Consider the following 57,230-nt stretch of genomic DNA (forward strand, 5'->3'; position numbering starts at 1 on the left):
CGGTGCCCCCCGCGGCCTCCCCCCCCGCCCCCCCCCCCCGGGGGGGGGCGCCCCCCCCCCCCCCCCGCCTCCGCGGCGCCCGCCCTCGCGCCGTCGTCGCGGCACGGTCGAGGCTTACCGTCACGCCTCGAAGTCGCGGCCGCCGGGCGTCTCCCGTCCGCCCGACCGGGTGGTCACCTGCGGCGCGGACCGCCGGCTGCCGAGTGCGTCGAGGACCGCGACCAGGGCCAGCACCCCGGCCACCGAACACAGGCCGACCATCGGCGGCCACCGGATCAACAGCGGCGTGCCCAGCAGCAGGATCACCAGTCCGATCAGCCGTGATCGGGAGACCCGGGCGAACACCTCGTACTCCAACCGCAACCGCGCGACGAGGAAGAGCGCCGGCCCGCCCACCACGAACAGCAGCCACATCGGCCGGGGCGCGCCGAACGGGTCGTCGATCACCAGTTCGTAGCTGACCGAGGTGAGGAGCACGCTGAGCACGATGAGCAGGTGCGTCCGCTCCGACGCCGTACCGAGGCGAGCGGGCTGGCCCGCCCCACCCAGCGCCTCGGTCAGCAGCAGCCCGGCGCGGTGGAAGTAGATCCGCCAGATCAGCGCGCTGGTGACGAACGCGACCGTGAAGGCGGCCGCTCGCCCCGCGGAGTAGTCCTGGCCGCTGAACACCACGCCGATCACCAGGATCGACTCGCCGAGCGCGATGAGGAACATCTGCTGGTAACGGTCGGCGAGATGCGTACCGGCGATCCGCCAGTGCGCCACCGCCGCGGAGCCCAGGCGCGGCAGCGGCCACCCCAGGAACCAGGCGAGGTAGTCGACGCCGACGGCGATGGCCCACAGCGGCAGGCGCAGTCGCTCCGGGCCGAGCGCGCCGACCAGCCAGATCGGCGCGCTCAACGCAGCCCACGCGGCGAGCCGGAACGCGACCAGCCGCCGCGGATGGCCCCGCAGGGCGGCCGCGATCACCAGCGGCCGGACCACCATCACCAGCAGGTACGCGACCGCGAACGGGAACGCCCGCTCCTCCATCGCCCGGGGCAGCGTGACCGCCATGACCAGGCCGGCGAACATGGTGCCGACCACGACGGCCTGGATGATCGCGATCTCCGGCTCGTAGCGGCTGGTGATCCAGGTGGTGTGCGACCAGACCAGCCAGAGCGCCAGGAACAGCAGCAGGGTACGACCGAGCCCGTTGACGAGCTCCCACCCCGCGTCGCCGTCCAGCTCGACGAAGCGCTGCGAGACCCGCGTGAGCGCCACCACGAAGGCGAGGTCGAAGAAGAGCTCCAGGAACGTGGCGCGGCCAGCGCTGTCCGGAGGACGCAGGAGGTCCGCACCCCGTTTCCCCGACATCGTCCCCCTCCGTCCGCCCTCGTCGCACCAACGAGCGGCCCGCCGAGAGGGATGTGCCGTCGGGGGTACGCGACAGGGTGGTTGACCGTCATTTCCGCGTAACTCGGCACATACCCCCTTAGGTTCGATGCGCAGGACGCGGCCGAACCGGGGAGAGACGTGGACAGCTATCCGGCGATCGAAGATCACGGACTCATTGGTGACCTGCAGACCGCCGCGCTGGTCACCTGCGACGGCACCGTCGACTGGTTCTGCGCGCCGCGCTTCGACTCGCCGAGCATCTTCGCCGCACTGCTCGACAAGGACAAGGGCGGCTACTTCCGGATCGCGCCGGACGACGTCCGGTACGTCACCAAGCAGCTCTACCTGCCCGGCACCCCCATCCTGATCACCCGCTTCATCAGCGCCGACGGGGTGGCCGAGGTGATGGACTTCATGCCGGTCACCGGCGAGCGGGTCACCGACGCGCACCGCCTGGTCCGGATCGTCACCATGGTCCGCGGCAGCATGCGCTTCCGGGTGGAGTGCCGGCCACGGTTCGACTACGCCCGCCAGGAGCACCAGATCGAGCGCCACCACAACGGCTACGTCTTTCGCAGCCGGTCGGCGACGCTGACGTTCAACCCGGTCGACCCGGTACGGCGGCTGATCTCCGAACACGGCGACGTCCACCTCGAGGGCGGCGACCTCGTCGCGTACGGCACCCTGAACGAGGGCGACACCGGCGGCGTGGTCCTGGAGACGGGCGGCACCGAACCACGGATCTTTCCGCCGGAGGAGATCCAGGGCATGTTCGAATGGACCCGGGACTACTGGCGTCGCTGGCTGGAACGCTCCAGCTACACCGGCCGCTGGCGGGAGATGGTCGAGCGCTCCGCCATCACGCTGAAACTCATGACGTACGCGCCGACCGGCGCGATGATCGCCGCGCCCACCGCCGCGCTGCCCGAGCTGGTCGGCGGCAGCCGCAACTGGGACTACCGCTACACCTGGGTACGCGACACGTCGTTCTCGGTGCACGCGCTGCTCGGCCTCGGCTTCACCGAGGAGGTCAGCCGCTACATGGACTGGCTGGACGAGCGCATCCGCACGGCCAGCGAGCACCAGGACCCACTGAAGATCATGTACCGGGTGGACGGCTCCTCCGACCTGCACGAGGAGGTGCTCGACCACCTGGAGGGCTACCGCGGCTCCCGGCCGGTGCGCATCGGCAACGGCGCCGCCGACCAACTCCAGCTCGACATCCACGGCGAGGCGCTCTACGCCATGCACCTCGCCGACGAGCAGGGCATCCGCGTCTCACACCAGGTGTGGAAGAGCACCGTCCGGCTCGTCGACTGGCTCTGTCACAACTGGGACCAGCGCGACGCCGGCATCTGGGAGAGCCGGCACCACCCCCGTAACTACACGTTCGGGCGGGTGATGTCCTGGGTGGCGCTGGACCGGGCCATCCGCCTGGCCAACCGCACCGGCCGCCCCGGCGACCTGACCTGCTGGACCGAACAGCGCAACCGCATCTACAACCAGGTCATGGCCCGCGGGTACCACCCGGAACGCGGCAGTTTCGTGCAGGCGTACGACGAGAACGTGCTCGATGCCGCGCTGCTGGCCATGCCGGCGGTCGGGTTCGTCACGCCGAGCGACCCGCTGTGGCTGTCCACCCTGGACGCGATCGAACGCGAACTCGTCTCCGACAGCCTCGTCCACCGGTACGACCCGGTCCACTCCCCCGACGGACTGCCCGGCCACGAGGGCACCTTCAACATGTGCACCTTCTGGTACGTCGAGGCGCTGGCCCGGTCCGGCCGCCTCGACGACGCCCGACTCACGTTCGAGAAGATGTTCACCTTCAGCAACCACCTCGGCCTCTACGCCGAGGAGATCGCCGCGACCGGTGAGCAGATCGGCAACTACCCACAGGCCTTCAGCCACCTGTCGCTGATCAACACGGCGCTGACCCTCAACAGCCTGCTCGACGCCGAGGCCGACGCCCGTCGCCGCCGCTAGCGCCGCGTCACGGTGGTTGACCGGACGGGTGCTCAGGCGGTCTCCGCGGCGTCCGGCAGCCGGCTGGTCCGGCGGCTGGCCGAGATCGCGGTGGCCACCCGGACGAACGCGGCGACCGCGAGCGAGTGCGAGTTCTGCGACCACGCCACCGAGAAGGCGGCCTCCGGCGCGTCGTCGACGGGCCGCCAGGTGAGCTGCGGCCTGGCGTTGCGCTCGGCGAGCGAGACCGGGAGCAGGGCGAGCATCCGCCCGAGTTCGATCTGACGCAGCATCTGCACCATGTCCCCGAACGGTGGCGGTTGCTCGCCGCGTCGTACGTAGACGTGGGCGCCGGAAACAGTCCGTTGATGCCCGGTCTCGATGTCGGCCATCCGCAGCCGGGGCCGTCCGGCGAGCGGATGCCCGGCCGGTAGCGCCAGCACCTGCGGCTCACACAGCAGCGGCTCGACGTCCAGACCATCGGCATCGAACGGCTCGATGACGATCGCCACGTCGGCCTCGCCCGCACGCAGCAGGGCCGGCTGCTCGCGCCAGCCGGTGAACATGACCTCGATCGGCACGGCGGCGTGCTCCGCCTGGTACGCCGCGAGCACGTCCTCGAGCAGGCCGCCCTCGACGTCGGCCTTCACCGCGACCACCAGCTTGCCGCCGGGCACACCCGCGGCTCGCCGGGAGCGTCGGGTGGCGGCGTCGAGCGCGACGAGCGCTGCCCGCGCGTCGGCGAGAAGCACCGCGCCCACGTCGGTGAGCGCGACGCTTCGGGTGGTGCGGTCGAGCAGACGGACGCCGAGGTCCGCCTCGAGCCCGGAGATCGCGCGCGACAGGGCCGGCGCGGCGATGCCGAGCCGCTCGGCGGCCCGGCTGAAGTTGAGCTCCTCGGCGACGGCCACGAAGTAACGCAGCGGCCGGGACTCCACGGGATTCATACCCTGAGGATAATAATGCCGCCCGAACTGGTCCTTCTCGCCCGCGAGCACCCGCGCGACGATGGGAGCCATGATCGTCATCACGACTCCCACGGGCACGATCGGCGCCGCTGTCGCCGAGTCCCTGCGCGCCGCCGGCGCACCGCTGCGCCTGATCGCCCGCGACCCCTCCCGCCTGCCCGAGCCCCTTCGCGAGCACGCCGACGTGATCGTCGGCTCCCACGCCGACCCCGCCGTGCTCACGACCGCGCTGACCGACGCCACGGCGCTCTTCGTGCTCGTACCACCGAACTTCGGCGCCCCGGACGTCACCGAGCACTACCTCGGCTTCGCGCGCCCCATCGCGGAGGCGGTACGTGCGCACGCCGTACCCCGCGTCGTGGCCGTCTCCTCGCTCGGCCGCGGATTCGACGGCCCGGCCGGACTGCTCTCGGCGGCCTGGGCGATGGACGACACGCTGGAGTCCAGCGGCGCCGCCTACCGTTCGCTACAGGCGGCGTTCTTCATGGAGAACCTGCTGCACCAGGTCGACCTGATCAGCGGCCAGGGGATGTTCGTGCTCACCGCCGACCCCGACGCGCCGCTCGCGGCGGTAGCCACCGCCGACATCGCCCGCACGGCCACCGGCCTGCTCGCCGACACCACCTGGACGGGCCACCAGGACGTACCCGTGCGCGAACCCGTTGACCACACCCCGCGCGAGATGGCGCAGATCATCTCCGAGACCCTCGGCCGGCCGGTCACCTACCAGCAGGCCACCCTCGCCGACTATCGCGCCCGGTACGCGTCGTCCGGAGCGAGCCCGGCCGTCGTCGACGCCATGATCGAGATGGCCGAGGCGCAGACGGCGGGTGTCTACCCACCCGCCCGCGAGGAAGGCGTCGGCACGACGTTCCGCCACTGGTGCGAATCGGTGCTCGCCCCGGCCGTCGGCTGACCGGCACCGGCGGCCCGGTTCCCTTGCTCACGATGATTGATCGTTGGACGAGGGCTGGCGACCAAACTGCGGCAGATCCGGGTGGATACACTTTCGGGCGCTTCGAGACCGTGTCCGTTCGGAACTGGGGACGCGTCCTCCACGATCATGAAACGCGAGCGGAATGACCAGCAACGGGATCGTCCTGCTCTCGGGCCCTCCGTGCTCGGGCAAGACCACGGCCGGGGCGGTCCTGGCCGCCGGGCGGTCCTGGCCGGGTCGCGGTCGGATCCACCTGCAGGTCGACACCCTCTTCGACCTCCTGTTTCCGGGATCCGATCGAAATCGTGACGATCGCCTGCGCGCCTACGACGCCGCGCATCTCCTCGCCCGCATGTTCGTGGATCAGGGAGAGACGGTCGTCCTCGAGTGCACCTATGCTCGGCGTGACCAGCGTGCCAGTCTCCGCAAAACGTTGGCCGGCTCCTCCGCATCGCTCTGGGTCGTCGAGTTCTTCGTGACGCCCGACGAGGCCGTGAGCCGATTCCGGGACCGTCATCAGGCCACGGATCTCGACGAAGCGCTCGTTCGCGAGCGGGCCGATGCGTTCCCGTACTTCGACGAGGCCCTCCGCCTGGAGTCATCCGCCGAGACCCCCGAGGAACACGCCCAGCGCATCATCACGTGGCTGCAACAGGGTCCTCGGCCGGTGGACCAGGAGGCGTGGACCCGGGCTGGAAGATCCTGGAACTGAGGCCGTACTTCCATCGGACCGGCACCGGTCCGGTCCGAGGTCTGCGTCCTGGGTCTGCTCGTCGGTCTGTTCGGCATCGCCCTGCTCGTGCTCGGAACGCAGGCCCACGACCTGTTCCCCGGCGGTCCCGCCCGGTGTGCGAGAGACGCCGGTGTCAACGAGGCCTGCGCGGCGTCCTTCCGCCGGCTCGACGAGGGGTACGGCTACGTCGAGAACCTCCTGGCGGCCTTCTACCTGGTCCCCGTCGTCATCGGCGCGTTCCTCGGCGCGCCGCTGCTCGCGCGTGAGCTGGAGGACGGCACCTGGCAGCTCGCCTGGACGCAGGCCGTGCCGCGGATGCGCTGGCTGGCGGCCAAACTCGTGGCGCTGGCCGGCGTCACCGTCACGCTCACCGGGATGTTCACGGCTGCTCACCTGGTTCCGTCAGCCGTTCGACGCGTGGGAAGGGCGGTTCCAGTACGACGCCTTCGACCTGGAAGGGCTTGTTCCGGTGGCGTACGCGCTGTTCGCGTTCGGCGTCGCCACCGCCGCCGGGGCGATCCTGCGCCGCAGCCTGCCCGCGTTCGGCGTCGCGCTCGGGGCGTTCCTCGCCGCCCGGATGACGGTGGCGCTGTTGGCCCGTCCCGCGTACGCCACCCCGCTCACCACCATGACGCAGGTCCCCGTCGGCGGTTCGAAGGCGGGGCAACGGGCCGCGCCCGGGTTCGCCGACTGGGTGGTCGAGCGCGGCTACGCGGACGCCACCGGGCGCAGGCTGAGCTCGACCGAGTACCACGAGCTGGAGGACGCCGCCAACCAGGCCGGCACCAACCTCAACCAGTTCCTGCACGCGCGGGGCATCCAGCAGTTCGGGGTCTACCACCCGGCGGACCGGTTCTGGACGTTCCAGCTCATCGAGGCCGCGCTGTTCGTCGCGGTCGCGGGGGTCCTGATCGGTGTGGTGGTGTGGCGGGTACGGCGTCGCATGATCTAGTGCCTGACCCCTTCACCGGCGACCACCGGTCAGGGGTGCATGTCGGCGCCTTTCAACACCCTGTCCACCGCGTTGCGCGGACCGTAGACCGCCAGCCCGACGAGGTCGAGCTTCTCGGTGGGTACCGCCCGCACGGCGGACCGGTTGTCCCGGTCGTGGGCCGTGCCGAACAACTCGGCCGTGAACACCGACATGGGCAGGTCGCGGCTCAGGGCCCGCTGGTGCGCCAACCGCAACACATCCCGGTCGCCCTGGAAGACCAGGACGGGCTGGCGGAACATGGGCAGGTACTGCGCGCCGTCCGCGTCCTCGTACGGCTCGCCGATCACCTCGGGCACCACCGTGCCCACTCCACTGACCAGGAACGCCGTGATGTTCAGGCGCTGCCAGGGAAGCACGTCGTCGCGGAGTAGCACGGCAATCTTGGTGTCGAAGCGCACGGGCGCTGGTTCAGGCTGCATGGCTCGATCATGTGGCCTGGGCATCTCAGGGGTCTTGTACGAAGTTGACGTGACTCCTCGGCACGGGCAAGGACGGCACTTCCCGGCAGCTACGTCGACGCCGCGGCGAGCCCAGCCGTGCGAGCGAAGACCCCCGGGCTGACGCCGAGGATCCGCTTGAAGTGGCGGGCCAGATGCGGCTGATCGTAGAAGCCGCTGCTCGTGGCGACCCGGTCCAGGGGGTGCCCGTCCAGAATCAGGCGTCGCGCCTCGTCGACCCGCCGGGAGGTCAGGTAGCGGTGCGGCGACATGCCGAACTCGCGGCTGAACGCCCGAACCAGGTACGAGGGGTCGAAGTGCAGCAGCCGACCGGCCTCGTACAGCGAGACCCCGTCGGCAATGTGCTGCTCGATCAGGTCGCGAAGCAGGTAGGCCGCCCTGGGATCGGCGTCCGGCATGACGATCCGCTCCCCCAGGCGGGCGCGCACACTGTCGGTGAGCAGAGTCAGCAGCGTCTCGGCCCGCAATTCGTCCCCGGGTTGCAGAAGAGCGCCGTGCAATGCCGAGATGGCGTCGCGCAGCCAGGGATCGGGGAAGCTGGAGATGCCGACCGATCGACCGGCGAGGTCGGCCGACAGGTGGCTGCTCGCGTCAAGGTAGATCACCCGTTTCCGAAAACCCTCCGGACTGGCCGAGCGACCGTTGTGCGGAACGTGCGGAGGCAGGAGGGTTACCAGCTCACCGAAGGCGTAGCGCTCGTGCCGGTGCAGGTCGTAGCGCACCGCGCCCTCGTCGACGATGAGGAGCGTCCAGGTGTCGTGAGCGTGCATCGGATAGGCATGATCGGTGAAATGGGCGTGTAGCACCTCGGTGACGCCCGACAGTTTCGGCCGCCACGCCTGCACCTCCGTGGCGGGTTGCACGTCCGGTGACACGAGAGCATCCTTCCCGCCCCGGCCGGGAATCTCCACCTTGAACGTCTCATTCCGCCGGTACGGCGATCAGCTCTGTTGGTAGTTCACCGCGGCGAACCCACAGGGCTGGTGCAGGTGCAGGTAGTAGGCGCCCTCGCCGTACTCGTCCAGGTCCGCGCCGCCGACCAGGCCCAGGTAGTCCATCGGTTGACCGCACCCGGGGCAGTCCGCGTGCTCGGCGTCCTGGATCCAGTCGGGCCGCCCGCCCAGCGTCGAGCCGCCCTGGTCCCACGCGCTCGCCTGGTAGGGGGTCGACCGCGCCGGGCCCAGAACCGGCGCCAGCGCCGGCGGGTCCTCCGGTTGAGCATCACCGAGGTAGCTCGGGCGGGTGTTGCCGGTCCACCAGGTGCTGTCGCCGGCCGGGGTGACCTGGCTGTACAGGGTGGCGTAGCAGGCGCAGAACTGGCAGGTCTCGATCACCAGCCGGCCGGACCAGCCGGTGTGCGCCATCGCGTCCCGGACAGCGGGCTCCGCCGTGTCGAGGTCCGCGGCGATCCACCGTGGCGACGCACACCACGGGCAGGTGGGACCGTCCGCACGTCGCGGTGCATCGCGCATGACCCACTGGTACGCGGTGGTCCCGCAGAGATCCCGGCGGCCGCCGTCCACGTCGACCGTCCAGCCGCCCTCGAGCGCGTAGCTCAGGACGCTGACGTGCAGCTCGTCCGCGCCGGCCGGCGGTCGCGTCGACCAGCGACGCATGGCGCTCTCGGCGAGCGGGTGCGCGGTGTGCGCGAGGATGACGAGCAGATGGTTGAGCCGGTCCGGCGTGCGCCCGCCGTCGATCCGCTCGATGATCCGGCGTACCACGTCGTCGTCCGCCGCCCGGTACACCCTCGCGGGCCACAGCACGTCGGCATCGAGCAGGGCGCCCAGGTACGGGGTCAGGCTCTGCGGGTCGGCGTCGGCGATCACGCACAGCTTCTCGATGGCGTCGTCGTCCTCGGCGGCAGCGCTCCTGATCAATTCTTCGATCACGAGGGCATGCTAGTCAGGGCGCGCCGGAGCGGGACGCGGCCCGGTGTTGATCGGATCATCCACACCTGTTGAACCTCACCCGCCGCCGACGCCTCGGTGGGAGTGCCGGATGAAGTCCAGGCCCATCCGCCCAGCCGTCGTTGCACGTCCGCCACGCCGGGCCGGCCCGCCGTTCGATCTCGGCGGGCCGGTACGGGGTGCGGCGTCAGGGTCCGAAGTTCTCGGGGCCGGCCGGTTCGACGGATGGGCGCTCCTTCGCGCGGTGTGCCCCGGGTTTGCAACCCGCGAAGGGACCCGAAGGGTTGCGGAGCGCGGTCATGGTGGGGCCGAGGTGGTCCCGGTGCCACTCGGAGGGGCCGGTGAGACTGGCCTTTGGGCCGGTCTTGTCCTGCCAGGCCAGCCACAGCCCGTGAAAGTAGGCGACGGCCTCGGTGTGCTCGTGCCAGCGCGGGCACCACGGCGCCCCGGATGTCACCTCCTCGCCGTACACCGGGATCAGGAGCTTCTCCACCCACAGCGACAGCCGTCGCATCTCCTCCAGGTAGGTTGGGCCGTTGAGGTAGAGAATGAAGAACGGCTCGCTCTTCTTCTCGGACGCAGGCGCTTCCCGCGGCGACTGTGCGTCGGGAACGTCATCTCGGAGCGACTCGGACTGCCGAGTTTCGCCTGTCACGGATAGTCCTCACAATTCCTCTGCGACAACGCTGAGCCCGACCATCACGAACCTTGAGCCGCGGCCTTCACCTTCTCCTTACCCTTGCGGCGGTGGAGGCCCGGGTTGTCTTCCCGCCCTCGATCCCGGCCCTCCGCGCTCTGCGACTCCAGGCCGGCGAAGCCGTGATGCTGATTGACCCCCGTTTCCTTCTCCTGCTGCGCCCGCGCCCGCTTGTCGAACACGAGGGCCGCGAAGGCACCCCCGGCGGCGATACTGGCGGGAATAGCCGCCAATCGCATCTCGGCCCGATTGAACACAACCTGGTTCGAGTCCCCCGCACCTGGCTGGTAGGCGCGGTACATCTGAGCAGGGATGCCAGCGGTCGCCCCATACGCGATGGCCTTCGAAAGACCACTCAACGCCCTGTCCCAGTTTGGCTTCTGACCGTTCTGGTACTTCACGAATTCAGCTTTGGCGTTCCACAGCCCGTGCACCACATCCGGAGCGCTTGTCGCGGCAACAGCGGCGACAACGCCCGCAGGGGCGACCAATGCCCTCGCCAGAGCCTCCCCCGTCAATCCCACGGCGGCCCCGAGCAGGGCGGCCTGTTCCCAGGTCGCCCAATGCCTTCGGCCGGCCGCATCGATCCGCACCACACTTGATTGATCGTGACTGCGGCGGTCTGGGGTTTCCGAAATCTGATACTGATCGGAGGGAGCCAACCCTCTGATGCTCGCATCGGAGTCGGCGTTCTGCAGGGAAGGCTGATAAGACCCGGGCTGCGAAGCCTCACCCACCCCCAGGCTCGACCCACCGTCCTGCAGGGAAGGCTGATAAGACCCGGGCTCCGGAGCGGGAACCACACCCACCTTGCCATCACCAGTCGACACGATACTGACCGGCCTTCCCTCGAGGGCGGCGATGAAGCCGGCTTCCAGCCCGCGGTACTCGCTGTGGTTCCGATCGAGATCCAGGCCCGACCGTTCAGCTACCGGCGAAGTTGGCGAGTTTCCCTCTCCCATGAGCCGGTAGTTGTAGTCGATATTCGGGTAGAAGTCATTTACCGTTCGCCCGTCCGTCTGCGAGAACAGCAACTGCTCCCGAGGGACGGGGTCGATCCGGTAGGGCGTGGGCGCGGCGGCGTACTGCGCGTAACCCTGGGAACCGCTGTCCACATACTGCGAACCGCTGTCCACATACTGCGTGTCAACGCTCAGTCGGTCGTACGAGACGACGTCACCCGACCGGTAGCCAGCCAGATTCGGGTCCGATCCAGCCCCCGGCGACTGAGCGTACTGGGCATAATTGTTCGACCCGGCGGCCGTCGGCGAGTTCCGGCCACTGTAAGCGTTGGCGTAGCTGCCGTCCTGGTTGTAGTAGTCCCACTCATTGTAAAGATCCGACATCTGTTCTTCCTCCTACCATCTGTGGAACCGGATACCCGCTCTACGCGGCACACCTGGCCGGGGTTCATGAGGATCTGGGGTTTTTCCGAGGATCGTCAGTCCGACGGCGCCGCGAACGAGCTGGGGAACTGCTTACGGGTGGCCCGCTCGGTGATCGCGGCCACCTCCTGCTTCGCGGCGGCGGAGATGCGGGCGGCGTCGGGCTCCTTGTACCAGGGGCGCAGCCGGATCACCGCCGGGCGGATGCCGGTGGCCAGCAGCAGCGCGGTCCCCTTCGGCAGGGCGCGGATCCTGTCCGGGGGCAGGATGTTCTCCTGCCGGAACGAGGTGGAGCGCGAGGAACCGTCGCGGCTGCGCGAGACACTGAGCGTGCTCACGTCGTGCTGGCCCACCAGCTTGGAGACCTTCTCCACGAAGTCGGCGTCGTCCAGGCCCGCACCGAGCAGCTTGATCGTGGCGGCGCCCCACAACGCGTCCATCCCCGCATCGCCCCAGACCCGCGACCCCTGCCGGTAGCTCTGCAGCAGCGTCACCACGTTGATCCCCCGCGAGCCGAGGTGCGAGTAGAGGTCGGGCAGGTCGGAGATCCGGCAGACGTTGGCCGCCTCGTCGAGCACCGCCGTCATCGGCGGGTCCAACCGCCCGCCCATCCGCTCCGCGGCGACCACGCCGGCCCGCAGCGTGGCGTCCGCGATGCCGGCGATCACCCCGGCCGCCGAGCCGCCGCCGTCCTTGGAGAGCAGGTAGAGCGTGTCCCGACCGAGTACGTGCAGGTCCGGCAGGAACTCCGGCAGATCCGGGTCGTATGACACCCAGGCGAGGATCTCCGGGTCGAGCAGGCAGGCCACGCACTGGCGCGCGGTCTCATAGATGCCGTCCCGGGTCTCCACCGCGCCGCGCACCGTTCCCTGCAACTGCTCGGCCATCGCGCCCATCCCGGCATCGCGGAGCAGGTCGATCGGCGTACGGTCGGCCGGGTCGGCGAGCCAGCCCAACAGGTCGGAGATGGTGGCCCCGCCCCGAGCCGCGGCGAGGAACAGCGCCGTCAGCGTGTTCTGCGCGGCCGCTATCCAGAAGTCCTTCTTGGTCGTGTCGTCGTTGACCGAGGCCACGAAGTGCCCGGCCAGCCGCCGCGCACCCTCGATCGTCACGCAGACGGCGAGCATGTCCCACCACATCTCGCGGGGTGTGTGCGCGATGCCCTGCGGGTCGAAGGTCCAGACCGTGCCGATCCGCTCCCGCTCGGCCCTGGTCACCGAGTACACGTCGGACTTGTTCGAGGTGAGCAGCACCGCGCCCCGGGCCCGGAGCACCCGGGGAATGGCGATTCCGGTCGACTTACCCGCGCGCGGCGCCATCAGGTCCAGCTCCACGTCCTCATAGGAGGAGCGCAGCTCCGGCCCGTTCGGCATCAGGTCGCCCAGGAGGTTGCCCCGCTCGTCCGGCGGCAGCTCCCGCATGCCCGCCAGCGAGGGCCGCAGCTCGCGGGCGCGGGCCGCGATCCCCGCGGGGGCGAGCGACGCCAGCTCGTGCGTACCGGCCAGTCCCTTGCCACGGGCCCGCAGCTCCAGGACCTTGCGGACGCCCAGCGCGGCGGACAGGGCGAGCAGCAGGAACGACACCACCATGCCGCTGTAGACGGCGAACGGTGAGACCCCCGGCCAGAGCACCTCGATCCGCCCGGAGACCAGCAGGACGTACGAGTCCAGCGTCACCGGTGGCGGGTGCCAACCGTGCAGGGTCACGACAGCGCCGAGGGTGCCGCCGAACCAGGCCACCAGGAAGATCCCCGCGTTGGCGAGCACCATCACGGTGAAGGCCCAGAAGAACAGGTCGGCGCCGTGCGGACGGCCACCGGGTGAGCGGCTCACGACGACCACCCCTCGGCGTCGGACACCAACTCGGGACGGATGGCCAGGTTGCCCAGTTCGGCTTCGGCCTCGAAGGCCACCATCCGGGCCGCCGCGCGCTCGGCGGCCTGCTCCTGCGCGTACCCGTTCTGCACCCAGCGCAGGTTCGTGTCGTGCAGCCGCCGCTCGGTCTCGGTGATCGTGACCCGGATCGGGATGCCCGGACGTCCACCGACCTTGATCAGAAAACGGCCGCGACCGGGGGGTTCCTCGTTCGAGCCGGTGCTCGCCCAGCCGGGCGGGGACGACCACGACGAGACCAGCTCGATCTCCCGGCGGGACATGCCCACCACCCGACCCAGCTCCTGCATCTCGGCCATCGGCAGGCCGGCGCAGGCGACGATCCCGGCCCGCTCCACGAAGCCGCGCGCCTTCGCCCGGTCCGCGTCGGTGCCCAGCGCCTCGGCGTCCTTGAGGGTATGGGTGATCTTCGCGTCGCCGAGGCCCAGCGAGCGGTTGAGCCGGGTCAGGGCATCGATCCGGTCGACGATCCCGGAGGCGGCCCGCAGCGGACGCCACAGCTCGTCGAGGATGGTGAAGAACCAGCGGCGCGGCGCCAACCCCACGTCGGCCAGGGCGTGCGAGGCGGCCACCGTACCCAGGCCGTCGGACCAGGCCGCGAGCATCGCCGCCGCGGTGAGCTGGGTGTCCGCCTCACCGATCCGGGAGATGTCGATGCACACGGCCGGGGCGTCCGGGTCGATGCGGGTGGAGGTCTCCGAGCCGAAGGTGTCCCCCAGCGCCCCGTCGAGGATGCCCAGCAACGACCGGTGCAGCGGGTCCACCGCGTCCCGGTAGCGGGTGTCCTGCCCCCGATCGAGGGTCACCGCACGGACCCGGTCCGGCCCCTCGTCCAGCACCCGCAGCAGGTCGGGCAGGAGGGGTGCGCGGTTGCTCGGCGTACGGTCCCGCAGGTGACGCAGACAGGCAGAGAGCACTGCCTGCTCGTGGTCGTCCAGCGCCCGGCCCCGCACGATGGTCAGCAGCGCCGCCACCATGTTCAGCACCCGGCCGTGTGTCTCGGCGGCGAGCGCCTTGCCCGCCGGACCGCCGATCCGCTCGGCGGCGATGCCCATCGCCCCCGGGTCCAGCACGTTGATGCCGCCGACCCCGCGTCCGATCGGGATGACCTGGCCACCGAGCGCGCGGACCGTGTCCGCGTAGTCCGGCTTGAGGTCGCCGAGCACCAGCGGAACCACGCCGGTGGCGGCCAGCCCGACCGCCATCCGGTTGATCAGCGTGGACTTTCCCAAGCCCGGCATGCCGAGCATGAACAGCGAGGGGTTCGAGATATAGCGGGCCCGGGTGAACCAGGAGAGCGGATCGCCGCAGACCGTGGCGCCGGTGAAGAGGTGCTGTCCGATCGGTACGCCGGACATCGGCGCACCCGAGCCGGCGGAGAACGGCCACAGGCCGCACGCCTGCACGGTGGTCGCCCGCCACATCGTCGGCGAGTCGAGATAGCCGACCCGGCCTCCACCCCGGCCCGCCCAACCGCGCGTCGACTCCGGCACGGCCGGACGTTTCCTGGGCTTCTGATTCCGGGTCACCGGGGCGCCCTCGGCCAGGTCGCCGGTGACTCCGGTCAGAGCGGTCTGCCCACCCGAGTGGCCGGCCGGCCAGCCGGCGCCGAGGTCGACCGCACGCGTAACGGTCCCGGCAGGGCGCGCTCGGATGTCTGTCACATCGCCTCCTGAAGTTCGTGCGGCAGCAGGGTCTGTTCCCAGGGCAGGATCCCGACGGGGAGCGTGCAACTGAACGCGGCGGCCTGCATACGGTGGGCGGGGCGCATCGCGATCCGGCTGGAACCGGTCATGTTGCGGACCACCACCGCCGCGTCGTCGAGCTGGTCCGGGGTGTCGACGGTGATGGTGAGCATCAACGAGAACTCCACCAGCCCCGCCCCGGTCGCCTCCTCGGCGGCGGCCTGCTCGGCGGCGCGCACCTCGGCGCTGGCGCGGGCCTGCACCATGCCGCGCTTGGATGTCGCCATGAACTGCGCCGTACGTCGGTCCGACTCGACGATCCGGGCGGACGTCGCCGGATCGAGCGGTCGGTAGAGCAGGGCGACCCGCTTGCGGCGGGTTCCGTCGGAGGCGTCCAGCATCGTGCGCAGGACGCTGGCCCGCACCGTGCCCCGGGGCGCGAGCGTCAGCAGCCAGGTCCGGGAGACACCCGAGTCGTGGTGGTACGCGTCGACCGACTCCACCGCCGCGACCGGGCCCGCGTCCTCCCACTCCAGACCGGTGTGGCCGTGCTCGGCCCGTACGTTGAGCACCTCGGCGGCGCAGGCCGGGTCGTAGGCGACCCGGACCATCTCGGCGATCTGCTCGGCGCTCAACGGCTCGGCCACACCGCCGCCCGCGCTGATCAGCCCGGTCAGCAGACTCGGCACCCGGACGGCAAGGTCCGCGACCACGTCCTCGGGGTCGCGTCGTGGCCCACCCGACGCGCCGTAGGTGAGCGTGATGTAGGAGTTCATCTCGGACGAGGCTGACGGATAGTCGCCGACCACCTCCTCCATAACGGCCCGAGCGGCGGCCGGCGCGTCCGGGGCGAGGCGGGGCAGGATCTCGTTCGCCAGCCGGGTTCCCGGGTCCGGGGCGGTCTCGACGATGACCGAGGCGCCCCGCAGGGCCGGCTCGTGGGCGAGCCGGGCCAGCCATTCGCCCCAGAGCGCCACCCAGGTGTCGACCTGGTCCGGGTCGACCAGCGAGCCGCCGTCCGGCTCACACCGCAGCACGATCGTGTAGAGGTTGCGTCCCTTGTGGTGCAGCACTCCGAAGGCGCGGTCGTAGCCGTCGCGGCCCTCCAGCGCGCTCACCCGGGTGAGCAGGCCGGGCGGACGGAACCGACCACCGGGGCGCGCCGACAGCGGGCCCGAGACGTAGAGGTGCTCGCCCCGGGACTTGCGCTGTGACCAACCGATCCGCAGGGATATGAGCTGATACACATTGCGCCCGTCCTGGGTGCGGATCGCCAGGGGCGCCAGCAGGACGACGAAGGGGACGCCGACCACCATCGCCGCCCCGAGCGAAATCATCGACGCGAACAGCACCACGACCAGGCCGCCGAAGACGCCGACCGTACCGACCAGCCCGAGCGGGCCGAGTCCGGCCCGACGCGGTCGCCGCCAGTTGCCGTACGTTGGTTCGACCGCGGCTTCCACCGACATCACCGTGAATCCTTTCGTTCCGGTCTACCTGCCTTGATCAGCGGGGACGCCGCCCGGCGGTGGCCCTTGCGACGCTCGGGCGCCGTCACTGGTTGTGTCCGGCGTTGCCGTCGGCGCCGTCCACGGCGCCCGTCACGATGGCCCTGCCGTGCCGGCCGGCGCGGACCGCCGCGTCGGTGGCGGCCCCGGCGACGGTGCCCGCCGCCCGGACCGCGCTGGCCCCGCTGCTCCCGCTACTGCCCGAAGCGCCCTGGTTGCCCCGCTGGCCCTGGTTACCCCGCTGGCCCTGGTCGCCGTTGGACCCGGGGGCTCCACCGGCCCCCTGGCTACCGGAGGGGCCTCGTCCTCCGCCTCCACCCTGGGAGGATCCTGCCCCGCGCGCGCCGGACGGCCCGCTCTCGCCGCCGTAGGACATCGCGGAGCCGGCGACCTTCTTCGCTCCGGACGCGACTCCGCCCACGACGGACGAGGCGACGGCGCCGGACGGATCGCCGGTGCCGAGGGCCGCCGTGGCCGGCACAATGATCTTCAGTAGGGCGGGCATCGCGATCGCGGACAGCAGCAGCACGCCGACGCCCGCGATCCGCATATGGACGAGGCTGGTCCGATTGCCTTCGGCGATCATCGCGGAGCCGGAGAACATGATCAGACCGACGGCCGGCTTGTAGATGAGCCAGGCGATCAGCCAGCCGAGGTGTTTGCGCCACCACCCGGTGCCCCAGTTCGTCATGGAGGCGGCAGCCGCCATCGGCAGCGTGCCGAGCAGCATGGTCACCACGCCCAGGCGGATGTAGAGCATGAGAACGTGCACGATTGCCGAGAGGAGCAACAGGAAGGCGAGAAACAGCAGGAGAAAGGCCTCCATGGTGGTTCCCAGGCCGATACACGGGACACTCTTGACGAGGTTGAGCGCCGCGCTGGAATAGAGGTGGTCGGAGTAGTCGTCGGAGAGTTTCGCGGCATTGGCGGCGACGTACGTGCCGGCGCCCGCGACCAGGATGACCCGCAGGAAGCCCTGGATCGCGACCCGCCCGGCTTCACCACGCCGGTCGAGCGCCATCTTGGCCGCGGCGAAGAGCACCGATCCGATCGCCAGGTAGGTGACGACCCACTGGACCTGATCACTGATCTGGCCCGGGACGCCGGCGTTGTTCTCGCTGAAGCCGGGACCGAGGGTCGGCACCGACTCGCTCAGCTCGCCGAAGATCTTGATCGCGGCGGCCAGGATGATGTTCGCCACGATCCGCATCAGCGTCCCGATCGGGTCGCCGAGAAAGTCGAAGAAGCCCGTGCCGCCGCTGTCGAGCGCGTCTCCGGGAGCGCAGTCCATGTCGCCCAACCCTCACTTCGTCCACATGGTGAAACCGGCGTTCGCCAGGACCGTCTCCGACGGCGTGCGCACCTCGCCGACCCGGGATGGCTGGATCTTCCAGTCGCCGGCATCCCACCGCAGTTCGACGTCGGTCGAGACGTGTTGCCCAGCCGTGGTCTGGACGAGCAACCGCACCAGCGCGGCCTCCGGCGAATACGTCACGACGCGGTAGCCGACATAGCTGCCGTGCCCTCCGCCCGCGCCGGGCGTGGCGAAGCCGAGGCGTCCCGCCAGGACGTCGCGGCCAGTTCCCGCCATCACCTGGTGCTCCACGGTGGCCCGCCAACCCCGCTCGCCGAGTTGGGTCGGCACCACGTGCGCCGCCAACACCGCCCCCATCGGGGTGTGCGCGAAACACCGCAGAACCTGCCCGTCAACCTCTCTTGGGCCGTCGCTCGCGGAGGTCGGTATCCGTTTCCCGCTCTCCAGAACCTGCCAGGTCAGGTCCTCGGGGGGCAGGCTCGACGTCGGTGCCGCCGGTGTCCCGGAGCCGCACGGTGGCCTGGTCGTCTCGCCACCCGTGGCGAGCCCTACCGACTCCCCGTCCCGGCCCGTCAGGCCGATGGCCGCGGCGAGCAGGGCGGAACCCACGATGAACGCGGCCGACAGGATCCACCCCTGTTGCCGCCAGAACGGCGGATCCTCATCGGAGCGTCGTCTGCCGCTACCGAACATGATGCGTCTCTCCCGTGTCAGCCGGTCGACGTCAGAGGAAGAAGTCCGCGAGTGGACCAGCGGCGGAGACCAGGATGCAGCCGCCGAGCACCATGCCGAGCCGCGACATGTGCTCCGAGCTCTCGCCGCGCTTCATCGAGATGGCCATCATGACCCCGGTGATCAGCACCCCGGCGGTACCGGCGGCGGTACCGGCCCAGGCGATCAGACCGAGCAACTTGTCCACGAGATCCTTCAGTTGACCCGGCGCCCCGGGCTTGGGGTCGAAGACGCCCGCGACCGGCCTGGGGAGTTCCGGCACGCGGACGGAGATGGAGGCGGCGAGGACGTAGGGAAGGTCCATCAGGTTCATGGGGTGCGTCTCCTTGAGGCGTAGGCCACCGATGTGACCGCATAGGTGGGACTCAACTCGTATGAAAAGGTAGAAAACGGCTCAGAGTCCAAGGTCGCCGAACCAGGTCACCAGCGGCCCCGCGCTGGCCCCGAGCAGGCAGGCGAACATGACGATGGTGAAGCCGCGGAAGTGTTCGCTCTCCTCACCCGGGGTGCCTCGATTCAGCTGAAGCATCATCAGGATGCCGACGATCATCAGTCCCGCGACGCTGGTGGCCGTGACCGCCCAGGCGAGCAGGTTGAGCAGGGGCTCCAGCCCGCCGCTTCCCAGCGGGTCGTACTGGGGCAGCGGCGCGAGCGAGGGCATCGGTTCCCGCTGCGGCACCGGCATGCCCCGCGGTGCGACGTTCACCTGGATCACCCCTTGCGCCCGGGTAGCTCACGATCGGCACCGACGACACCGGCCAAGCCGAACAACTCTTTCGGCAGCTGTCTGGGTGGGATCCCCAGACGCCAGGCAGGCATCCACGGCACCCGGTGCACCGGGGCGATCGACCGCAGCACCCGGATCCGGCGCGCGAGCGGAAGGGGCAGCCGACCGGGCGCGTCCGCCACCAACACCAGACCGATCAGCCGCATGGCGGCCGGATGCCGGCCCTCGCGCAACGCGTTCAGCGCCCGTCCGGCGGCACCCATCCCCTCGGCGTTGGTCCGTGCCACCAGCATCACCTTCGCCGGCTCCCCGAGCGCGGCGTCCGGCCAGCGGCAGCCGAGGTCGATCCCGCCGAGCATCCGGGTGAGCGTGGTGGTCCCGGCGCCGCCGTGCGCCGCTATCCACCCGATCCCCTGCTCGGAAAGGGCCCACTGCGGGGTCACGACGTCGCCGTAGGCCCCCGCGTGACCGGCCGCTCCCAGCGGCACCCGCCGTGCCGCGTCGACCGCTGATGGAACGCCCATCCGAATCACCACCCTCTTCCTGTCCGCACCGCTCTCGACGTCCGATGCCATCGGTCCGGTTGGTATTCGGGCCGCCGCCGTTGAACCAGGCGCTGCTTGGTCCCGTTGGACCGGCGACCCCGGACCGGATGACGGACGCCTCTACGGCGGACCTCAGCCCCCGGTTCAAGGCGGGTTCGACATTTTTCGTGCACGACAACCCCGAGGGAGAGGGACATGAGCGGTTCGAGCGCGAAGGACGGTGGCTCGCAGAAGAGCACGGCCGTCCTGGTCGGCGCGGCGATCGCGACAGCCACGACCTGTCTGATGGGCGGCCCGGTCGTCGTTGTCGTCGTCGCCGGGGCGGTGCTCATCATCGGCGGGCTCGGCGTCCTGCTGTTCCCACTGATCGTGCTGATCATCCTGTTCACCGGCCCCGGCGGCAGCGACAGCGGCGACGCCTGGGACCGGGCCGACGAGTCGCTGGCCGCGTTCCAGGGCGACGGCAAGGGAACGCTGGACCGGACGCAGGTGCCGGTGTCCCTGGCCGACACGATCGAGGACGCGGGTGCCATCTGCACCTCGATCGGCCCGATCGTGATCGCGGCGCAGATCGAGGTCGAATCGCGCTGGGATGGCGCCAAGGTCGGCGCGGACGGTGAGGTGGGCATCTCCCAACTGCCACCCGCCGTCTTCACCCGGTACGGCAAGGACACCGACAAGAACGACAAGACGTCCGCCCTCGACCAGAAGGACTCGATCATGGCGCAGGGCCGGTACCTCTGCGCCCTGGCCGACGAGGCGCAGAGCCTCATCGACAGCAAGCAGGCGATCGGCAGCGCGCTCGACCTGGCCCTTGTCGCGTACGACCAGGGCATGGACGCCGTGCGGGAGGCAGGTGGGATCCCCGCGACGGCCCAGGCCCAGGGTTACCTGGCAAAGGTGCGGGCCCGTTTCGGCCAGTACCAGGGCCTCGGTGGCCCACCGCCGTCCTTCCCGTCCGCCAGCCCGACCTGAGTCACCACGCGATCCGGACGCGCGCTCACAGCCCCGCTGAAGTGGCCCGTCGTTGCTGGCGCGGCAGGTGTGCCGGGCTATTCGGCTCTGCCCGGCCGGAATCGTGGTCCGGTCCGCCGGCTCGATCGGCCCGCAACGACGGCATGGCCGCGATGTCGGCCAGCGGCGGGCCGGGCCGGGCGGATGGGATCGGGTACTCCCGACGTTCGATCCTGAGCTGCGGGAGGTGCCGGGACACGCCGTCGAGGTTCCCGCTCGACGAGAGTCGCCGTAGGACCGGGCTCTGGTCGAGCAGCTCACCGAGACGGTTGCTCGTACGCCGATAGAGATCGCTGCGGGGGTCGATGCTGCTCAGGTCCGGCAGATTCCGCAGATCGGTCGGGAGCCCGTCAGAGCGGTCCGATCTCGCGTCCAGTTCCTTCAGCCAACGCCTCACCTTCCGGGCGGTACGCACGAGAAGGTTGAGGAATTCGTCGTGCCATTGAACGTGCGCCGCCGACCCGACGGGCGGGGCTGTCGGCACTGTGGACGGAACGCCCGCCGCCACACCCTGCGCCGGGGTCTCCGATGGAAGGCGCCCCATGCGCTCCTTGACGATCCCGATCGCCTCAACCACGTCGTCGGACGGCGGCTGGCCAGCAGCCTCGCGCCTGGCCCAGAGCTTGTGCAGCTCATTGCCGAGGGTCACGAGCGCCAGAGCTTCCACCTCGACCTCGATCGGGTCGCGCGGCCGGTCATGGTGCTGACCGGCTCGCGAGCCACGCGGATCGGGTGCGTTTACCTCGGGCATGGCGGTACCTCCGGAGAGCTTCGGGTTCTGTTGTCCGGAGCTCTACGGCTCACCCCTGGCGCGGGTTCACCTCGTTCAGCGGGGAGAGCCGGCGCCGCGAGTGATCGGAGCGGTGACGACGCCGACGCCGTCGCTGGTCCCGACGGTGATGAACGCCAGCTCGTCGATCGGCAACGCGGTCTCGCCGGTCACCTTCTGCGGGCCGTTCGACGCCAACCAGTCCCGTACCGTGTGGGTGACCCCGTCGCGGGTCACCGCGTAGAGCCGATAGCGCAGGCCCGGTCGCAGGCCCGTGACGGTGATCCGGATCGTGGAGTGGTCGCTGTCGTCGGCGGTGACCAGGACGGAGAGGCTCGCGCCGTAGGCGGGCGCTTCACCCGAGGCGGTCAGCGTCGGCTCGGGGTCGCCCCGCCCGTTGACCACGACGACCCCACCGGCCAGGGCCAGGGCCAGAACCGCGGCGGCCGCACCGCCCCAGATCCGGATGCGACGACGACGTGCGCCGCCGCGATCGTTGGTCGGGCCGCGATCCGGGCGGGCACCCGCCGGCCGATCCCCGCCGGGCCGCGCGCCGGTGGGTCGAGCCGACCCGGCCGGGTCACCGCCCGATCGCGCGGCGGGGTTCGGCGGCGGGTCCGCCGCCACCGGCAGCTCCCAGTCGACGTCCGCCAGACCGGCCAGGCCGCTGGTCGAGGCCCCGACCTCAGTCGCCTCGTTCAGGCAGCGCCAACACCCAGCCAGATGCTCCTCGAACGCGACACGGTCGGCCTCGTCGAGGGCGCCGAGCAGGTAGAGCGCCAGCCTCGACTGCTCGTCGGTGGCATGCTCACCGCCTGGACCCATCCCGCTTCTCCTCAACGCGTCGACACCGCACCAGGTGGTGGCATCCCGGGACCGCTTGCGTGCTGGTCGACAGGCCAGGCTCGGAACGGCCGGGCCGGGATCACGACGACTCCGTCGAGCCGATCGCCGCGTGCAGCGCGCGAACCGCATAGTACGTCCGGGATTTTACCGTACCCTCGGGTATCCCGAGGCGCTCCGCCGCCTCGGCGATGGAAGCCCCCTTGTAGTACATCTCGATCAGCACCTGCCGATGCTCCGGACTGATCTGCTTCAGGGCCACCTGCACGGTGTGGTTGCTCACCACGCGATCCATCACGTCCTCGGCCGAGGAGACCCGGTTGAGGTCCGGCAGGTTGATCTCCTGCGGACGTGACTGCCGCGACCGGATCGCGTCGATGGCCACGTGCCGGGCGACCGTGTACAACCACGGGGCGATCCTCTGCGGGTCGGTGGCGAGCATGTCCAGGTTCCGCCAGGTACGCAGAAACGTCTCCTGCACCAGATCCTCGGCCAGTTCCCGCTGGCCGAGGACGAGCCGGGTGAGGAACCGCAACAGCGGGACCCGGTGCTCCTCGAAGATCTGCCGCATCAGGGCTTCGGCGGCGGAAGGGCCACTGGCGGCGGAGTCCCCAGCCCACGGACCGAGCGCTTCGTTGTGCACCGCCGACACAGACCGCCTCCCCTGACGCACGGGTAGGACCCGCACGACCACACCGGCGCCTCGCCCGCTTTCGACCGGACGCTCTCCGGGGAGGATAGCCGTACCCGCCAGTCGGCGTGTTTCGGCTACGAGACGATTGAGAGCGACCGGCCGCCGGTGGGGATCCACAGAGGATTGTCCGTGTCACCGTCCGAAGCGCAACCACCTGATGTTCAGGTACTCCTGGGGCTGCCCGCTGGCGAAGGTGAGGAACACGTCGTGCCGGCCGGTGACCGCCGCCATGTTCCCCGGGATGGTCAACCACCGCTGCCAACCACCGGTGCTGGCCACCGCGATGGTTCCGATCGGCGGACTCGTCTCGCTGTCCAGGCGTACCTGGATCAGCCCGGAGAGCCCCAGGTCGGCGCCAGAGGCGACCCGGACGACGAACTGCGTCATCGGCCGGTCGCCGAACTCGACCCCGTGGTAGGCGACCCAGTCACCGTTGGCGATGGAACAGAGGTTCTCGCCGCCCTCGCCGCAGGGCTCTCGGCGTACACCCTGCTCGCGGTCGAAACCGGACGCGGCGATCTCCTGATCGGCGACGCGGACCTGACCACCGGCGGTCCCGGCCGCGACGGCCACTCCCGCCGCGGCCGTCGGGGCCGGGGCCGGCACCGCCGCGGGCGGGGGCTGCGCGATCGGGTACGACGCCTCGCCGCCGGCGAACGGGGTGAGGGTGACGGTCACCTCCCGGGGCGTCGAATCCTGGATGTACGAGGCGTCCCCGACGATGTCGTCGTACGGGAAGCCGTACACCCGACCGTTCGCGGAGTGGTTGTGCAGGATCCGGGAGTAGTGGTTGGTCACCGAGTGCTGGTAGAAGGCCGCTCGGTCGTCGACGGGTTGGAACGGCCGGTCCAGCACCGACCGGTTGAACCCGGCGGCCAGCGCCGCGGCCACCTTTCCGCTCGCGTCATTGGGCCTGCTGAACGTGCCGTTGCACATGAGCACGTCCATCGTGGTCGGCCGGTCGAAGGCGCCGATCCCACCGTCGAAGTGCATCCTCCCGTCGTCGCCCACCCGACCGGTGAAGGCGCCGAACTCGTTGGAGACACGCAGGTCGGTGCCACGGTACCGATCCCACACCTCGGCGATGTAGCCGTCGAAGTAGGTGGGCGAGAAGCGACCCGCGACGATGCCGTGACCCGGCGCGATGACGCGAAGCCCGTCTCCGATGATCAGCCGCTCATACCCGGGTTGCCGTGCCACCTCCGCGAAGATCGCGTCCCGGCCGCCGTCGGTGAGCTTCCCGGCGGTGTGTTCTCCCGCGCCGACCAGCCGCGTCGCGATCGGGATGCTGAACATGTCGACCATCGTGGTGTTGCAGTGCATGCCGTTCGGGTTGTAGGTGAACTCCCAGAAATCCCAGAGCACCCCGAAGTTCGGATCGCTCTCGACGGACCCCGCCGGCTCCTGCAACATCGGCTTTCCGCCACCGTCGACCACCTTGAAGCGCAGCCGCCCGTCGATCGAAAAGTAGATCCGTCCACCGTCGAGCATCGGCAGGACGAACGGAGTGGCGCCCTCCTCGGCGAGGGGGACGGCGATGTCCAGGAACCCGTCCGAGCCGTTGTCCGCGAACGAGGCGGGGGTGAACCTCCCCGGGCTCCTGACGTAGCCCATCTGCCTGGTCACGGGGTCGTACCCGGTGATGTACATGTGGATCGAGGAGTTCGCGTAGCGACCGGTACTGTTGACCACGGTCAGCGGCAGTCCACCCTCGGCCCTGGCTCGCGCCAGTAACGGTGTCGCCACCAGCGGCACACCCACCACCGCCGCACCGGCGACCCCCAGTCCGAGCATCTTTCGTCTGGTCAGCAACGGACACACCTCCATCGATCGGCATGCTGGACGGTGGGGCGCAGCGAGGCGCGAACCGTCGAAGACAGCCACGTCCACGGTCCCGACCCCCCTCCGGTTCAATCGCCGGGGAGACAAAATTTGATGGATTCGTGGTCGTGCGGTGAACATATGCGGCAGCTGATCCGTCACGACAGTGATGTCGCCCCGCCGAAAGGGATGGCCCCGTGACAACCGACCCCCGCACCATCCGGCCCTGGTTCGGCCGGACACCGCGCCGAATCGTGGCCGTCGCCGCAGCTGCCCTGGCCGTCGTCTGCGCGGCGATCGCCGCGATCGGCTGGGGCGTCGCCTCGGCCCGCGACCAGATGATCGGCGGACCGGTCTCCGACGAACAGGCCGCGGTCATCGTGGCCGCAGCCCGTTCCTGCCCGATGCTGAGCCCGGCCCGGCTCGCCGGCCAGCTCATGGCCGAGTCGAAACTGGCCTGGAGCGCGACGGAGACCGCATCCGGAGGCACGGGCATCGCCGGACTCGACAACCAGGACTGGAAACTCTGGAAGCCGTGGCCGGACGCGGAACGCTCCGACGGGGCCGCGAACATCGTCGCACTGGCTCACCAGGTGTGCGACTACAGCGGCAAGCTGCGCCTCGCCAACGTCTCCGGTGACTCGTGGCGGCTGTCGGTCGCCGCCTTCCACAGCGGCCTGGAGTCGGTGACCACGGCCGGCGCGGTGCCGCCGGACGCGGTCGACTACGTCGACCAGGTCAGCGGCTACGCCGCGTACTACGGGAAGCGGACCCATCTCGGCGGGCCCGGTGGCGTCGCGCCGACCGGGCCGGAGGTGGACGCCAAGGGAGTCCCGAACGAGTACGTCGATCTGCTCCTGCGGGCCGGCTCGGTCTGCCCGGCCGTGACTCCCCCGGCGGTCGCGGCGCAGCTGATGGCGCTCTCCAGGTTCGACCCGAACCTGCTCGGGCCCGCCGGCCAGCGGGGAATCGCACAGTTCCTTCCCGAGGTGTGGCAGGCGTACGGGCCAAGCGACGCCTCCGCCTGGGAGCCCGCCGTCGCGATCCCGGCCGTCGGCACCGCCATGTGTGCGATGGCCGGCGAACTGTCCCCCCTTGAGGGCGACCCCTACCTGCTCGCGCTCGCCGCCTACCGCAGCGGCCCGACCGCGGTGCGGCAGAGCGGCGGCGTCCTCGACGGCGACACCAAGGCCTTCCTGAAGTCGGTCAAGTCACTCACCGACTTCTACGCGCTCGACGGGCGGCTGGTGGTCGGCGCCAAGCCGGCCCCGTCCACGCCCGCGCCACCGTCGGTGACCCCTGCCGCGCCGACGCCGGCCGGTCCGGGCACGCCGACCCCGACGGCCGGCGATCCGCCGGCCCCGCCGACGCCTTCCAAGCAGCCCGTCCGTCCCGTCGGCGCAAAGCAGCTCTACCACCCGATGAGCAAGCTCTGCGTCAGCACCGGCGGGACCGTCGGGGGGACCCGGCTGACCTTGAAGACGTGCGACAACGACGACCCGACCCAGTGGTGGGTGGTACTCGCCGACGGAACGTTCCGCGCCTCGGGCCTCTGCATGGACGTGCAGGACGGCGCCAACAAGGACGGGGCGGCCGTCATGGCCGCCACCTGTAACGGAAGCCCCACCCAGGTGTGGCGGATGAACAGCAAGGGCGGCGTTCTCAACCTGCACATCCTCAAGGCGCTGGATGCGAACGTGAACGTGCCGAACAAGCCGCTGCTCGTCTGGACCTTCGTGGAGAACCGCGAGCAGCAGTGGGCCTGGCGCTGACGAACGGCCCGGGTACGCGGCTCGTCCGCGTACCCGGGCCGCGCCTGCTCCGCTATCCGTTCGCGCGGCGCCGGAAGCGGATCGCGAAGACAAGACCGATCGCGGCGACCAGCCCGAGGCCGAGGAGGACGGCGAGCGCGGTCCCACCGCCGCCCCCCGCGTTCTGCTCGCCGGACACCTGCCGCTCCTCGTCGAGCTTCTTGGCCACGGAGGCAGCCGGATTGATCATTCCGGCGCCATATCGGGCGTCCCCGTTCTCCATCGCGTCGGCCGTACTCCGAATGCGTTCCTTCACCTGAACGGCAGTCAGGTCGGGGTAGGCCGCCCGGACGAGCGCCGCTTGACCGGCCACGAACGCCACCGCGAACCGGGTACCCGTGTTGCTCATCACCCCGGTGCCACTGATCCCGAGACTCGCCACCTCGACCCCCGGAGCGACGACCTCCACTGTCCCCTGCTGGTACTCCTCGGCGAGCTGCCCATCGGCGCCGACACCACCGGCCAGGAGCAGCGCACCGGTCGCGGACCGCTCAGAGCCCGATGGGGCGGTGACCGGTTTCGTCGGCGCCCCCGCCACCACGACCACGTCGTGGTTCAACGCCGTGGTGATGGACGCCGCCACCGTGGGGGCTCCGAGGTCGACGTCGGCGCCCAGCGCGACGACCGAGGCGCCGGCGCTGACCGCCACCTCGATGGCGTTCGAGGCGTCCATGGCCCGACTGCTCGCGGAGGGCCCCAGCATCCGGATGGGCAGGATCGTGGCGTCGGGCGCGATGCCGACGGGAGTCTTGTCGGCGCTGGTGGAAGCGCTCGCGGCGATGATGGACGCCATCGCGGTGCCGGTACCGAGGCAGTCGGTATCACCCCGGCCGTTCCCGGCGGTGACGTCCGCGCCGACGGCAACCCGACCATTGAGCTGCGGGAGCTTGCCGTCCACACCGGAATCGACCACGGCAACCATGACACCGTTGCCCCGGCTCATATCCCAGGCGCCGTCGGCCGCCAGCCGCAGCTGGGCCCAGTTGGATCGGCTGCTCGACCCGGCGGTGGCGGTGCACCCGGAAGGCGCGCCGCTGCCGTTCGGTGGCCCGCTCGGCGAAGCGCCCGGGCCGGGTCCGGCCGAGGGCGACGTGGTGACCGGCGGCTTCGGGCCGGTCCGGGACGGCTTCGGGCCGGGCCGGGAGGGCTTCGGGCCGGGCGGGAGCTGGCCATACTGCACGCCCTCACCTGCTGCGTCCCACGGAAGCACCAGGCGCCAGCCGGGGTTGAGCTTGGCCGGATCGGTCAGGCCCGCGCCGTCGGCCTGGACACGCCCCGCGTTCAGGTTGTAGATCTCCGCCGACCGTTCGCCGCTACCGAGGAAGCGCACCGAGATCTCGGTCAGGTTCTCCGGCTGCCCCTGGTGCTCCGCCGCGACCACGTAGAACTTGACATATGCCTGCGGGTCCGGGGTGGGCGCCTGAGCCGCAGCCGCTCCCGCCGCCGCCACGAGCACGCAGCAGGCAGTCGCAACGACCGCCATCAGGCGTGCAAGGGTTGGACGCTTCGCTAGCACTGATGTCCTCCTTCAATCGCCGAGCCCGATCGCCTCGGCTGTCACCGTCTATTGCGGATCAGCGGCCGGTTGGTTCAAATCAATCTGAACCGAAGTTTCATCAACTTCGTGGTGTGGGCAGATCTGGTGTCGGCGGACCGAGGGTACCGAGAGCGCGGCGTGCGGTGGATCGCGGCTGGCCGCCCCGATCCCGGCGGGCACGAAGGCAGAGTGGATGGATGGTGGTGAGCGCATGAACCCGGTGACACCGACGATCGACGCGGGCATCGACGAGCTGCCGGCCACCCGACGGTTTGACCCGCGCAGACACCTGCGGATCGCCGGCCTGTTCGACCTCTGGCTGGAGCCGGGGCCCGAAGGCGGGCTGGTGGTGCCGACCGAGCCCAGCGTGCCGCTCAATGCGCGAGGCATCACCGACCTGGTCCGACGATCCGGTGAGGCCGCGCACGACGTCCGGATCCTGACCAGCGACGGCACCCGCAACAGGGACCTGTTCAGCGAGGTCGCCGGCCTGCTCGGACATGACGTGCTCGTGAGCCCCGACGGCGCCGACGTCCGACACCGGTACCGGTACCGGCGCCAGGAGAACGCGGAGGGTGGCCCGCTGCACGCGGTACCGCTGGACCGGGTCACCCGCCGCAGCATGGACTGGGTCGTGATCCAACCGCCGGACCTCGCCACCCCGCTGCCCGGCTGGTTCGCAGTCGACCGGGGTGTGGTCCGTCCCCGTACCGGTCTGGTCGGCCTCCCGCTGCCGGCCGGACTCGCCCTCGCCACCCGGGCCGACTTCGTGACCCGTCGCGCCATCGCACACCAGCTCACTGCCACATCGGACGGACTGGTCACCGTCGCCGTCACGGCGCGGGCAGAGGGATTCCTCGTCGGGGATTACGGCGGGACCCAGACGGTGCACGGTGGTGAGCAACTCGCCGCCCTCCTCGGCGACCTTCCGCTGTACGGCAGTGACCTGCGGCTCTGGGTCACCTGGCCGTCAGATCCGCAGGAGCAGCGGGGCCTCGCCGAGCAGGCACGGGACCTCGCCGAGCAGACCGGCGCCACGGTCTGGACACCGGCGCCGGGCGGCAGCGCCGAGCTGGTCGACGGTGGCCGCGACCTCCGCGCGCTCGACCCCGCCGGAAACGCCGGTGAGTGGCACGCGTACCGGCCCGGATCCGCCGCCGGCCCGTTGGCACTGCGTGCGACGCCGGACGGTCTCCTCGTGCCGGCGCTGGCCCGCGTCCGCATCACGGTGTCCCCGCGGCTCGCGCTGCCCGCCTCCACGCCGGCGGATCAACCGGATTCGGCGCACGATCCGGTCACCGTACCGGCCACGGCCCTTGATCGCCCCGCCCTGATCACCGAGAGTCGTCGGGCCCCGGTGTACGGCCCCGCGTGGCTTCCACCCGGGCAGCAGGTCAACGCCGAAGAGTTCGAGGCGTTCGTCGTCTGCCCCGTGGACCCCGCCCGCGCGGTCGCCGAGGGCGTGCAGAGCGCCGAGCTCTTCCTGACCGCCCTCCTGGACCCGGGTGCCGTGCCGAACGACACCTACCTGCTGCGGGTACGCGTCGCGCCCGGAGGCGCGATCCCCATGACGACGCTCCGCTCGCACATACCCGCGCGTCTGCAGCATCTGCGCGGAGTCAACGACGCCTATCTGCTGCCGGCGGGACGGCTGGACCGGGTGTCCCCGCTCAGCGGATTCCGCACCTACCGGTTCGGCCGGCTCCTTCCAACGACCGACTGCGCAGACGGACCGCTGCGAATCCACTGCTCTTCCCGGTACCGGACGATCGCCGGCCTGCCCAACGATGTCCGCCGCTGGCCCGGTGTCGGCAGCCGGCGGGCGTACGCCCTCGTACCGGCGTCGGGCAACCGCCTGCCACGCGGCTGGCTGCGTCTGCACCGCAAGGCCCCGCCGGCCCGGCCGGGCCGGCTCCTGCTGGAGGTCCGGGTGCCCCGGGGCCGCACGATCGACGTCACGTCGACGGCCGAGATGCTCGCCCCGCTCACCCGGCTGCGGAGCCAGGCCGAGCGGCTCCGGGCCGCCGGGGTGGAGCTGATCGTGGGCAGCCGCTCGTACGAGCGTGTCCAGGTCCGCCGCGTGTACCGCGCAGAGGAGCACGCCTGGCGGCGCGTGCCGGGGACCGTGACCGGGCCGCTCCCGGCCGTACTCAGCCAGGTTCAGCCTCCGTCCCCCACCCGAACCGACCACCGGCCGCCGGGGATCGGACCGACCACGACCGGCACGTAGCGACCGCCTGTCGCTGCGGCGAGCCCGCGCATGTCGTCCGCCGCGCCTGCCGGCAGGCCAGCGACGAAGATCACGCACGGATCCGGCGGCCCCTCGCCCGGAGGTGGCGGTGACGGCAGGCCGGGCAGCGTCTCGTAGCCGTTCAGGTCCACCGCGCCGAGCGCTTCACCGACCACGGCGACCCGGACGCCCTCGGAGTGGAGTCGTCGGGCGAGTGCGGTGGCCAGCCGCTGGCAAACGTCGAGGGCCCCGACAACCGTGAGGACGTCGGGCACCTGGCCGAGATCGACGTGGAGCCGCCACGGGCCCTGCCTGCCCAGCACCAGCGGCACGGTTGCCGGGGGCGCCGGTTCCGTTTCGCCGAGCCAGGCGTAGGCGGGTGTCTCCCGACGCTTCGCTGCTCCGACCAGTCGGACGTGCACGGGACCTTCCTCGCTGAGCAGATCGGCCCGCAGATAGGGCACCTCGCCTGGGGCCAGAGCCGCCGGCCGCGACCCCACCGCCCGCGGCTCTGCCGGCAGCGGCTCTGCTCGTAGCGGCTCTGCTCGTAGCGGCTCTGCTCGTAGCGGCTCTGCTGCCCGCGACTCTGCTGCCCGCGGCTCTGCCGGCAGCGACTCTGCCGGCAGCGGCTCCAGTGCCTGCGGCTCTGACGGCAAGGCGGTTGGCGTCGGAGTACGTGGCGGCGGCACGGTTCGCGATGGCGGCAGGGGCCACGACGGCGGGGACGGCGGGGACGCACGAGGCGGCGCGGGCGTTTCCTGCGGTAGCGGGGCTGCGGCAGTCGCGCCGTCAACGGTGTCGGTAGCGACCTCGGCGGGGGCCGGGGTGTGGTGTCGCTCCGGCGGCCACGGGCCGGTGTCGTCGAGGGCAGCCGTGCGCAACCGGTACCCGCCCCGACGCAGCGTCAGCACGGCGAACATGGCGAGCACTATCGCGAGGATGCCGGCACCACCCCTGACCAGGAGGGGCGCGAACCGACCAGCGTCGGGGTTGCCGGAGGCCCGTGGGGCGGCGGCGCTCTCCGTCACCGCCGGGGCCGGCGTCGGGGACCGGGCGACGGCGCTGGACGCCGTAGAACTGGGTTTCACCGCAGTGGTGCTCGGCTTGGGCGCCGCAGCGCTCCCGCCGGGTGGCGAGGACTTCACCCCGATCGTCGGCAGCGCTCCACTGCGCACCCCGGATCCCCTGGCGTCGCGCGGCAGCACGAGAAGCCAGCCGGGTCGCAACTCGACGCCGTCGGTGAAGGTGCCGCCGTCGGGCTGCTTTCTGCCGATGTTGAGCTGCGTGATCTCCCGGAACCGGTTGCCGTTACCAAGGGTACGCAGGGCGATGTCGTACAGGTACTCCCGCTGGCCGTTCACCGGCGGTCCGACCACGTAGTACCTTCCTGTCTCGTCCGGTGCCGCAACCGCCGGTACCGTCGGCGCGGTCAGCACCAGACCGACCATCAGCAGCACCGTCGCCAGCGCTTTCCGCATCAACACCGCTGCCCTCCACGCCCTCGCATCATCGCATCCTTCCGTCCCGGCCCCCTTCTACGCAGCGGCGTCCGGGAGGTTCAACCGCCCAGCGGATTCGGCCGGCCCGGTCCATCATGGACGGAAGTAGGTGGTTCGAGCCCGACCTTGGTCGCCCGGGGGGATGAGCAGACACTGCGCGCCCGGAGTATCAAGCAGTGAGAAGCACAGATGGCGTTTCGCGAACGGTGATCACGGCCCGGTTGTGCGGGATCGCCGCCCCTGGCGTCGCGACGCCGTCACCAGTCCTGCCCCGCCTCGATGGATATGTCGCCCGCGGACCGATATCCGTGGAAGCCACCGACTGCGGCGCCCAGCGTCAGACCGAAGAGCCCTCCGATCCACCCGTGCAGCCAGACGATCAACAGGACGATCGGGTAGGTCGGCAGCGCCATGAACACCAGCCACACCACTGGAACGATCATGAAAGCGCCGTTGCCCATTCCGCGGAACGCGAAGCCCAGGACCACAGACCCGATCTTCGTCTTGACCAGCAGTCCGACGATGGCGACGCTGACCGCCACGAGCACCCCCTGGACCAGAGCGTCCGTTGCGTTGGGAAAGCGCTCCAGTAGCCAACCGCCCACCGGGGCGACCAGGATCGCGGCCAGCGGCATGGCGACGATTGTCATGAGCACCGCCACCACCGCCGCGCCGGCGACAGACCAGGCGACGCGCGAGACAGCGACCCCCAGGCCACGTAGAACGCCCCGCTCGTGCTCGATCGCGACGACGACGGGCCCCAGTCCCAGAAAGTACGCGGCGAGCGTGACGCCGACCCAGCCGGCATAGCCCGCGCCGCTGCCGAACACCCAACCGGCCACGCCACCAACCATCGACCCGAGCACGGCGCCGACCATCTCCGTCAGGCCCCAATGACGGTTGATCATCGCTTTCGCTACTCGTCGCATCCGGGTCATCATGAATCCGGATGTCAACTGATACGAACCTGAGCGTTACCGTCCGCGACAACCGGGCCCGAGCCGTGGCACTTTGGTGTTCCGGAACAGTCCTCCCGGACGGCGGGCCGGGTGCCGCCCACCCCGGGCTCCCGGACCATCCATGCCCCGACAGATCCACGGCGTTCGCCGAAGGCCTGCACACTCGGCGTGCTGGACGGCCGGACACGTGCCAGCCTGACGAGGCAGCCGTAACGACGGTCCTGGCCCGCGACACCCGCTCTGCCACAGGCCAGGACCGCGCCCCTAGACGAGGTCGAAGGACTCCCAGGGGCCGATCGCCGTGCGATTCGCGATCAGCGCCCCGGCGCCGGCGTCCTCCGCGCAGACGTACCTGCCGTTCGCGGCGCTGCGGAAACTGACGCTGCCGTCGGGGTTCGTCACCTTCGTGAACGTCTCCCAGCCGCCGATCGCGTCGCGGTCGGCCACCAACGCCGCCGCGCCGGCCTGCTCCGCGCAGACGTACCTGCCGGTCCTGCTGGATCGAAGGGCCACCAGTCCGCCACCGGCGTCGACGACGGTGAACGTCTCCGACGCCGAGGTCAGCGAGGCGACCAACGGCGAGCCCCCGACGAAGCGGCCGTTGGCCCGGGACTGGATGCCGACGGCGGCGGGCGCGGTCGGAGTGGAGCCGAGCACCGGTGCGGTCGGCCGGGTGGGGGTCAGCGCGATCGCGCCCTTGAGCATCCGACCACCGTCACCGCTGAGCCGCAGGTAGTAGTCCGCCGAGCACTTCGTGCCGTCCTCGTCCAACGGCAGGAACTTCGAGCCGACCGGGACGAACGCGGCGGTCTCGGCCGTCTTGGCGATCTGGTTGCCCTCGTTGTACTCGTCGAACATCGAGATGTAGATCGCCGACGCGCCGGCCCTGATCACGTTGTAGAACTGCCGCCACATGAAGTCGCCGTGCGCACGCTGACGCTCCTGCAGGTCACCGGGGAGCACGCAGGGCTGGTAGTCGATGCCGTGCGCCACGCAGTCCTGCACGTCGGGCAGCGTGACGTTCGTGTAGAACCAGTCCGACCCGGCCACGTCGCCGATCCGGCCCACCATCCACGGCGAGATCATGTCGTACGCGTGGTAGACGTCGGAGAAGCCGGACCGCGAGTCGCCGTTGCTGTCGCCGCTGCGCCAGTGCGTCGGCGTACCACCCATGACGTACACGCCCTGCGCCTTGAACCAGTTGATGACGTCCAGGCAGACCGGGGCGCTCCACGGATGGTTGCTGTCGTTGAAGCCGAATCCCCAGATGCCGACGACGGGCTTGCCGTTCTGCCTGGCGTACGCCGGGGAGACCGTGTACGCCTTCATCTTGCTCGTCCAGTCGTCCTTGATCTGCTGCTGCATGTCCGTCCAGCCGCTGACGTCGTACATGATGTAGAACTTGCGGCCGAACTCCTCGGCCGCGTTGCGGACCTTGATCGTGACGGCGTCGCGGATCGGGCCCTCTCCGCCGACCGGGTTGAAGCGCTGCAGCGCGGCGGTGTCCAGCCCGTTCTCCCGCATCCAGCGGAAGTGGGTGTCCACGGTCTGCTGGTCGTAGGACGAGAACAGCGAGGCGGGCTGCCCGTTGCCCAGGTTCTGGTATCCGGTCTTGTACACCCGGTCGTAGTCGCGCACGTCCGGCCACGACTTGAGCGCCTCGTTGACGGGCGAGGGGGTCTTCTGCCAGTCCTGGCCGTAGTGCCACCAGCCCGACAGCGGGCTTCCGTCGCCGGCCCCGGTGAACCACCCCTGGTAGCCGACGGTGATCTTTCCGACCACGTCGCCGGGCGGGCTGACCGCGGCGGCGGCGGGACCGGCCGTCAGGGCGTCGAGCGAGACGCCGGCGACGGTGGCCGCGGTGCCGGCCATCGCGGAGCCGAGCAGGGTACGGCGGGACAGCCTCATGACAGTGGCCACTTTCCTCAGGGGACGTTTCGCCCGGATCGTGGAGCTGAGGGTGATCCGGACGAGATGAGGTTAGTGAGCCGGTTTGCCGAGCATCAAGCGGAGCGGAAGAACTTCAAAGAACCTTAAGAGTACGAGGATCGTCGACGGCCGGAGCCGGCGCTGGGCGGTCGTCACGGGGCATCGGCGGGTGCGACACCGAAGGTGATCCGGATCATCGCGTCAGCACCGAACTTGTCGTGCGCCACGAGCATCTCCGTATGTGGAGGGTCCCCGGGGCGATATGCCGGAAGGCTCGGCCGTACGTGCCGACTCCGGGCAGGTCGATCCGTCTCGACGATCGACCTGCCCGGAGTCGGCACAACCGGGAGATTCAGGCGTTGACCTGGGCCCGCTGGGCACGGTCGTAGAGCGGCTTGGTGATCGCCGAGGTGAACTGGGGGCCGATCAGATGGCGGGTGCATCCCTCGTCATCGAACTCGCACGCCTGGTGTGCGGCGTCGAAGTAGTCGGCCCAGGTGTTGACGCCCACGACGGCCCCCAGGCCGGACAGGGGATCGAATCTCGCCAGGCGAGGACCGCCACTGGAGCCGCCGCCCATCACGCAGGCAGCACCCCACTGGCCCTTCGGAGTGGGCCAGTCGGCGGTACCGGGATGCTCCCACGCCGGACCCGTGCAGTAGGCGAGCCGCCGACCGGTGTACTCCGCAAGACCCTTCCTGGCCGGGTCCGAGGCGGAGCGTGGGTAGCCGAACTGGTAAACGACCTGCCCGCCGGGCAGGTCGAAGCCGACGCTCTGCGCGACCCCGACCACGTCCTGCACGCGCCGGCCACGCTCGTCCTTGTTGAGGACCACGAAGGCCTGGTCGTACGAGTCGAATCTCGGGTCCTGGCCATCGTTCTGCGTCCAGGCTGAGTCGACGACCCCGACGCGCCCGACGAACCTGCCGTACGGTGCCCGGCCCTCCCGATAGCCGGGTACGAACATCACATGCGTCGCCCACTCGCCGTTCTCGCCGAGGAGGTCGGTGCTGTGGACGCAGTGCCCCGCCGTCACGACGGCGCTCCGGTTGGCGCTGTCGACAACGGTCGCCGTGCAACTGGAGTCTTCGCCCTGGCTGGTGAAGAAGAGCCGGCCCACCGTCGGCACCACGGCGTTGGACCGGGTCCAGGGAGCACCGTCCGGTCCACTCGTCGAAGGACTGCCCGACAGCGGCTCGTTCAGCGCCGCGAGCCGCTCCGACGTCCAGTAGTCGAGGACCGCCTGTCGCTCGGCGACGGTCATCGCCTGCTCGTGGGTCGCCACGCTCGTCGCCTTGGCAACCGTCGATGAGACAGGCGCGGCGGCGGCCGCGCTCGGTACGGAGATGGCGGTGCCGAGGACAAGCATGGCCGACGTGAGCATGATCGGGGCGCGTCGGCCCGCGCCCAGCCGGCGGCGTTCTGGTGTCGTCATGCGCGACAACCTACGGATCGAGTGTCAGGAACCCGTCAGGAAGCGTTGAGGATGTCCCTGCGATGAGATCCGGACGGCGCTCCTCACCTCGTCGAGGCGCGGGGTTCGGCTTGAGGGCCGAGTCTGGTGCGGATGGCGGCGGCGTCGGGGTGCTGGAGTTCGTCGAGGATGGCCAGGGCGTGTTGCCAGGCTTCGTGGGCGGCAGCGGTGTCGCCGATGGTGTGGTGGGTGTCGCCGAGGCGGGTGAGGGTCTGGGCCTCGTGGAGACGGTTGCCGAGGTCGTGGAACAGGGTGCGGGCGTTGTGGTAGCAGGTGATGGCCTCGGTGTGGTGCCCCAGTTGGTGGTGGGCGTGGCCGAGGGTGTCCCAGGTGTTGGCCTGTCCGGTCTGGTTGTCCAGCTTCTGGTTCAGGGTGAGGGCTTGGCGGGCGGCGGTGAGGGCCTGCTCATTCTCGCCGAGCAGGGTGTGGCACCAACCGATTCCGTTAAGTGCCCTGCCCTCTCCGACCAGGTCCCCGGCTGCCTGGAACAGGGCGAGGGCGAGGCTGGCGTGGTGGAGGGCTTGGCGGGCATCTCCCTGCCGATCCCACATCCGCCCCAGGCTGAGGTGGGTGTGCCCCTGCCCGGCACGGTCGCCGGTCTGGACGCCCATCTCGAGCGCGTGTCGTAGCTGGGAATGAGCGTCGTCGAAACGTCGCAGAGCGATATAGGTGTCGGCGAGCAGGCTGTGGGTGTTCAGCCGTGCGACCGGATCGCCGAGTCGGCGGGCGGCGGCGACCGCGGTGCGTCCGGCGGCAGCCAGGTCGTGCCAGTGGCCCCGGCGGAGGAGGAAGGTGCGCAGGGTCCACGTGAGTTGCCAGGCGTGGGCGTCGAAGCCGGTGGTCGCGGCGTGTTCGATGGCGGCGAGCAGCACCAGGCGTTCGACGCTGAACCAGTGCATCGCCTGCCGGTCGTCGGTGAGCAGATGCGGGGAGACCTGCGGATCCGCCGGGATGAGGTCGATCGGGTGCCGGGTCGAATACAGCAGCCGGTCACCGGCGTGCGCGGTATGCAGATAGTGGTCCAGGAGTCGGGCGGTGGCACTGCGGCGATGCTGGTCGGTGTCGAGGGTGTGGGTCTGTTCGGTGGCGTAGGCGCGTAGCAGGTCGTGGAAGGTGTATCGGCCGGGGGCGTGTTCGGTGAGCAGGCTCGCCCGGATCAGCTCGGCCAGCAGCCGGCGGGTCTGCGCGGTGGTGTGCCCGGCGAGGTTGGCGGCCGCGGTGGCGTCGGTGTCGGGGCCGGGGTGCAGGCCGAGCAGGCGGAAGAGTCGGGCGGCGTCCGAGGTGAGAGTGGCGTAGGACCAGGAGAACACCGCCCGGACCTGGTGGGTGGGGTCTCCGGTGTCGAGGGTGTCGAGGCGTTGTTCGGCGTCGCGTAGCTCGGCGGCCAACGCGGCGAGTGGGAAGCGGGTCTGTTGGGCGCGGGCCGCGGCGATCGCCAATGCCAGCGGTAGCCGGGCGCACGCGGTGATGATGTGGTCGGTGGCGGTCGGGTCGGCGTTGACCCGGTCGGCGCCGATGCGGCGGACGAGGATCTCGCGGGCTTCGTCGTAGGTCAGCACGTCGAGCATCAGCGGGTGTGCGCCATGGGCGGCGATCAGGCCGGTCAGCGGGTTACGGCTCGTCACGAGGGCCAGGCAGCTGCCGGCGGCTGGCAGCAGCAGGCGGACCTGCTCGACGTCGCGGGCATTGTCGAGCACGATCAACAGGTTCTTGTCGGCGATCAGGCTGCGGTACAGCCCGGCCTGGGCGTCCAACCCCTGTGGGATGCGTTCGCCGGGCACGCCGAGGGCGTCGAGGATCCCGCGGATCGCCTCGGCCGGGTCCATCACCTGCCCGCTCGGATCGAAGCCGCGCAGGTTGACGTAGAGCTGCCCGTCGGGGAAGCGATGCGCGACGGTATGCGCCCAGTGCACCGCGAGGGCGGTCTTACCGACCCCGGCGGTGCCGGACACCGCGGCGATCACCACCGCGGACGGCTCTCCGCCCGCGCCCCTGCTCAGGCCGTCAGGGAGCGCGTTGGCGTGGTCCACGGGCACAGAGCCGGCGGGCGCAGCAGACGAGGGCACGGAGAGAAGCCTGTCCAACTGGTCGAGGTCGTGGCGGCGACCGGCGAAGACGGTGACGTCGGCGGGTAGCTGCGCAGGCACGACGGCCCGCCCATCCCGGCCCTGACGAGCGGAAACCTCCTCCGGGTCCGCCTCATCGTCGTGCTCGGCATCGGCGCGCCGCACGACGACCGGCCGCTCCAGGCGCTGGTAGCGGGCGTGCCACCTGTCGAGATCGAACGACTCGGCGGGTACGTCGATCCGATGCACCTGAGCCTGGCGGGCACAGGCGCTCACGAACGCCTCGACAGTTGCCCACCGCGGGACACCCGGCCCATTCAACAGATTGCCGACCGTCGAGGTCCGCAACACCAGACCCGCCCGGTCGGCGTGAGCGACCAGCGCCCGGTACGTGGGCCGGCGGACCAGGAAGAACAGCTGTTGAAGATCTGCCCGGAACTCTTCGACCGGGCCACCGCCAACACCATCGTCGCTTGTCACGTCCTTCACAGGACCACAAGAACAACGTGTACCGAAACCACCCAACCATGATTCGTATGTCCGATTTCCAGCTCCGTCCAGTTTGCAACTCCATCCAGTCTGGACCGCACCGGACAACCCGGCCCTCACCATCGATTGCAGACCGGCCCTCCGGGTCGCGGTGTCGGACCCGGTCGGTGGCGAGCAGCGGTCCGACGGCGGGATCGGCGACACGGCCATCGCTCGCGCGGTAGGGCCGACGCTCGTGCGGTAGGGCCGGCGCCACGGATTCCGACGGACAAGAGAGGGGACGTCATGCGACGAATCAGTGTCGGCGTGGCGGGGACGGCGGTGATCCTGCTGTGTCTGGTCGCGGGGTGCGGTACCCAGCAGAAGCCAGCGGCCGCACCGCGTTCCCTGCCCGCCATACCGCCGCCCAGGCCGGGGACCGCACTGCCCCTGGACGAGTACCTGCCATCGCCCGACGAGCAGGCTCGGTCGGACCGCGCCCAAGCGGCGCTGGAGCGCACCTGTCTGATCCAGTTCGGGCTGCGTTGGGAAGGACCAGACGAGTCCGAGTTGGACTTCGGCCAACGGTCGATCGCGTCGGAGCGTGCCGCGCGGTTCGGGGTGGTCGACGAGGACCAGGCCGCGCAGCGCGGATACCAGGCACCGCCCTGGAGCACCCACGACCCCGAGGTACGCGCGGCCCTGACCGAGCACCACCACGACACGCCAAGCGAGCTGAACGAGGTGCTCTACGGCCTCGCGTCCCAGTACGGCGGTAAGCGTGTCCCCACGGGCGGGTGCCGAGCCGAAGCGGCCGCCCGGCTGATGACGGGAGCGCCCAGGGCAGACCGGAACCTTCCGATCCAGCTGGAGCAGCAAGCAGCGGCGGCGAGCACCCGGGATCCCCGGCTTGCTGCGGCCATAGCTGCCTGGGCGTCCTGTATGGAGCTCGCCGGCCACCGCTACGCCTCGCCCAGGACTGCCGCCAACGACCCCCGGTGGACAGGCACCGGCACCCCCACCGAGGCGGAGCGCGCCGTGGCGCTGGCAGACGTCCGATGCCAGAACAAGACCGGCTACCTGCCCACTCTCATCGACGTGACGGCTGAGCACCAGCGCGAGCTGATCAGCCGCCACGCCACCGAACTCGGCCGACTGAAGCACTCGGAGGACACCCGGGCACGGAACGTCGCCGAAGCGCTCTCCGCGGAACCGATGGACCCTTCACCAGGCGGAAGGCCAGCGGGATAGCTCCGCGTGAGAGCAACAGAAAAGACAGCACCATCCGCGAGGGAAGAGAGGACCTGACATGCGACGTATCCTCAAGACCGGGCTTGGAGCCCTGGCCATCAGCGCAGTCTTCACGGGGCTGTGGGCCGCGCCGGCGAGCGCGCATCCGGTCAATCAGGGGAGCGACGAGGCGACGCACTCCTACGACGGAACCTTCTTGGAGTACTGCGACTACGAGTCCGACGGCCACTCGGTGTGGGTCAACTACTACACCGACGCGTCGACCAGCATGCGCTCGACGGCATCGGTCAATGGCTTCAACCAGTGCGGCCAGTACTACTTCGACAGCGTGCTGACCAACCTCAGGGTCGTCGAGGACAACCCCGCCAGCAGCACCAACTACTACGGCCGTTGGCACGACTACCCGGTCGCGGGTAACTAGCCCCAACACGAGGACGATCACGGTGAGAACGGCGGGTGCCACGGGGCCCCGCCGTTCTCTCACGGTTCGGAGGCGGGCTGCGGCAGCGCCGCTGGCGGGCAAGAATGGCTGGACCCTGGCCGAAGCGCCGGCGACACCACCCCGGATCGGATGCAGCGGCTGCTCAACCGGTCCGCGTGGGAAATGGACGCGGTCCGCGATGACCTGTTCGCCTACGTGGCCGAGCACCTCGGCGACGACGACGGGGTGCTCATCGTCGACGAGACCGGCTTCCTGAAGAAGGGGATCAAGTCCGCCGGGTGCAGCGTCAGTACTCGGGCACGGCCGGGCGGGAACAGCTACGTGACGCGGTAGGCGGTGTAGCGCACCCGGTCGGCCTCGCGGATCGCCGATGCCACGAAGACGGACTGCTCCAGGACGGCCAGCGCGGGCACGGACGTCTCCAGTCGTACGCCCAGGCGGAAGTAGTACTCGGACACCTCGACGGCGTCGCCGCGCAGCAACGCCTCGAGGACCTCCGCGCGGCCGCTGCGGACGCCGAACGTCCGCAGGTAGACGTGACCGCCGTCGGCGGTACGCGCCGAGTAGCGCGTGTCGATCTCGATCGCGCCGTCGGGGCGAACGACCTGCCAGTCGGCGCCGCCGGGCAGGATGTCGGCCTCGAAGAGGCCGGTGACCCGGCCGCCGACAACAGGCACCACGCGACGGTGACCGGCACGGGTCATCCCGTGGTCCTCCAGCGCGCCGAGGCGCACCTCCACCTCGAACGCGGCTTCCAGCCCGGGAACCGGCGGGGCGGTCACGGGGTCCCGACCGGCGGCTCGGCGCGTACTCATGGAGTGTCCTTGACGTGCGCGAGGGCGTCGCGGAGGCGTTCCAGCGCGGGCACCGCGGCGGCGAGGGCCGCGCGGTCCGCCGCCGGCAGGGTCGCCGCGGCGCGGGCGACCAGGTCTCCGCTCGCGAGGTCGAAGCGGTCGAACAGGTCGCGGGCCTTCGCGGTGGCGAGGACGTCGACGTGGCGGTGGTTGCCGGGACGGGGGCGACGCTCGACGAGACCGTTGCCCTCCATCGCGGTGAGCAGGTTGCTGACCGTGGATCGGCTCAGGCGCAGTCGCTCGGCCAGTTCACCGGGGCCGGCCACGGTGCCTCGGGGCAGGGCCCGCACGATCTCGATCTGCGCGTCCGGGATCTCCGGCAGGTGCTCGGCGGCCCGGGCTGCGGCCAGCAGCGTGCGGCGCAGCGGCGAGATCACCGACGCCAGTCGCGCCGCGTCCAGTTCGGTCGGCTCCGGGCCGGTCACGACAGGACGCCCGGGACGGCCGTCGGCGTCAGGGAGGCTCGTTCGTTGAGGTCGGCGGGGAGGAAACCGGCCGCCTTCTTGTAGCCGGTGGCGATGGCGGTGAGCTCCTCCGGCGGGATGACGTCGTGGATGTGCGTGAACCCGTCCGGCGCGCGCTCGTGGGCGAGCACCATCACCTGTTCCGGGCCCTGCCGCCGGTTGCTCAGCACCAGCGCGGTGGTCGCGGGTCGCCGGTCCGCCTCGTAGGCGTCGAGCGCCGCCCGGACCGTCGGCGCGGTGGCGAGGTGGAAGGCGAGGGTACGTGCGTCCAGGATCGCCTGCGACGCCCCGTTGGAACCGTTCGGATACATCGGGTGGGCCGCGTCGCCGAGCAGCGTGGTGTTGCCGTGGGTCCACGTGTCGATCGGATCGCGGTCCACCATGGGGTATTCGAGGATCTCGTCGGCGGCGGCCAGCAGTTCCGGCACGTTGAGCCACGCGAAACGCCAGTCCGCGAAGAGCGAGACGACCGGCGCGGGGTCAACCGTCCGGTTCCAGTCCGCGTTGGGCCCGGCGAAACCGGGCCCGCGCCGCTCGGCGACGACGTTGATAAGACCGGAGCCGATCGGGTACGCCACGAACTTCTGCTCCGCGTCCCCGGCCATGATCATGGTTCGCCCGTCCAGGAATCCGGGTGCCCGTGCCGTCCCCCGCCACAGGGTCAGCCCGTTCCACAGTGGCGCCCCCTCGCCGGGCCGATGGTGGCGGCGCAGCGCGGAGTGGATGCCGTCCGCTCCGACGATCAGGTCACCAGCGACGCCCACCTCCCCCGCCGCCGTCTCGAAGTGCGCGACGCCGTCGCGGACGCCGACGAGCCGGTGCCCGGTGCGCACCGCGTCGGCGCCCAGCCGTTCCCGTACCACGGCGAGCAGTTCCATCTGGAACCGGCCGCGGTGCACGGAAAGCTGCGGCCAGCGATATCCGGCGTCCAGTCCGCGTGGCTCGCTCCAGATCTGCTGACCGTAGCGGTTGTAGTAGGCAAGCGTGCCGGGTGCGGCGCCCAGCCTTTCCATGCGTTCCCCGAGACCCAATTCGGCCAGCTCGCGGACGGCGTGCGGGAGCAGATTGATTCCGACGCCGAGTGGGCGCAGCGCGGCGGCGCGCTCGTAGACGGTGATCTCACGGAAGCCGGCCCGGTGCAGGCTGAGCGCGGTGGCGAGGCCTCCGATGCCAGCTCCCACGATCACGATTGCCACGTCGTCGCCCTCTCCGCCCCACGCCACCAACCGCACAGTTTGGTGACAAAATCGTCGGCCGTCAAGACGTGTTCACATCGCCATCGGACCACTCGCACCGCTCTGCGATTCGGCCTTTAAGAATTCTTGACAATCAATCGCTGCTGCATGACGCTGATCGACGCGGTCGGATGCTTCCGGCACTCCGTCGACCCCACTTGTCAGGCTGCACAAGCGCTGCGCACGGAAGGGCCCGTCCATGAAGAAGGTCACCGCCCTCGCTGTTCTCGCCGGCGTCGTGATCGCCCTGACCGGCTGCACGGATTCCGATGCCACCGATCCGTCCCCCGGGGCGAGCGGCGACCTGCGGAAGGTCCGCGTGGCGGCGCTGCCGATCAGCGAGACCGCCGCGCTGTGGGGCGGCATCAAGGCGGGCATCTTCCGGGAGCAGGGCCTCGACGTGGAGGTGGTGCCGGCACAGGGCGGCGCCCAGGCCATCCCGGCCCTGATCAACGGCGACATCGACTTCGCCATCGGCCAGCCGTTCGGCCCGTTCCGCGCCGATCTGCAGAACCTCGGCGTGGTGATCATCGGGAACTACGCGTCGTCCTACGCCGACGGCGACGACATCAACGCCGTGGTGGCGTCCGCGAAGTCCGGTATCACCCGGCCGGCCCAGCTCGCCGGACGCAAGGTGTCGGTGAACAGCCTGGGCGCCGCCGGCGATGTCACGATCATGGCAGCGGTCGAGAAGGACGGCGGCGATCCCACCAAGGTCAAGTTCGTCGAGGTGGCTTTCCCGGACGCACCGGCCCAGCTCGCCGCCGGCACCATCGACGCCGCCTGGGTGACCGAACCGTTCATCACCCAGATGCGCAAGCGCGGTGACGTCCTCGTGGTCGCTCCGTACCAGGCCACCGTTCCCGGGCTCACCACCCTGACCACGATCACGTCGAACAAACTGAAGGACTCCGACGCCGAGCTGATCGCGGACTTCTCGGCGGCGATGAAAAAGACGCTCACCTGGGCCAAGGATCCGGCGAACGAGAAGGACCTCCGCCAGGCCATCAAGGACAACCTCGAACTGCCGGAGCCGGTGGCGGACTCGGTACGGCTCCCGGCATTCGGGTGGGAGCTCGACCGGGCCGGCCTGGAGCAGCTGGCGACGCTGGCCCAGAAGTACCGCGTCCTCGACCGGCGACCCGACTTCGACCGCCTCATTCAGCAGCAGTAGCCGACCGATGCGCAAGATCCTGCTGGGCGCCGTGGGTCTGCTGGGGTTCCTCGTCGTCTGGCAACTGATCCCGACACTGGGACTGGCCGACCCGCACGACCTGCCGTACGCGACGGACGTGTTCGGGTGGCTGTTCCAGGAGGTCCGAGACCTGGCGTTCTGGCGGCGGCTCCGGCTCACCATGACGTCCTGGGCAATCGGCCTGACGGTGGCGACGCTCGCCGCCGTCGCGCTGGGGACCGTGGTCGGGATGGTGCCGTTCCTGCGTCGCGCCACGCACACGACAGTCGAGTTCCTGCGGCCGGTGCCGTCGGTCGCGCTGATCCCCCTCGCCGTGCTGATGTTCGGCCTGCAGATGCGCGCCGCACTCGTCATCATCGTCTACGCGGCGTTCTGGCAGGTGTTCGTGCAGGTGATCTACGGCGTCGCCGACGTCGACACGGTCGCCCGGGACACCGCGCGGAGCTTCGGCCTCACCCGCTACGAGCGGCTGCGGTATCTCGTCCTTCCGACCGCTCTGCCGTACCTGATGACCGGCCTGCGCCTCGCCGCGACGGTCGCGCTCATCCTGGCCGTCACCGCGGAGATGGTGATCGGTAACCCCGGCCTCGGACGCATGATCGAGCTGTCGCGCTCCGCCGGGGACGCCGTCGGCCTCTACGGCCTCGTCGTGGTCACCGGGCTTCTCGGCGTGGTGGTGAACGTCGTGTTCCGCTTCGCCGAACGCCGCTCGTTGGCCTGGCACCAGTCGGTGCTCGCGGACGAGGCAACCCGATGACCGCCCTCGGGGCGGGCAGGGCCGCCCGGCGCGGCCTCGGCGTCCGGGTCGCCGAGGACGTCCTGTACGCGGTCGGGCTTCCCGTCCTGGCCGTGGGGCTCTGGGCCGTCTGGTCCACCCGGTCGGCCAACCGGTTCCTCGTCGGCCCCCGCCCGCTCCTCGACGCGTTCCGGCAGACCTGGATCGGCCCGGCGTTCGTCGACGACGTGCTGCCGAGCGTGTACCGGCTGCTGGCCGGCCTGCTCGCGTCGATCGTGCTCGGCGTCGCCGGGGGTGTCCTCATCGGCCGGTTCCGCCCGCTACGCGAGATCCTCGAACCGCTGCTGGAGTTCTTCCGCGCGATTCCGCCACCGGTGCTGATTCCGGTCGCGATGCTCCTGCTCGGCATCACCGACACCATGAAGGTCGTCGTCATCTCCTCCGGCGCGATCTGGCCGATCCTGCTGAACACGATCGAGGGCGTCCGGGCGACCGACAGCGTGCTGCTGGAGACCGCCGACTCGTACCGGATCTCCCGGTGGGAGCGGGTGTGGCTGCTGATCCTCCCGGCGGCGAGTCCGCGCATCATGACCGGCGTACGGCAGGCGCTCTCGGTGGCCCTGATCCTCATGGTCATCTCGGAGATGTTCGCGTCCTCGGCCGGCCTCGGCTACCGGATCGCCTACTTCCAGCGGAACTACCTCATCGCCGAGATGTGGAGCGGCATCCTCCTGCTCGGCCTCATCGGCGTCCTCCTCGCCGTGGCCTTCGGCGTCGTCGAACGCCGCGTCCTGCGCTGGTACCACGGAATGAGGGAGGTCACCCGTGCCTGACGCGAGTCCGCTGCTGCGGGTCGAGCACCTGCGCAAGGTCTACGCCTCCGGCCGGGGCGAGGTCGAGGCGATCGGGGATCTCAGTTTCACCATGATGCCCGGCGAACTGCTGTGCGTCGTCGGCCCGTCGGGCTGCGGAAAGACCACCCTCCTGAAATGCCTCGCCGGACTGCTCCGGCCCACCAGCGGCCTCGTCACGATGGAGGGATCTCCGGTGACGGGCCCGAGCCCGGCGATGGCAGTGGTGTTCCAGGAGTACGGCCGCAGCCTCTATCCCTGGCTCACGGTCCGGGGCAATGTGGAGCTTCCCCTTCGACACCAGAAGCTCTCCCGCGCCGAACGCGACCGGAGGGTCGCCGACGCCCTTGACGCGGTCGGACTGCCGCAGTCGGCACGCAGCCATCCGTGGCAGCTCTCCGGCGGGATGCAGCAACGGGTGGCCATCGCGCGCGCCATCGCGTACCGACCCGAAGTGCTGATCATGGACGAGCCGTTCGCGGCGGTGGACGCACAGACCCGCGCGGACCTGGAGGACCTCGTACGCGACCTGCACCTGAACCGCCGCATCTCCACTGTCTTCGTGACGCACGACATCGACGAGTCCGTGTATCTGGGCCAGCGCGTGCTCGTCCTGTCCCACTCGCCGACCCGGGTGCAGGAAGACCTCGTGATCGACCTCCCGCCAGAGCGCGATCAGCTCACCACCCGGGCGCTGCCCCGCTTCACCGAGCTGCGGACCCACGTCTACGCGCAGATCCAGCGGGCGAAGCGTGCGCCGGCCTCGGCACCGTGACGCGCCCCGCCGACCCCGGCAACGCCTATTCCCGCCGGCCGGCGACCGGGCCGCCCGGGCCAGTGCGGGTTTTGGCGCGGTACAGGCGGGCACCGGGCCGATCCCTCGCGATGGCCAGACTCCACGCCCAGATGCAGGAGCCATAGCCGACGACGATGAGGATGGCAGGCTCAGCTGGTGCACGAGCTGTTGGTCCTGACCACCGCGTCCGCCGCCGCGTTCATCCTGGCCGTGCTGTCCGCGGTGGCCGGTTTCGGCGGTGGGGTGCTGCTGTTACCGGTGTTCACCGCCCTGTTCGGGCTGCGCGTGGCCGTGCCGATGCTGACCCTCACCCAACTGTCCAGCAACGCCTCCCGGGTCTGGCTCAACCGCCACCACCTGCGCTGGCCCTTGATCGGCTGGTTCGCCGTCGGCACCGTCCCCTTGTCCATCGCCGGCGGGCTGCTGCTGGCCCACGCCCCCCTCGGCCCCCTCAAGCGCCTGCTCGGCGTGTTCCTCATCGGCGTGGTCATCTGGCGGGGCCTCACCCCACACCCCCGCAAACCCCGCGACCGGACATTCGCCGCCGTGGGCGCGGCCTCCGGCCTGGGATCCGCCCTCCTCGGCTCAGTCGGCCCGCTGACCGCCCCGTTCTTTCTCGCCTACGGCCTCACCCGCGCCACTTACATCGGCACCGAAGCCGCCAGCGCACTCACCATGCACCTCTCCAAAATCGCCGCCTATGGCGCCAGCGACCTGCTCACCCGCACCGTGCTGCTCTACGGTGCCGCCCTCATCCCCGCCACCCTCGCCGGCGCCTGGGTCGGCAAGAAGGTCGTCGGCCGCATCAGCGATCGGCTGTTCGTCCTATTGGTAGAAATCGGGCTACTCGCCGCCGGCGCACTGTTCCTCGCCGGCCTGTGACTCCCGGCCGGTGCAGCTGGTCCGGGTTGTGCCACCGTCGGGCAACCTGACCGTGGCCCAGCAGCAGGTGTGGCTCGGTCCCACCCTCGCCGGCACCCCGGTCACAATCTGGGTCGACACCGACCGGCTGCACGTCCTGACCGCCGACGGCGCCCGCATCAAGTCCAGCCCATCAAGGCTGTCCCAACGCGATCTCGCCCGGCTCCTGGCCGAGGGCGGTGCACCGGCCGGACCGCCTCCGTTGCCGCAGCCCGAACCACGGACCACCGCCGTCGAGGTCGACCGGATCGTCAACGCCTGCGGCGGCATCAGCATCGCCGGCCGGCAGATCAGCGTCGGCATGCCACTCGCCGGTCAACGGGTCCGGATCCGCCTCGACGGCATACTCCTGCACGTCATCGACGAGGCCGGGCAGCTGCGCCGCACCTTGCGCTGTCCACTACCGCCCACCGCGCTCGGCCGCATCCGCGACGCCCGCCCAGCGTCCGCAGTCCCGCCGCCAGCGGCCATCCCTGAGGTGGAACGGGTCGTGTCCAGCAACGGCAGCATCCAGGTCGCGGGGCAACGCATCTAGGTCGGCAAGGTCCACGCCCGCAAGTTGGTATCCGTCGCCCTCGACGGGCACACCATCACCGTCTACGACGCCAACACTCCGGTCGCGGCCGTCCCCCGCCGCAGCACCACCAACCTGAACCGCACCAAGGCGCACCACCACATCACCCGACTGGCTGAGACATGAGCCTGAGGTTAGGCGGAGAACCACCCCACGGCCGAGGCGCGGCGGTAATCCGGCCGGCTCGCCCACGCCTGGCTCCACGCTCGCTCCTGCGTCGAGTCGAGACGTCCGTGCCGGGCGGCGTCAGCGTTTTCGCCCAGCAAGCGGTGCAGCGCCGACGCCGCCTCGACGTCCATTGCGCTGATCTCGTGCAGGACATACCGCCGGGGACGACGGTCGAGTGGATAGACCCCCGCGAACCAGAACTCCCGCCCATCCCACCGGGCCAGCCCGTCGATCGCTCCGTCGTAGAAGTCGTCGCACCACAGAATCTCGACGCCGGACAGCTCGACCAAACCGGCCAACACCGACTCCTCGTGCATCAGTAGGTCTCCGTCAGGTTCCTCAGGCACACGCAAAACCTAGCCTTTCTGCCTCCCGGCGCTGACCAGCCTTACCGTCGACAGCAGGCACCAGACCTATTCGATCAAGGCCCTGCGTGAAGGGTCCTGCGACGCCGCTTCGTCAACCATCGTGGGAGACCAGGCAAAACGCAGCAGCGCGTCCTCCGTCGGCTGATGTGCGGCACGCGTCCGCCAGGTGATCTGCGGCATTCACTCTACTCAACGGGGTTTTGGCGATTTCTTAAACCAGAATGCAGCAGCCCGGCCGCAATCACCACAAAGGAAACGCCGGGGATTATAAAGATTGTTGCACCAACAGGCGTGCGATGAATTCTATCCAAGCCGAGCGTCAAGAATAGGATGCCTGGAGCGAGCGCGGACATGCCCGCAGCAAAGAAGACTCTAGGAACCTTCCTGGCAAAACCCGACGTCCGGGAAGCAAAGAACATTGCCACAAAGGACGTCGCCGTGAGCACCGCCGCGAGTATCGATGCCGATAGAGTTAGGGCGGCTGGCGTTCGGCGAAAGAGACCCACAGCCGCGCCAGCAAGGTAAATCGCAGGCGCTGCAATAATGCCGCCTAGGACATTGACCAAAACATCACGGCCGAACTTGGCAAGCTCTTTTCGGCGCTTGTTCGCTACGGTGCCAATCGAATCGTCATCCACGACGGCATCGTAGCCAAATCTTCTCGGCTGGATAGCCCGTGCCAACCCGTGCACGGGTGCTGGCGATGTGCATCCTCCGGCGATCGTCTGGCATGCCATCGACGTCCTGAGGCTGAGGGATGGTGAGGTGCGCTCGTTCAACGCAGGCAGAATGGCTTACGTGACGAACCCTGATCCAGACGCGGAGTGGTGGACGACGTCGGAGGTCGCTGAGTACCTCGGCGTCCAAGTCGGCACCGTGAGTTCCTACCGGAACCGCGCCAGATGCCGGAGCCTGACAAGACCCTCGGCCGGACCCATCTGTGGCGTCCGCGAACGATTACGTCCTGGCATGAGGGTCGGCCCCGGCTCGGAAGTCGCGCCGCTGACGTTGGCAGCGGGCAGCCCTGGACAGTCCCTTCACCGGCGAAGAGTGGCAGCTCCTCCTGAAGACGCACGCCCAGCGCTTCGAGGATCTACGAGCCTTCCTCCAAGACCATCACCCTTGGCAGAAACTCGTGATCGCGGCCGTGCCGATCGTGATGAGTTCGGACGAATATGCCGCTTGGGTCAGCCGGACCCTCCTGCTGGACGCTGGCGCCGTAGGGGCTACGCCCCGGCGCGCGCTCAAACACCTCTCGCACTCCTAGGGAGGATGCGTTTCAGTGCAGGCCTCTTGCGCTGTTTCCACTCGCGCGGTGCCGTGCGCCCGGGCACACCGAGCTCAGCCCGCACCGCGTCGTTGAAGATCACACTGGCCTTGCTCAAGGCATCGCTGTGAGCAGAAACGACCTCTCTCAAAAAAGCCAGCGCCTCTTCGGGTTCGTCCTCCAGTGATGCAACAAAGGCTTCGCGGTCCTCCGCGTCAAGTGACTCGACATGTGCACTAAACTCTTTGAGGACATCACCAAGACAACAAAATGCGGCCGCCCATGCGCCCACGGCGGCATCATGCACGAGCGTGGTCGAGATCAGCCTTGTCCTGTTGGTCATGTCATACATGGGCCTGCCATGCTCGAAACCTAGATCCACCTGTTTAGGCCCGTACTTCAGGAAGTCGGAAAGCTCATTCCGGAACGTCTCGAATGCGTCTGTGAACTCTAAGTAGAGCTTGAGGCGTTCGGCGTGCCAGCGATGCAGATCCTCGCGTTTCGCCTTCCACCGTTCGTTGGCCGTGACCACAACCTGGCCGACGAGGACACCGGCAAGAGCCATAGCACCGGATAACGCCGGCACCGCCCACCAAGACGACGTCATTAGCCCCAAACCCCGGCGGTTAAGTCCTGCAACACTGCTCCGACGGACCCCGATGTTGGCACACCGAGGCAAGTTCCGCCTGCTAGCCAGCCCGTCGGCCTTCGGCCGCACCTTGGTGGAGTGGGTGGGGCCTGCCCGGACGGACGGTGTCGGGATGGCGCCAACCATCCTGGAGTGCCTGAGGACCCCGCCGGAGGCTCGCCCTGGTCGTCGCCTTCAACATCGGAGCCCCGGATCTGCCACTCACCATGGCGGCCCGGGGCTTCTTCGTATGTCGCGTCGCCAGCGGGGCTGCAACCGTTCGGGGTGCGCCTCGTGCGATTGCGCTAAGAGGCGCGGGGTCCCCGATCGGCGACCGGTCGGTCGGCCCCTGGTCGGCGGCGCGGGCGGCCTGCGAAGCGGGCCGCCTTGATCACGACGGAGATCTACAGCCAGGTTTCGTCGGCGACAACCCGTGAAGCCCTGCGAGCCCACGGCACATCATCAATCGCTCCAGACGGAACTCGCGGCCAGCGCGGCCGGGTTGAGCGCGCACTATCCAGGGTAGGGCCAGCGGCGTTCAGGCAGCAGTTGCGTCGAACCGTCGGCCTCGATCACCCAGGTACGCGGCTCACACAGCGGGTCATCCAGACTGGCGATCTCTCGACCGGCTGGATCTCGGGCCACCAGCCGCATCGAACGCGCGCAACTGCTTCGCAGCGGAATCAATGCCGAGCTCGTGGCAGACACGCTATGGGTGATGGGGACGCCACCCGTCTCCTCAACCGTCAGCTTGCTCGCCAGATGGTTCTCCACTACGAACGTTTCCGCACTACTGTCGGTATCCATCATCGGAACGCCGAACTGTCGTACCCAGCCAACGGCACCGGCGCAAACCACCACCACGACGGTGATGAGCACGGCCAGAGCCCGCCACAAGCGACGTTGCCGGCCAGATTTCGGGGGCGTTGGTGGTGTTGTCATCGTCTCTCCCGCCGGGCGCCCGGAACGGTCGCCAGTTGCGATCCCTCCTCCGAGGGGGACCAGGTCAGCCTCGGCGACGCCCCAATGTCCCGGCCGTCGACGGCGAGTATCGCGGTGAACGGCGCACCCTGCGCTCTCCCGCCTGGCGCGCGGTCTGCCATTAAGTGTTGCGTTGAACGAGTTCCGGCACAGTACAGGTCGGGGTCCGGGTGCTCGGCGCCATCGTGCCCGGCGCCGGCCCGCTGCGTCTGCCCGCACCGCGCACCGCCGCGCTGCGGCTGGTCATGGCCGGCTGAGCGACCGCTCCCGCTCCGGTCAGCCAGCCCCGAAGCAGACGAACGCCGCCGCGGTGGCCCGGGCCGGACCGTCGCCCGCCGCACCGAACGCCCACTGCGCGTCGGCGAGGGCTCGCGCCGGGCCGGCACCCGCCCGCATCCGCGCGTGCAGGTCCAGCATCAGTGCCGTGGTGGGCTCGGCCGGCACGGGCAACACGGTCGCGATCAGGCACCGGGTGCCGAGCGCCAGGAGCACCGCGGTGAACCCCATGACCTCGTCGCCGGGGCGCAGCCCGGTCAGGCCGGAGTCACAGGCGGAGAGCACCACGCAGCCGGGCGGCCGGGCGACCGCCTCCCACTCGTAAGCGAACAGCGGCCCGTCGGCCAGTTCCAGGGTGGAGAACTGTGGGTTGTCCGCGCGGAACGTGCCGTGGGCGGCGATGTGCACCAGCCCCGCCCCGTCCAGCGCGGCGGTCAACGCCGCGGCGGTGGCGTCGGGCCCGGTGAGCCGCCGCGCCCCGGGCAGGACCTGGGCGAGCCGGCATACCTCGGTGTGCCCGGCCGGCAGGCGCGGGCCGGCGGCCAGGACCGGCGGCCCGGCCGGCAGCTCCCGCCGATCCGCCCCGAGCCAGGCGGTGGCCGAGGGGGCGACGGTCACCGGACGCCCCGCGCAGGTGGGCAGCGCCGACCAGGGCACCGCGTGCAGCGCCCCGACCGGGACGATCACCAGGGCCCGGTCGGCCAGCCACCGCCGCAGCGGGGCGAACAGCAGCCGGTCCAGGGCCGCCGCCGCGTCGCCGGCCCCCGCCCGCGCGGCGGCCGCGTCGCCGGTGGTGACCAGCCGGCGCAGGGCGAACCGGTGCCGGCGGGCCAGGTCCGCCGCGGCAGCGAGCGGGCCCAGGTCGTGCAGGCTGGCCCGGCCGTCGCGGACCAGCACCGCCCGGATCCGGTCGCCATGGGCCACCAGCTCGACCAGCACCCGGGAGCCGAGCCGCGCGGCCAGCGCGCCCACCCCGGGCGGGGCCAGCACGGGGCCCCCACCGGGCACCCGCCGGGCCAGGTCCCGGATGCGCTGCTCCAGCCGGGCCTGCCGGCCGCGCAGGGCGGTTGCCGGGCGACCGGCCAGCACCTCGTCTTCGAGCAGGCCGCTGACCAGTCGGAGCTCAGCGAGCGCCGCCACCAGGTCGGGGTCGGCCGGAGGCCGGGCCGGCCGGGCCCGCAGCGCATTGGCCCGCCACCGCTCCGCCCACGCCAGGACCCGCCCCGGCGCGCCCGCCCGGACCGCGATGTCGAGGCCCTCGGCCGCCAATTCCTGACCGTACGCTCCACTGTGGGCACGCAGCTCCGTGGCGCCGAGCGACATGCGGTGCCGGTCGAGCACGACCAGCCCGCGGCGCAGCGCCCGGGCGGCCCCGGGTTCGTCCCCGTCGAGCCGGCGCGACAGGGCCAGGGCGTACCAGCCCTGTGCTCGCCGGTCGGCGGTGCCGCGACGGCGGGCCCGGGCGGCCACCGCCAGCAGGTTCCGGGCCCGGCCTGGCCGTCCCAGCGCGGCGGCCACCAGGCCGGCCTCGATCCGGGTGGTCAGCGCCGGACCCGGCCACCCGGTGGCGTCGAGCTGATCGGCGGTACGCACCATGGCGGTGAACAGGGGTGCCGAGCGGGTGCCCCGGCGGTACTCGGCGCGCAGCTCGACGTGCCGGGCGAAGACGGCCCAGGTGCGCCGGCCCTGGCGACGGAACCGGGCCCGGGCCGCGGCGGCAGCCTCGGTCGCGGTATCCAGGTCCGCGGCGAGCAGCGCCGCGCGGGCCCGGGCCAGCAGCGCCTCGGCGAGGTCGGAGGCCATGCCCCGGCGCCGCAGTTCCCGGACGGCCGCCGTCGCGACCACCACCGCCTCGTCGACCAGCGGCACCGACAGCAGCAGCTCAACGCGGTCCAGCAGCAGCGCCGGCCGGGGTACGGCGAGCCGCCGGTACTCCTCGTCGACCGTGGCGAAGCAGCGCAGCGCGCCGGCGATGTCGCCGCGCTGGCCGGCCGCGATGCCGCAGTTCCAACGGGCGTCGGCCGCCGCGAGGTCCAGGCCCAGCCGTTGGAAGGCGGCTGCCGCGCGGGACAGGTCGTCGTCGGTGCCGCCGGCGGCGCCCCGGTGGGCGTTGAGCAGCCCCCGGTTGTTGCGCGCCCGCGCCTCCAGCAACAGATCACCCTCGCGCAGGGCGATGTCGACGGCCAGGCCGTAGTCGCGTACCGCCTCGTCGTAGCGACCTCGGTAGTGCAGCACTACGCCCCGCTGCATCCGGGCCCGCCCCGCGTCGGCACCGACGAGCTGCGGCAGCGCGGCGGTCACCGCGCGCAGCGCCGCAGCGGTGTGGCCGGCGTTGGCCAACACGTAGCCCAGGCTCATCCGGGCCAACGCCCGGTTCCGGGGCGTGCCGGCGGCCCGGACCGCGCGGCGCAGGTGGCGCAGGGCGCCGGACAGGTCGTTGAGCTCTCGCAGGGCCAGACCGACGGCCCGCTCAGCGGTGGAGCGCTCGTCGGCCCCGGCCGTGGGCGCGGCGGCCAGCACCCGCTGGGCGATCGCGATCGCCTCGCGCGGGTAGCGCTGGACGGCGTCAAGCGCCGCCTGAGCCGTGCCGGCACCGGAACCGGTGCTGTCGGGCATGCCCCACAGAGTCCCCGAACTGATGCCCAGCCGTCAATGTCTCTGCGGGCCTGTCGGGAATCTGCACCCACCATTAACGCCATTGACACGCACCTATGCTTTGGAAGAATCGACGACACCCGGGAAACGTGGCCACACCGGCCAGTGGCGGGCGCTTCTGCCGACCGCATGGAGGACCCGTGTCGCCTGACCATCCCGCCGCGCCGCGCCCGGCCGGCCAACTGTCCCGACGGCGACTGCTGGCCGCGTCCGCGCTGGCCGCCGCAGCGTCGTTCGCCGTCGGGTCCCGTGCGGCCCCGGCCCGCGCCGGCAGCGGGGACGACGACGCCTACCAGCGCGCCTTCGACGAGGCGCTGGCTGCCGACAAGAACGTCCGCCGGCACACCACACCGGGCCGGGAGTTCCTCTACCGGCCACGGCAGCTGCTCGCCGCCGACGCCGACGCCCAGCGGGTCACCGCCTGGCTGCGTGCCCGCGGACACGTGGTGGCCGTGGGCGACGGCTTCGCCGGGGTCACCCGGCTGCTCTTCGACCGGGAGACCGACGTTCCCGCGCTCGTGACCAAGCTGCGCGACCCCCAACAGTGGCCGGGGCGGCCGGTGCCGAATGTGCAGCCGCACCACGTGCTGCTGGGCTGCGGCAACATCATGGGCAACCCGGGCAGCCCGCCCACGACGGTCGCCGCGCTGCCGCCGCCGGACCCGGCCCGGCTGGGTGAGGGCGCCAGGGTGACCGTCGGGATCTGCGACACCGGCATTTGGCGGCAGGCCGGCGGCTACCACCCACAGTGGCTCGGCGGGGCGTACCTGCCGGAGGTCGACGACGAGGACCCGCTCTACGTGCACACCGACGTACTCGCCCCGCAGGGCGGGCACGGCACCTTCATCGCCGGCGTGGTTCGGCAGGCCGCGCCGGGAGTCCGGGTCGACCCGGAGCAGGCGTTGACCGCCACCGGCATTGGCGACGAGGCGTCGGTGGTGGCCGCGATGGCCCGGCTCGCGCCGGCGGTGTCCGTGGTCAACCTGTCGCTGGGCGGATTCACCCAGGACGACAGGCCGTCGCTGCCCCTGGCCAACGCCGTGGCCGCGCTACCCGCGACGAACGCCGTGGTCGCAGCGGCGGGCAACGCCGGCACCAGCCGGCCGATCTGGCCCGCCGCGCTGGGCCAGGTCGTTGCGGTGGCGGCGGTCAGCCAGGGCTCCGGTGGCGTGGTGCCGGCCACCTACAGCGGGTACGGGCCGTGGGTCGACGTCTGCGCGGTCGGCGAGCGCCACAGCACGTACGTCGAGGGGCAGATGCCGCTGCCGGGCCGCCCGACCCGGGTGTTCCATGGCTTCGCCACCTGGGCCGGTACCTCGTTCGCCACGGCGCACGTCTCCGGTCGGCTCGCCGCCCTGATGACCGCCGGCGGCCTGAGCGCCGACGCGGCCCGGCTGGCGCTGCTCGCGGCGCCGCGCTGGCACCCCGACTACGGCGTGCTCGTCGAATGAGCGACCGGGCCGCGAGCCGATCAGCAGCACCGTGCGGTGGCCCCGGCCGGTGCCGGGTGCAGCGTTGCCGCGGCGGGAACGAGCGGCCGCGAGCGACGGAGCAGTGCCGCACCAGCCGGCGGACGGCGTCGCCGTGACCGACCCGAGCGCAACCGACCTGGTGACCGCCGCGGCGGGCGGGGACGAGTCGGCGTGGGTGGAGCTGGTCCACCGGTACACCCCGCTCGTCTACTCGGTGATCCGGTCGTACGACCTGAGCCGCGCCGACGCCGCCGACGTCAACCAGACCGTCTGGCTGCGTCTCGTCGAGCAGCTGAGCCGGATACGCGACCCGCAGGCGCTCGCCTCCTGGCTGGCGACCACGGCCCGGCGCGAGTGCTACCGGATGTCCCGCCTCGGCCGTCGCACCCAGCTCTTCGACCCGTACGATGACGCGCTGGACGCGTACCATGGCTTCTCCCGCACGGCGGACGTGGCGGCCCCCGACGAGGAGCTGCTGCGCGCGGAGCGGCGGCAGGCACTGCGGGAGGGCTTCGCGCAGCTGCCACCGCGCTGCCAGAAGCTCCTGGCCCTGTTGACCGCCGACCCGCCGGCCAGCTACCGGGAGATCGCCGAACGGCTGAGCGTGCCGGTCGGCAGCATCGGGCCGACCCAGGCCAGATGCCTGCGTCGGCTACGGGACTGCCCGGCGCTCGCCCCGTTTCTCGGAACGGCCGCAACCCGGACGAACGGAGGTGAACGCGATGGAGCCGTTGCCGCCGGCCGATGACGCGGCCCTGACCGCCGAGCTGGGTGCGGCGCTGCGGGAGGTCGGGTCGGTCCCGGAGGAGTTCCTGACCGCCGCGCGGGCGGCGTTCGCCTGGCGAAACGTCGACGCGGAGGTGGCGCTCGCCGAGCTGACGTTCGACTCGGCGTGCGACGCGGCGCCCGCGCTGACCCGGTCGGCCGAGTCGACGCGGACGCTGTCGTTCCGCAGTGCGGTGGTGACGCTGGAGATCGAGGTGACCGACGCCGGCATCGTCGGTCAACTCGCCCCGCCCCGAGGGGGGCGGGTGTCCGCGCAGACCGCCTCGGGCACGTACGCGGAGGCACCGGTCGACGCGGTGGGCTTCTTCTCGCTGGGCGCTCCCCCGCCCGGCCCGGTCCGGCTGCGCGCCCACACCGACGGCTACTCG

At 70.6% G+C, this 57,230-nt stretch carries 53 protein-coding genes and 1 pseudogene (1 of these 54 running past the window's edge); 21 read left to right on the top strand and 33 right to left on the bottom strand.

All coding sequences use genetic code 11. The annotated features are described in order from the left end of the window. Positions 1–120: 120 nt before the first annotated feature. Entirely contained in the window at positions 121–1,356 is a 1,236-nt protein-coding gene (locus tag AB0J36_RS00545; RefSeq protein WP_363659832.1) for a low temperature requirement protein A, read from the bottom strand. A gap of 159 nt (positions 1,357–1,515) precedes the next feature. Between AB0J36_RS00545 and AB0J36_RS00550 the strand changes: the two genes are divergently transcribed. Next, positions 1,516–3,363 carry a glycoside hydrolase family 15 protein gene (locus AB0J36_RS00550; RefSeq protein ID WP_357172079.1) on the top strand — a complete coding sequence of 616 codons (1,848 nt, stop codon included), beginning with the start codon at positions 1,516–1,518 and terminating at the stop codon, positions 3,361–3,363. A 32-nt stretch (positions 3,364–3,395) separates the two neighbouring features. Here the strand turns inward: AB0J36_RS00550 and AB0J36_RS00555 are convergent, their stop codons facing one another. After that, the gene (locus AB0J36_RS00555) at positions 3,396–4,289 is read right to left on the bottom strand and encodes a LysR substrate-binding domain-containing protein (RefSeq protein ID WP_363659834.1); all 894 of its coding nucleotides are present in this window, start codon (positions 4,287–4,289) and stop codon (positions 3,396–3,398) included. Positions 4,290–4,359: 70 nt separating this feature from the next. On the opposite strand from AB0J36_RS00555, the gene AB0J36_RS00560 reads away from it, so the two are divergent. The 3 genes from AB0J36_RS00560 (at position 4,360) to AB0J36_RS00570 (ending at position 6,932) form a co-directional block, all read left to right on the top strand. Next, positions 4,360–5,226, top strand: coding sequence for an NAD(P)H-binding protein (locus AB0J36_RS00560; protein ID WP_357121038.1), 867 nt, complete (start codon positions 4,360–4,362; stop codon positions 5,224–5,226). A gap of 163 nt (positions 5,227–5,389) precedes the next feature. Beyond that, positions 5,390–5,959: an AAA family ATPase gene (locus AB0J36_RS00565; protein WP_357121035.1), complete on the top strand. Its 570-nt coding sequence runs from the start codon at positions 5,390–5,392 to the stop codon at positions 5,957–5,959. 490 nt (positions 5,960–6,449) lie between these two features. Then, the gene (locus AB0J36_RS00570; protein ID WP_363659837.1) at positions 6,450–6,932 is read left to right on the top strand and encodes a hypothetical protein; all 483 of its coding nucleotides are present in this window, start codon (positions 6,450–6,452) and stop codon (positions 6,930–6,932) included. A 29-nt stretch (positions 6,933–6,961) separates the two neighbouring features. On the opposite strand, the gene AB0J36_RS00575 is transcribed toward AB0J36_RS00570, so the two are convergent. The 13 genes from AB0J36_RS00575 to AB0J36_RS00635 form a co-directional block, all read right to left on the bottom strand. Then, positions 6,962–7,393, bottom strand: coding sequence for a DUF2000 domain-containing protein (locus AB0J36_RS00575; RefSeq protein ID WP_357121029.1), 432 nt, complete (start codon positions 7,391–7,393; stop codon positions 6,962–6,964). Between the two features lie 89 nt (positions 7,394–7,482). After that, positions 7,483–8,307 (bottom strand): AraC family transcriptional regulator, encoded by an 825-nt coding sequence (locus AB0J36_RS00580; protein ID WP_357172075.1) that lies wholly within the window; start codon positions 8,305–8,307, stop codon positions 7,483–7,485. A gap of 66 nt (positions 8,308–8,373) precedes the next feature. Continuing rightward, entirely contained in the window at positions 8,374–9,324 is a 951-nt protein-coding gene (locus AB0J36_RS00585; protein WP_363659840.1) for a hypothetical protein, read from the bottom strand. A 205-nt stretch (positions 9,325–9,529) separates the two neighbouring features. Then, positions 9,530–9,997: a DUF4913 domain-containing protein gene (locus tag AB0J36_RS00590; protein ID WP_357121020.1), complete on the bottom strand. Its 468-nt coding sequence runs from the start codon at positions 9,995–9,997 to the stop codon at positions 9,530–9,532. 44 nt (positions 9,998–10,041) lie between these two features. Then, entirely contained in the window at positions 10,042–11,385 is a 1,344-nt protein-coding gene (locus tag AB0J36_RS00595) for a hypothetical protein (protein ID WP_357121018.1), read from the bottom strand. A gap of 95 nt (positions 11,386–11,480) precedes the next feature. Continuing rightward, complete coding sequence (locus tag AB0J36_RS00600; RefSeq protein ID WP_357121015.1) at positions 11,481–13,256, bottom strand: TraM recognition domain-containing protein; 1,776 nt, start codon at positions 13,254–13,256, stop codon at positions 11,481–11,483. After that, entirely contained in the window at positions 13,253–14,980 is a 1,728-nt protein-coding gene (locus tag AB0J36_RS00605; protein WP_357121012.1) for an ATP/GTP-binding protein, read from the bottom strand. The genes AB0J36_RS00600 and AB0J36_RS00605 overlap by 4 nt, the downstream gene beginning before the upstream one ends. Next, positions 14,977–16,470, bottom strand: coding sequence for an SCO6880 family protein (locus tag AB0J36_RS00610; protein ID WP_357121009.1), 1,494 nt, complete (start codon positions 16,468–16,470; stop codon positions 14,977–14,979). Before AB0J36_RS00610 ends, AB0J36_RS00605 begins: the two co-directional genes overlap by 4 nt. 85 nt (positions 16,471–16,555) lie before the next feature. Continuing rightward, positions 16,556–17,800 (bottom strand): hypothetical protein, encoded by a 1,245-nt coding sequence (locus AB0J36_RS00615; protein WP_357121006.1) that lies wholly within the window; start codon positions 17,798–17,800, stop codon positions 16,556–16,558. Between the two features lie 12 nt (positions 17,801–17,812). Next, positions 17,813–18,517 (bottom strand): hypothetical protein, encoded by a 705-nt coding sequence (locus tag AB0J36_RS00620; protein WP_357121003.1) that lies wholly within the window; start codon positions 18,515–18,517, stop codon positions 17,813–17,815. Between the two features lie 31 nt (positions 18,518–18,548). Further along, on the bottom strand, positions 18,549–18,869 hold the full coding sequence (locus AB0J36_RS00625; RefSeq protein ID WP_357121000.1) for a hypothetical protein: 321 nt from the start codon (positions 18,867–18,869) through the stop codon (positions 18,549–18,551). Between the two features lie 81 nt (positions 18,870–18,950). Then, positions 18,951–19,262, bottom strand: coding sequence for a hypothetical protein (locus AB0J36_RS00630; RefSeq protein WP_357120997.1), 312 nt, complete (start codon positions 19,260–19,262; stop codon positions 18,951–18,953). A 5-nt stretch (positions 19,263–19,267) separates the two neighbouring features. Beyond that, complete coding sequence (locus AB0J36_RS00635) at positions 19,268–19,807, bottom strand: DUF6668 family protein (RefSeq protein ID WP_357120994.1); 540 nt, start codon at positions 19,805–19,807, stop codon at positions 19,268–19,270. A 216-nt stretch (positions 19,808–20,023) separates the two neighbouring features. Here AB0J36_RS00635 and AB0J36_RS00640 point away from each other — a divergent pair, with 216 nt between their 5' ends. Next, the gene (locus tag AB0J36_RS00640; protein ID WP_357120991.1) at positions 20,024–20,803 is read left to right on the top strand and encodes a lytic transglycosylase domain-containing protein; all 780 of its coding nucleotides are present in this window, start codon (positions 20,024–20,026) and stop codon (positions 20,801–20,803) included. Positions 20,804–20,828: 25 nt separating this feature from the next. Here AB0J36_RS00640 and AB0J36_RS00645 read toward each other — a convergent pair whose 3' ends face one another. The 4 genes from AB0J36_RS00645 to AB0J36_RS00660 all read right to left on the bottom strand — a co-directional run bounded on the left by AB0J36_RS00645 (position 20,829) and on the right by AB0J36_RS00660 (position 24,960). Then, the gene (locus tag AB0J36_RS00645) at positions 20,829–21,593 is read right to left on the bottom strand and encodes a hypothetical protein (protein ID WP_357120988.1); all 765 of its coding nucleotides are present in this window, start codon (positions 21,591–21,593) and stop codon (positions 20,829–20,831) included. Between the two features lie 75 nt (positions 21,594–21,668). Next, positions 21,669–22,436, bottom strand: coding sequence for a zf-HC2 domain-containing protein (locus AB0J36_RS00650; protein ID WP_357120985.1), 768 nt, complete (start codon positions 22,434–22,436; stop codon positions 21,669–21,671). A 100-nt stretch (positions 22,437–22,536) separates the two neighbouring features. Then, a complete protein-coding gene (locus AB0J36_RS00655; RefSeq protein ID WP_363659841.1) occupies positions 22,537–23,106 on the bottom strand; it encodes a sigma-70 family RNA polymerase sigma factor in 570 nt (189 codons plus the stop codon). Positions 23,107–23,280: 174 nt separating this feature from the next. Continuing rightward, the gene (locus tag AB0J36_RS00660; protein ID WP_357398280.1) at positions 23,281–24,960 is read right to left on the bottom strand and encodes a beta-1,3-glucanase family protein; all 1,680 of its coding nucleotides are present in this window, start codon (positions 24,958–24,960) and stop codon (positions 23,281–23,283) included. A gap of 206 nt (positions 24,961–25,166) precedes the next feature. On the opposite strand from AB0J36_RS00660, the gene AB0J36_RS00665 reads away from it, so the two are divergent. Then, a complete protein-coding gene (locus tag AB0J36_RS00665) occupies positions 25,167–26,741 on the top strand; it encodes a ricin-type beta-trefoil lectin domain protein (protein ID WP_357398282.1) in 1,575 nt (524 codons plus the stop codon). A 52-nt stretch (positions 26,742–26,793) separates the two neighbouring features. Here AB0J36_RS00665 and AB0J36_RS00670 read toward each other — a convergent pair whose 3' ends face one another. Continuing rightward, positions 26,794–28,263: a S8 family serine peptidase gene (locus AB0J36_RS00670; protein WP_357396579.1), complete on the bottom strand. Its 1,470-nt coding sequence runs from the start codon at positions 28,261–28,263 to the stop codon at positions 26,794–26,796. A gap of 265 nt (positions 28,264–28,528) precedes the next feature. Between AB0J36_RS00670 and AB0J36_RS00675 the strand changes: the two genes are divergently transcribed. After that, positions 28,529–30,547 (top strand): hypothetical protein, encoded by a 2,019-nt coding sequence (locus AB0J36_RS00675; protein WP_357396578.1) that lies wholly within the window; start codon positions 28,529–28,531, stop codon positions 30,545–30,547. Here the strand turns inward: AB0J36_RS00675 and AB0J36_RS00680 are convergent. From AB0J36_RS00680 to AB0J36_RS00700, 5 genes are all read right to left on the bottom strand, one after another. Next, positions 30,478–32,031 (bottom strand): hypothetical protein, encoded by a 1,554-nt coding sequence (locus tag AB0J36_RS00680; RefSeq protein ID WP_357396576.1) that lies wholly within the window; start codon positions 32,029–32,031, stop codon positions 30,478–30,480. The genes AB0J36_RS00675 and AB0J36_RS00680 overlap by 70 nt on opposite strands. Positions 32,032–32,303: 272 nt before the next feature. Beyond that, a complete protein-coding gene (locus tag AB0J36_RS00685; RefSeq protein ID WP_357120967.1) occupies positions 32,304–32,987 on the bottom strand; it encodes a hypothetical protein in 684 nt (227 codons plus the stop codon). A 282-nt stretch (positions 32,988–33,269) separates the two neighbouring features. After that, positions 33,270–34,913 (bottom strand): lectin, encoded by a 1,644-nt coding sequence (locus tag AB0J36_RS00690; protein WP_357396572.1) that lies wholly within the window; start codon positions 34,911–34,913, stop codon positions 33,270–33,272. Between the two features lie 373 nt (positions 34,914–35,286). After that, entirely contained in the window at positions 35,287–36,369 is a 1,083-nt protein-coding gene (locus AB0J36_RS00695) for a hypothetical protein (protein WP_357396570.1), read from the bottom strand. An 83-nt stretch (positions 36,370–36,452) separates the two neighbouring features. Further along, on the bottom strand, positions 36,453–38,954 hold the full coding sequence (locus tag AB0J36_RS00700; protein ID WP_357396567.1) for a tetratricopeptide repeat protein: 2,502 nt from the start codon (positions 38,952–38,954) through the stop codon (positions 36,453–36,455). Between the two features lie 294 nt (positions 38,955–39,248). On the opposite strand from AB0J36_RS00700, the gene AB0J36_RS00705 reads away from it, so the two are divergent. The 3 genes and pseudogenes from AB0J36_RS00705 to AB0J36_RS00715 all read left to right on the top strand — a co-directional run. After that, the gene (locus AB0J36_RS00705; RefSeq protein WP_357396565.1) at positions 39,249–40,193 is read left to right on the top strand and encodes a hypothetical protein; all 945 of its coding nucleotides are present in this window, start codon (positions 39,249–39,251) and stop codon (positions 40,191–40,193) included. 58 nt (positions 40,194–40,251) lie between these two features. Beyond that, entirely contained in the window at positions 40,252–40,614 is a 363-nt protein-coding gene (locus AB0J36_RS00710) for a hypothetical protein (RefSeq protein ID WP_357120952.1), read from the top strand. A 16-nt stretch (positions 40,615–40,630) separates the two neighbouring features. Beyond that, positions 40,631–40,946, top strand: a pseudogene (locus AB0J36_RS00715) (transposase); the annotation flags it as partial. A 6-nt stretch (positions 40,947–40,952) separates the two neighbouring features. On the opposite strand, the gene AB0J36_RS00720 reads toward AB0J36_RS00715, so the two are convergent. Genes AB0J36_RS00720 through AB0J36_RS00730 form a run of 3 tightly spaced genes read right to left on the bottom strand, consistent with a single transcriptional unit; the run spans position 40,953 to position 43,149 of the window. Continuing rightward, on the bottom strand, positions 40,953–41,450 hold the full coding sequence (locus AB0J36_RS00720; protein WP_357396563.1) for a DUF3237 domain-containing protein: 498 nt from the start codon (positions 41,448–41,450) through the stop codon (positions 40,953–40,955). After that, positions 41,447–41,914 (bottom strand): MarR family transcriptional regulator, encoded by a 468-nt coding sequence (locus tag AB0J36_RS00725; protein WP_357120946.1) that lies wholly within the window; start codon positions 41,912–41,914, stop codon positions 41,447–41,449. Before AB0J36_RS00725 ends, AB0J36_RS00720 begins: the two co-directional genes overlap by 4 nt. After that, a complete protein-coding gene (locus AB0J36_RS00730; protein WP_357396560.1) occupies positions 41,911–43,149 on the bottom strand; it encodes a flavin-dependent oxidoreductase in 1,239 nt (412 codons plus the stop codon). Before AB0J36_RS00730 ends, AB0J36_RS00725 begins: the two co-directional genes overlap by 4 nt. A gap of 238 nt (positions 43,150–43,387) precedes the next feature. Between AB0J36_RS00730 and AB0J36_RS00735 the strand changes: the two genes are divergently transcribed. The 7 genes from AB0J36_RS00735 (at position 43,388) to AB0J36_RS00765 (ending at position 48,387) form a co-directional block, all read left to right on the top strand. Then, positions 43,388–44,362, top strand: coding sequence for an ABC transporter substrate-binding protein (locus AB0J36_RS00735; RefSeq protein WP_357172051.1), 975 nt, complete (start codon positions 43,388–43,390; stop codon positions 44,360–44,362). A 7-nt stretch (positions 44,363–44,369) separates the two neighbouring features. Then, entirely contained in the window at positions 44,370–45,140 is a 771-nt protein-coding gene (locus AB0J36_RS00740) for an ABC transporter permease (RefSeq protein ID WP_357120936.1), read from the top strand. Beyond that, positions 45,137–45,952, top strand: coding sequence for an ABC transporter permease (locus AB0J36_RS00745; RefSeq protein ID WP_357120933.1), 816 nt, complete (start codon positions 45,137–45,139; stop codon positions 45,950–45,952). The genes AB0J36_RS00740 and AB0J36_RS00745 overlap by 4 nt, the downstream gene beginning before the upstream one ends. Beyond that, complete coding sequence (locus AB0J36_RS00750) at positions 45,945–46,745, top strand: ABC transporter ATP-binding protein (RefSeq protein ID WP_357120930.1); 801 nt, start codon at positions 45,945–45,947, stop codon at positions 46,743–46,745. The genes AB0J36_RS00745 and AB0J36_RS00750 overlap by 8 nt, the downstream gene beginning before the upstream one ends. A gap of 177 nt (positions 46,746–46,922) precedes the next feature. Next, positions 46,923–47,648: a sulfite exporter TauE/SafE family protein gene (locus AB0J36_RS00755; protein ID WP_357120927.1), complete on the top strand. Its 726-nt coding sequence runs from the start codon at positions 46,923–46,925 to the stop codon at positions 47,646–47,648. Between the two features lie 10 nt (positions 47,649–47,658). Next, the gene (locus AB0J36_RS00760) at positions 47,659–48,222 is read left to right on the top strand and encodes a hypothetical protein (protein ID WP_357120924.1); all 564 of its coding nucleotides are present in this window, start codon (positions 47,659–47,661) and stop codon (positions 48,220–48,222) included. A 24-nt stretch (positions 48,223–48,246) separates the two neighbouring features. Next, positions 48,247–48,387, top strand: a complete 141-nt coding sequence (locus AB0J36_RS00765) for a hypothetical protein (protein ID WP_357120921.1) — start codon at positions 48,247–48,249, stop codon at positions 48,385–48,387. Between the two features lie 8 nt (positions 48,388–48,395). On the opposite strand, the gene AB0J36_RS00770 is transcribed toward AB0J36_RS00765, so the two are convergent. Continuing rightward, entirely contained in the window at positions 48,396–48,776 is a 381-nt protein-coding gene (locus AB0J36_RS00770) for a hypothetical protein (protein ID WP_357120918.1), read from the bottom strand. 206 nt (positions 48,777–48,982) lie between these two features. Further along, positions 48,983–49,435: a hypothetical protein gene (locus AB0J36_RS00775; protein ID WP_357120915.1), complete on the bottom strand. Its 453-nt coding sequence runs from the start codon at positions 49,433–49,435 to the stop codon at positions 48,983–48,985. A gap of 386 nt (positions 49,436–49,821) precedes the next feature. Here AB0J36_RS00775 and cutA point away from each other — a divergent pair, with 386 nt between their 5' ends. Then, positions 49,822–50,064, top strand: coding sequence for a divalent cation tolerance protein CutA (cutA, locus tag AB0J36_RS00780; protein WP_357122148.1), 243 nt, complete (start codon positions 49,822–49,824; stop codon positions 50,062–50,064). Here cutA and AB0J36_RS00785 read toward each other — a convergent pair. The 3 genes from AB0J36_RS00785 to AB0J36_RS00795 form a co-directional block, all read right to left on the bottom strand. Further along, on the bottom strand, positions 50,042–50,671 hold the full coding sequence (locus AB0J36_RS00785; RefSeq protein ID WP_357120912.1) for a hypothetical protein: 630 nt from the start codon (positions 50,669–50,671) through the stop codon (positions 50,042–50,044). The genes cutA and AB0J36_RS00785 overlap by 23 nt on opposite strands. A gap of 534 nt (positions 50,672–51,205) precedes the next feature. Next, a complete protein-coding gene (locus AB0J36_RS00790; RefSeq protein WP_357120909.1) occupies positions 51,206–51,571 on the bottom strand; it encodes a hypothetical protein in 366 nt (121 codons plus the stop codon). Between the two features lie 378 nt (positions 51,572–51,949). Beyond that, the gene (locus tag AB0J36_RS00795; RefSeq protein ID WP_357120906.1) at positions 51,950–54,565 is read right to left on the bottom strand and encodes a CHAT domain-containing protein; all 2,616 of its coding nucleotides are present in this window, start codon (positions 54,563–54,565) and stop codon (positions 51,950–51,952) included. Between the two features lie 179 nt (positions 54,566–54,744). On the opposite strand from AB0J36_RS00795, the gene AB0J36_RS00800 reads away from it, so the two are divergent. The 3 genes from AB0J36_RS00800 to AB0J36_RS00810 all read left to right on the top strand — a co-directional run. After that, positions 54,745–56,055 carry a S8/S53 family peptidase gene (locus AB0J36_RS00800; RefSeq protein ID WP_357120903.1) on the top strand — a complete coding sequence of 437 codons (1,311 nt, stop codon included), beginning with the start codon at positions 54,745–54,747 and terminating at the stop codon, positions 56,053–56,055. A gap of 103 nt (positions 56,056–56,158) precedes the next feature. Next, the gene (locus AB0J36_RS00805) at positions 56,159–56,824 is read left to right on the top strand and encodes a sigma-70 family RNA polymerase sigma factor (protein WP_357120900.1); all 666 of its coding nucleotides are present in this window, start codon (positions 56,159–56,161) and stop codon (positions 56,822–56,824) included. Beyond that, positions 56,799–57,230: the 5' portion of a hypothetical protein gene (locus AB0J36_RS00810; protein ID WP_357120897.1), read on the top strand. Its footprint extends 30 nt past the window's final position; 432 of the gene's 462 nt are visible here — the first part of the coding sequence; it begins with the start codon at positions 56,799–56,801; the stop codon falls past the right edge of the window. Before AB0J36_RS00805 ends, AB0J36_RS00810 begins: the two co-directional genes overlap by 26 nt.

The organism is Micromonospora sp. NPDC049662, assembly GCF_040675055.1.
In the GTDB taxonomy this organism is placed as follows: Bacteria; Actinomycetota; Actinomycetes; order Mycobacteriales; family Micromonosporaceae; genus Micromonospora.

Bases quoted from the DNA above. Each gene is read 5' to 3' on its own strand.
- AB0J36_RS00545 (WP_363659832.1), bottom strand. From the start codon at position 1,356: ATGTCGGGGAAACGGGGTGCGGACCTCCTGCGTCCTCCGGACAGCGCT.
- AB0J36_RS00555 (WP_363659834.1), bottom strand. From the start codon at position 4,289: ATGAATCCCGTGGAGTCCCGGCCGCTGCGTTACTTCGTGGCCGTCGCC.
- AB0J36_RS00560 (WP_357121038.1), top strand. From the start codon at position 4,360: ATGATCGTCATCACGACTCCCACGGGCACGATCGGCGCCGCTGTCGCC.
- AB0J36_RS00565 (WP_357121035.1), top strand. From the start codon at position 5,390: ATGACCAGCAACGGGATCGTCCTGCTCTCGGGCCCTCCGTGCTCGGGC.
- AB0J36_RS00575 (WP_357121029.1), bottom strand. From the start codon at position 7,393: ATGCAGCCTGAACCAGCGCCCGTGCGCTTCGACACCAAGATTGCCGTG.
- AB0J36_RS00595 (WP_357121018.1), bottom strand. From the start codon at position 11,385: ATGTCGGATCTTTACAATGAGTGGGACTACTACAACCAGGACGGCAGC.
- AB0J36_RS00610 (WP_357121009.1), bottom strand. From the start codon at position 16,470: ATGTCGGTGGAAGCCGCGGTCGAACCAACGTACGGCAACTGGCGGCGA.
- AB0J36_RS00615 (WP_357121006.1), bottom strand. From the start codon at position 17,800: ATGGACTGCGCTCCCGGAGACGCGCTCGACAGCGGCGGCACGGGCTTC.
- AB0J36_RS00620 (WP_357121003.1), bottom strand. From the start codon at position 18,517: ATGTTCGGTAGCGGCAGACGACGCTCCGATGAGGATCCGCCGTTCTGG.
- AB0J36_RS00625 (WP_357121000.1), bottom strand. From the start codon at position 18,869: ATGAACCTGATGGACCTTCCCTACGTCCTCGCCGCCTCCATCTCCGTC.
- AB0J36_RS00635 (WP_357120994.1), bottom strand. From the start codon at position 19,807: ATGGGCGTTCCATCAGCGGTCGACGCGGCACGGCGGGTGCCGCTGGGA.
- AB0J36_RS00640 (WP_357120991.1), top strand. From the start codon at position 20,024: ATGAGCGGTTCGAGCGCGAAGGACGGTGGCTCGCAGAAGAGCACGGCC.
- AB0J36_RS00645 (WP_357120988.1), bottom strand. From the start codon at position 21,593: ATGCCCGAGGTAAACGCACCCGATCCGCGTGGCTCGCGAGCCGGTCAG.
- AB0J36_RS00650 (WP_357120985.1), bottom strand. From the start codon at position 22,436: ATGGGTCCAGGCGGTGAGCATGCCACCGACGAGCAGTCGAGGCTGGCG.
- AB0J36_RS00670 (WP_357396579.1), bottom strand. From the start codon at position 28,263: ATGGCGGTCGTTGCGACTGCCTGCTGCGTGCTCGTGGCGGCGGCGGGA.
- AB0J36_RS00675 (WP_357396578.1), top strand. From the start codon at position 28,529: ATGAACCCGGTGACACCGACGATCGACGCGGGCATCGACGAGCTGCCG.
- AB0J36_RS00685 (WP_357120967.1), bottom strand. From the start codon at position 32,987: ATGATGACCCGGATGCGACGAGTAGCGAAAGCGATGATCAACCGTCAT.
- AB0J36_RS00690 (WP_357396572.1), bottom strand. From the start codon at position 34,913: ATGAGGCTGTCCCGCCGTACCCTGCTCGGCTCCGCGATGGCCGGCACC.
- AB0J36_RS00695 (WP_357396570.1), bottom strand. From the start codon at position 36,369: ATGACGACACCAGAACGCCGCCGGCTGGGCGCGGGCCGACGCGCCCCG.
- AB0J36_RS00705 (WP_357396565.1), top strand. From the start codon at position 39,249: ATGCGACGAATCAGTGTCGGCGTGGCGGGGACGGCGGTGATCCTGCTG.
- AB0J36_RS00710 (WP_357120952.1), top strand. From the start codon at position 40,252: ATGCGACGTATCCTCAAGACCGGGCTTGGAGCCCTGGCCATCAGCGCA.
- AB0J36_RS00720 (WP_357396563.1), bottom strand. From the start codon at position 41,450: ATGAGTACGCGCCGAGCCGCCGGTCGGGACCCCGTGACCGCCCCGCCG.
- AB0J36_RS00735 (WP_357172051.1), top strand. From the start codon at position 43,388: ATGAAGAAGGTCACCGCCCTCGCTGTTCTCGCCGGCGTCGTGATCGCC.
- AB0J36_RS00740 (WP_357120936.1), top strand. From the start codon at position 44,370: ATGCGCAAGATCCTGCTGGGCGCCGTGGGTCTGCTGGGGTTCCTCGTC.
- AB0J36_RS00745 (WP_357120933.1), top strand. From the start codon at position 45,137: ATGACCGCCCTCGGGGCGGGCAGGGCCGCCCGGCGCGGCCTCGGCGTC.
- AB0J36_RS00785 (WP_357120912.1), bottom strand. From the start codon at position 50,671: ATGACGTCGTCTTGGTGGGCGGTGCCGGCGTTATCCGGTGCTATGGCT.
- AB0J36_RS00795 (WP_357120906.1), bottom strand. From the start codon at position 54,565: ATGCCCGACAGCACCGGTTCCGGTGCCGGCACGGCTCAGGCGGCGCTT.